This is a genomic window from Paraburkholderia mimosarum LMG 23256 = NBRC 106338 (genome assembly GCF_000739815.1).
Lineage (GTDB): Bacteria > Pseudomonadota > Gammaproteobacteria > Burkholderiales > Burkholderiaceae > Paraburkholderia > Paraburkholderia mimosarum.
Genome location: NZ_BBJJ01000001.1, coordinates 284,629 through 340,719 on the forward strand (window position 1 = coordinate 284,629; position 56,091 = coordinate 340,719).

A 56,091-nucleotide genomic window follows, 5' to 3' on the forward strand; every position below is an offset into this window, starting at 1 on the left:
ATCGCGGTCTTTCTGATGTTTTCCGAGCATCGTGCCCACTTCCTCGGTGTGATCCCTTATCTGCTGCTGCTCTCATGCCCATTGATGCATCTGTTCATGCACCACGGCCATGGCCATGGGCAACATTCGCACCGGGACAGTGCCGACCGGGAGAAATCAGGAGACGGCCATGATTCATTCCGCTAGCGGATACGGCCTGTGGGGACTGGTTGTTGTCAATTCCCTCGTCTTCATCATTTTTGCCTTCAGCTTTTTCAAGCCTTCGACGAAGCGGGACTGGCGCACGTTCGGCGGATTCTCCGCGTTCATCGTCGCCCTGTTTGCGGAGATGTACGGGTTCCCGCTCACCGTTTACCTGCTCTCGGGGTGGCTCCAATCCCGATTTCCGCAAACCGACCTGTTTTCGCATGATTCCGGGCACCTCTGGTGGATGATGACGGGCCGGCACGGCAATCCACATTTCGCTCTCCCGCATCTGCTAAGCCTCGCCTTCATCTTCGGTGGCTTTTACCTGCTGGCGAAGGCCTGGCACGTGCTATATGACGCGCAGCGCAGCGGAAAGCTGGCGACCTGCGGACCCTATGCCAGGATTCGACACCCGCAGTACGCCGCCTTTGTCGTCATCATGTTCGGGTTTCTGCTCCAGTGGCCGACGCTCGTGACGCTCGTGATGTTCCCGGTGCTGGTCTTCATGTACGTGAAGCTGGCCATGCAGGAGGAGCAGGAAGCCGAAGAGCAGTTCGGCGAGGCCTGGCGAGAGTACGCCGCGCGCACGCCGCGCTTTATTCCCAGATTATCGGGGGATGACGCGGTACACGTGCATTGAGTCATTCCGGGAACGTTCACGATGTCAGACCCGCATACCCATGCCCACGCCAGAGTCGAGCCCGTGGACGAACACGCCGTCGCCACGCAAGGCGTATCCGAAGCCCTTGATCCGGTATGCGGAATGAAGGTCACAACGGATTCGGCAAATCACCTCACCCACCGAGACCAGACATATTACTTCTGCAGCATCAAGTGCCTGGGGGCATTTCAGGCTGAACCGGATAGATACCTTGATCCGACGGAGAAAAAGAACAGTCGCGTCCGCGAGCCAGGTTCCGGTGTCATCTACACGTGCCCAATGCATCCGCAAATTCGTGCCTCGGCCCCGGGAGCATGCCCCATCTGCGGTATGGCCCTGGAGCCGGTTACCCCTGCGGCGACGGAAGAACGAAACGTCGAACTGGAATCGATGACGCGACGTTTCTGGGTGAGTCTCGCGCTGTCGATTCCGCTGCTTCTCATGACGATGGGCAAAATGGTTTTGCCCTTCGATATCGACGCGGGACTCGAACATCTTTTCGGCCCGTGGCCATTGCCCCACTGGATGCAGGCGTCATGGGCCCAGTGCGTTCAAGCGTTGCTTGCTACCCCCGTGGTGTTATGGGCCGGCTGGCCGTTTCTGCAACGCGGCTGGAAGTCGTTTGTCACGCGGCGGCTGAACATGTTCAGTCTCATCGGCCTGGGCGTCGCTGCTGCCTACGCGTTCAGCGTATTCGCACTTTTCTTCCCCGGCACGCTACCGCAAGCGTTCAGAAGCGGGAACGAACTGCCGCTGTATTTCGAGGCTGCTGCGGTAATCGTGACCCTCGTGCTGCTTGGGCAGGTGCTCGAACTTCGCGCACGTTCACGCACGTCGAGCGCCATCCGTGACCTGCTTCAGCTTGCGCCGCACACGGCCGTTCGCGTCCGGCCCGACGGCACGGAAGATATTGTGCGGCTCGAAGACGTCACCGTCGGCGACACCCTTCGCGTCAAGCCGGGTTCGAAGATACCCGTCGATGGCGTGGTGGTTGATGGGCGGTCGAGCGTCGACGAGTCAATGATTACCGGCGAACCGATTCCCGCCGAGAAGGTCGCGGGCAGCAAGGTGACCGGCGCAACCGTCAACCAGACCGGAACGTTCCTGATGCGCGCGGAGAAGGTTGGCTCCGACACGCTGCTCGCGAGGATCGTGCAGATGGTCGCGGAGGCTGGGCGCTCGCGTGCGCCTATCCAGAAACTCGCCGACCAGGTCTCAGGATGGTTCGTGCTCGCAGTCATTGGCCTTGCGGCCGCTTCTTTTGTCGTCTGGGCCGTGGCCGGTCCTGCGCCCGCGCTGGCAAACGCACTGGTCGTTGCCATCAGCGTGCTCATCATCGCCTGCCCGTGCGCGCTCGGCCTCGCTACACCTGTATCCATCATCGTCGGGGTTGGACGTGGCGCTGGCGAAGGCGTGCTCATCAAGGACGCGGAAGCCCTGGAGTTGATGGAGAAGGTCGACACCGTCGTGGTCGACAAGACCGGAACCCTCACGGAGGGCAAACCGCGCGTGCAGACGGTCGTTGCGCTCGATGGCCGTTCCGGATCCCAGGTGCTTGGCTACGCCGCGAGTCTCGAAGGTGCGAGCGAGCACCCTCTCGCGCAGGCCATCATCACGCACGCGAAGGAAGCGGGAACGGGCACGAATCGCGTAGAAGATTTCGACTCGGTTCCCGGCAAAGGCGTGACCGGGAAAATCGAAGGGCACGTGGTATCGCTGGGCAATATGCGCCTGATGGAGGAGATGAAAATCAACTGCTCGTCGATCGAAGAAAATACCGACGAGCTGCGCGATGCGGGGCAAACGGTCATGTATGTCGCGATAGACAGCGAACTGGCTGGCTACATCGGCGTGGCGGACCCCGTGAAAGGCACGACACCGGATGCCGTGCGCCTGCTGAAAGCGTCCGGCGTGCGCATTGTCATGCTTACCGGCGACAATCCCGTCACCGCGAACGCCGTGGCAAAGGCGCTCGCGCTCGATGGCGTCAGGGCCGGCGTGCTGCCTGAAGACAAGTACAAGCATGTGCAGGAGCTTCAGGCACAGGGACACGTCGTCGCCATGGCCGGAGACGGTGTGAACGACGCGCCTGCGCTCGCGCAGGCAAATGTTGGCATCGCGATGGGCACTGGAACGGACGTGGCCATGAACAGCGCCCGCGTCGTTCTCGTCAAGGGAGACCTGCGCGGCATCGCGCGCGCCCGTGCATTGAGCGTTGCCACGATGAAGAACATCCGCCAGAACCTGTTCTTCGCATTTGCCTACAACGCGGTGGGGATTCCAGTCGCGGCTGGTGTGCTCTATCCGTGGCTTGGTATTGTGCTCAGCCCGATTATCGCCAGTGCCGCAATGGCGTTGAGTTCGGTCTCTGTCATCGGCAACGCGCTACGGCTACGGACCGCGCGGACTTGACGAGGGGCCGTCGCGTCTGTCCCGGATGGAGCGTTGCTTGCCCAGGGAGGCAACGGTTTTGCATACCGTGACCACGAAGCGCGGGACCGTGCGTCGGCCTCTGTGCGCGTGGCTTCTCGCGGCCGTCGGCGCTGCGACCATCCTCATGGGCCTTTATTTCATGTTCGTACGGCCGCCCCTGCTAACGGAAGAGCGAAGACCGTCAGGGGCAGTGCCCGATTGGATTGCGAAGTCCGAGTGCCCATTGCGTCGCGGGGGCTACGGAATCCCCCGGCGATGATGACGGCCCCCGAGCCGGGCCGTTTCGCATCACTTGCCGCCGTGCTTCTCCTGCCACCGCTGCATGAAGCCGATTTCATCGTGCTGGGCGTTGATAATGTTTTTCGCAAGCTTTTTCAGCTCCGGGTCCTTACCGTATTTCAGCTCGACCTTAGCCATGTCGATTGCCCCCTGATGATGGGGAATCATGTGAGCCACAAAGTCCTGGTCGGCGTTCCCGGTGTAGGCTGGCGCGCTCATCTCCTTCATCATCTTCTCGTCTGCGTCCTTGAACCCTTGCGTCGACGCATTCGCTCCCGCGTCATTCTGTGCGGACATCTTCATCCCGGGCATTGAATCGCTTTCCTGAGCGTCTACGGGAAGCGCAATCATCCCCGTGACGACACCGGCGCACACAAATAACGATCGGGCGAAGTAAGGAATTCGCATACGAAAGCTCCAGTTCTGAAAGAATGAGGTTTGGCGGTCAATCCGCCGAAGGCGAATTGACCATTGGATGAAATCCGGCCGCTTCGATGGCTGCGGCCAGCCGCTGCGGCGGCATCACAGAATCGATTTTCACGATTTTGGCTGCAATATCGACATCGAGCCTGGCCGCAGGGTCTATACCGGTGACCGCGCGCGTGATCGCGCGGGCACAGCCTCCACAGGACATATCCTTCACTTCGAATTTCATCTTTCCTTCCATCAGTGCGAAAAACGCTTTAACAATGAAGCTTTCCACAATGGGAAGGTCAAGCGGTTTTTGCAGTGAGGCGGATAGCGCCGATCGCCCGGTATCGCCGGGAAAATGCCGGCGCATGTTTGCGTCGATCTGGCAACCGGCGTTTTCAATGGCGCGTATCAACTACGGCCGAAGCCATCGTTCACCAATCGTCATGGCGAGCGCTTTCCTGTAAACCGTGATCAGTGCGCGGGTCACGGTCATGCCGCCGAAACGCCACAACGCACTGCCGAGCATGCAGGCCAGCAAGGCGACAATCGCCGCCCCAACCATGTCAAACGGCCAGTGCACGCCAATGAATACGCGGGCCCACGCGACTGCGATATCGACGGACAGTACGAGCAATCCAGTTCGTCGCTTTCCGCCAGAGAGTAGCGTGAACGAGATCGCGGAAAGCAGGGTGGCGTGATCGCTCGGAAATGACGAGTCTGGCGCATGCGCGAGGAACGTGTGACCGACCCCGATTGCGAATGGGCGAGGGTGGTACCACGCGATTCCGATAACCTGGTTGATGCCCAGCGCAAGCAGGCCGACGAGGCATGCGCGCACGGCAAGCGCTCGCCGCTCGTCCCCGCCTGCCAGCCACAGGCTCACGAGAAGGACTGGAACCAGGAGAATCGCATAGTTCGCGATGAGCACGCCCGCGGCAATTAGCCATTCCGGCGTTGCAGGCGAAGCGTTGAGTGCCAGAAATACGGTTCGATTCAATGTTTCAATGGCTTGCATAAATGGGCTTCCATATGTGACTTCAGTTCTTGCAGTAAAACCATCCAATGTTTTCGCGCGCCGGCAGCCGTGAACGGATTTCGGCGAGGGTAGGGGCGCCTGAGCGGACGCCGTCACGAACGCGCGATGACGATCTTGCGGGCGTTTCGTAGATACCGGTACTCGTGCCACGTGAGAGCAAGAATCACGCCGTCTAACGCCGTAACGAGCAGCAGCCAGATCGAATGCGTGAACGAAAACCGGTAGAGCTGATAGATGATGAACAAACCAAAAACGGCCATTGATACAGGGTAATACCAGAGTCTCTCCCGCAGCAGGCCGATAATCAGCCACAGCTTGATCACGCCGTGGGCGAGCAGATACATGGCCGCGAACTTCTGGGTGCCGACGGAAAGATGTTGTACCGAATGGAGAAGAAAATTGGCGACGAGATCGTGGGGATCTTCGGCGAACTCCTCCCGTGTGACCCAGATCACGAGCGTCAGAAAGCGCTGCTGGGAAACGAAGTACGTGGCAATACCCGCAACGATTTCCGAAAGTGCGAAAGCGGCCTTGAACCACAGGCTCACTTCGAACGCCAGGCGGAGTTTCCTTTCGTCAATAAATCGCTTCAAGCCGGGCACGAAGTCTCTCCAATATTGCGCGTTGCATACACCAGCCCGAACCAGCTCACGCAGCCGCGGGTCCGGTTTCGATCGCCTCGTCGGACGCGAAACGCCCGTAACGCAATGCCAGCGTCGGCAGTACGACCAGGTTCAGCGCGGTCGACGTGATCAGACCGCCAAGAATGACGATCGCCATCGGCCCCTCGATTTCGTTGCCCGGTGCACCGCTCGTCACGGCGAGCGGCAGCAGGGCGAGCGCGGTCACCAGTGCCGTCATCAGGATTGGCACCAGGCGCTCCGACGCGCCACGCACCGCAGTGTCCATGTTCCAGGCCAGCCCGTCGACGTACACCAGATGCTCATAATGGCTGATCAGCATGATCGAATTGCGCAGCGATATGCCGAGCAGCGTCACGAAGCCCACCATGCTGCCAAGTGACAGGCTCGCGCCCGTTAGCACCACGCTCACGACGCCACCGACAAGCGCGAAGGGCAGGTTGATCATCACCAGCGCCACGGCGCGCCGGTTCTTCATCGCGAGAAACAGCAGCAGGGCGATGCCCACCAGCGCAATCCCTCCGTATGCGAGCAGGTCGCGCTGCGATTGCGCACGCGCTTCGCTCTCGCCGGTGAAAACGGCATAGGTACCCGCCGGCATCCTGATCTCGCGGTTCACCCGTGCCTGCGCTTCCTTTACGAAATCACTGACCGGCCGGCTGCCGAGGTTGACAGACACCGTTTGCACGCGCTGCCCACCGTCGTGGGTGATCTGGTAGCGACCTGCGACCTGGCGGATCGTCGCGAGCGTGGCGAGCGGCACGGCAAAGCCGTCGGCATTGCGTACCATGAGCCTGCCGACGTCACTGACCGATCTGCGCTGTGCCGGGTCGAGCACGACTGCGACGTCAAAGGTGCGACTGCCCTCGTAGATCTGCGAGACGGTCACACCAGCGTACGCCGCCTGGATCGCATCGAGAACTTCGACCGGGCGAAAGCCCCAGCGGCTCAGTGCGTCAGGATTGAGTCTCACGTCCAGTTCGGGAATCCCGGGCGGAGAATCCACCCGCACGCTGGCGGCGCCGTGGATCGTACCGATCAACTGGGCTATCTGCTGCGCCGTGCGATCGATGACGTCGAGATTGTTGCCGAAAACATTCACGACTACCGGCGCCGTGGTACCCGAAATCGTCTCGTCGATGCGCTCCTCGAGAAACGTGTTGATCGAAGTGGAGAGCCCCGGAAAGCGCGCCAGCGCCTGGTGAATCCGGTAGAGGGCCCAGCTCTGGCCCGACGCCCCCATCGGCTGGAGGTCGACCTCGAACTCGGAGAGCTGCACGCCTGTCGGGTCGACCGCACCATTGGCGCGTCCTGCGCGCTGCGCCACGACACGCACGCCCGGCACCTGCACTAGCGCCTTCGATACCTGCGTGCCGATGCGCATCGATTCGGCGAGCGAGGTGCCCGGTACAAGCCCCATATGAACGGTGTAATGACCTTCCCGAAGTTGCGGAATGAAGCTCCCGCTCATGAAGGGCAGCGCCGCGAGCGCCGCGCCGCACATTACCGCGACGATCACCATGACCACCTTCACATGCTGCTCGACCTTCGTCAGCAGCGCAACGTACCGTGTCTTGAGGCGCCCGATCAGGTGGGGCTCCCGCTCCGGCAAGGGCCCCTTCGCAAGCAGTGCGAGCGCCATTGCAGGCGTGAGTGTCAGGGCAACGCCCAGCGACGCGAGCACGGCGAGAATATAGGCGATGCCCAGCGGGGCAAAGAGCCGTCCGCCAATGCCTGTTAGCGTGAGCACGGGCAGGAAAATCAGCATCACGATGAAGGTAGCGAACACGACCGCGCTGCGCACTTCGAGCGAAGCACGCAGCACGACGCGAAACGCCGGAAGCGGCTGGGCCAGTGTGCGGTTTTCGCGCAGGCGCCGGTAGATGTTCTCGACGTCGATGATCGCATCGTCGACGACTTCCCCGAGGGCGATGGCGAGCCCGCCCAGGGTCATCGTGTTCAGGCTGACCCCGAACGACGTGAGCACGATGATCGCAATCAGCAGCGACATGGGAATCGCCACTGCGGAGATCACTGCGGTGCGCACGTTTAGCAGGAACAGGAACAGCACCGCGATGACGAGCAAGGCGCCGACGATGAGCGCCATGCGCAGGTGCCCGACCGACGCCTCGATGAAGTTGGCGGGCCGGAAGACGTTCGCGTTCACGTCCACGCCCTCGCGGGCGAGCGCCGGCCCAAGTCCCGCCAGTGTCCTTTCGATGGCGCGCGTCACGGCCATCGTGTTGGTCCCGTACTGGCTTTCCATCACGACCATCACACCGGGCTTGCCCATGATCGATGCGGCGCCGACGGCTGGTGCATGGCCCCAGGTCACACTGGCAACGTCAGCAAGGCGAACCGCCGCGCCGCTGCTGGAACGCAGTACGACACCGGCGAGCTTTTGCGGCGTTGCGATCTGGCCGTCGGCATTGACGGCGATGCGCTGATTGCTGTTCTCGATGAACCCGGCGCCGCGCACGCCTGTGGCCTGGCGTGCCGCGGCAATCACGTCCTGCATCGACAGACCTTGGCGCGCCAGCTTTGCGGGGTCGACCTGGATCTGCATCTGGCGCGAATCACCGCCGAACACGATCACATCGGCCACGCCCGGGGTGCTCAGCAACTGCGGCTTGACGGTCCACTGCGCGATGTCGTAGAGGTCCGCGAGCGAGCGCGTCTTCGACGTGAGGCCAATGGTGCGCACGACGCTTGTCGTCGTGGTGAGCGGCAGGAGCTGGGGAGCCGTAACACCCGCCGGGAGTGAGCCCGCGAGCCCGCTGATGCGCTCGGTGACGAGCTGCCGGACCTGCATCACGTTGGCATGGTCGTCGAAGACCAGCGTGACCGAGGCGAGACCCTGCATGGACCGCGAGCGGATCGACTGCAGCCCGGTCATGCCGCCGAGGGCGTTTTCGAGTGGCTGCGTGACGAGCGTCTCCACCTGCTCGCTCGTCATGCCCGGTGCCTGCGTCTGCACGATGCTCATCGGCGGCGCGAATTCGGGAAAGACGTCGAGCTTGGCGCGCGTGAGCGAAAAGAGCCCGTAACCCGCCAACACGAGGGCCAGCGAGAAGATGACGCCGCGAAAGCGCAGCGAAAAGCGGATGATCGCGTTAAGCATGGGACCTGGGGTCGCGTTGTTCAGGGCGAGGCATGCGCGGCTCAGTCGTCACACTCGGGCGGATCCTTGCAGGCGGTGGCGATGCCCCGTGGCTTGAGCTCTTCGGAGAGCAGCAGTTGCGCACCCTGCGTGACGATCTGGTCGCCGGGGTGGAAGCCGGACGTCACCGTGTAGCCGTGATCGCTTTCGCTGGAGGCAGACACGTAGCGCCGCGTGAAGCGCTCGTTCGCCGTGCGCACGTAAGCCCAGGTCTGACCGCCGTACCACACCACCGCCTGCTCCGGGATCAGCAGCCCGGATACCGCCTCGCTTGACGTCGGCACACGTGCACTCGTGCGCAGGTTGGCCGGCAATGTGGCCTCGGCGACGTAAAACCAGGGCGTTCCCTGCACGGCGGGATCGGCGAGGGGCGAAGCGGAAAGCCTGTGAGCCGGCACCGTGCCGCCGCCAGGTGTATCGATGGCGATGCGCATGGGGGGCGGCGTGGCGAAGCTGGAAGGCAACGTGACGCGCAACAGGACCGACTGACCCGCTTGCAGGCGCTGGAACAGCGTCGAGGCCGGTGCCGTTGCGGCCTGCGCGAGCGCATCGCCGAACTGCTGTCGCATCGTGCCGTCAAGGCCGTCCAGCGTGACCCGGGCAGACTGCAGTTTTGCTGCGTCGCCTTGCATCGCCGACTGCGCGGCCAGCAGACTCTTCTGCGAAATATTGCGGTCGTCGGCGAAGAGCGTGCGGCTGCCTTCGTACTGCGCACGTGAGCTGGCCGACTGCGCGGTGAACGTGTCGACGTCCGCGCGTGCGCTCGCGAGGCGGTTGCGCAGATCGAAGAGCGGCTGCAGATCGATGACCGTGGCGTCGGCGCTGATGCCGGACTGGCTCGTGACGGCCGCAAGCGGCGCGACTTCGATGTGGCCGGCGCGTTGTGCGTCGGGGCTCACTACCACGACCGTCTCGCCGTTGACCGTTTGCACGGCAGGTGGCGGAGCCGACTGCGCGGCCGTGGCAGTCGATGCGCCGGCGTCGTCGAACATCTGGTTGATGATGTACCAGCCTGCGCCCGCGCAGAGCGCGAGCGAAAGGACGCCAAAAAGGATCAGTCGGCGTTTCATCGTGTTGCCCCTTCACTGAGAGTATGGCTCACTGGCCCGCGGGTGAGGGGTGACTGGATCGCATCTTCGAGTGCGCCGGCAGCCTGCTGGACGGCGACTTCGGCGTCGAGATGGGCGGCTTCACTCGTCTGATAGTCGGCTTTCGCCTGTGTGTAGGTCAGCCGGTCTGCATTGCCGGTCGATAAGGCAGCCGCCTGGCTATCGAGTTGTCGCCGGGCGCTCGCCAGATGCGCGTCGGAGATCACCAGGGCTGCGGTGCTCGACTCGTAACGCGTTAGTGCGTGTGCAAGGTCCCCGAGGATTCTGTCCTGCAGCGCGCCGGTGCGGACCGCCGCTTCCTGGCGTTTGGCCTCGGCCTGCCTGATGCCCCCCTGGTTCTGGTCGAAGATCGGCAATGTGATGCCGGCCAGTCCGAATGCGATCTTGTTCGTGCCGGTGTCGTATGTGTAGCCGGGGCCCAGGTGGAGGTCCGGATACTGTTTCGCAACCTCGAGCTGAAGCGCCGATTCGGCTGCGGCGTATTCGGCAAGCGAGGCCCGCAGATCGGCGCGATGGAAGATTGCGGCGCGCTGCCCATCTGCCGCCGGCGGCGCAGGTGGGACCGTGCCGAAGGCGCTCAGGTCGAGCGTCACGCTGTCGAGGGCGGCAACCGGCACGCCGATGGCGGCGGCCAGTTGCGCACGCGCGTCCTCTTCGGCACTTCGCGCTGCCGCCAGATCGCTCTGGGCCTGAGTGTCGGCAAGCACGGCGGCATCGAAGTCGGGTTGCGAATACTGGCCGACTGCGAGACGGCGGCGGCTCATTACCGTGATCTGCCGCTGCGCCTCCGCCTTCGCGGACAGGAAGGCGATGCGCGTACGGGCGGCGTACAGGGCCAGCATGGCATCGCGGACCTGCGCGCTGACCGTCCACGCTGCGGTGATGATGTTCAGCCGGGCGGCTTCAGACTGGTGGCTCGCCTGATCGACGCGATACCCGCGCTTGTGCGCAGTTTCGATCGGGATGTCGAGCGACGGGCCCCAGGTGAAGGGCGCGCCCGGCCCCGGATTGGGCGTGTTGTACTGGAATGGCAACTGCAGAACCGGGTTGGGAATGGCGTTCGCGACATCGATGCCGGCCTTGGCCGTGCCCCATTGTGCACGGGCCAGGTCGAGGGCGGGGCTGTAGTAGTACGCCGCCAGGGTAAGCAGCTCGCGGTTCCAGGCTGCGGGTGGCCACGGCGAGACATCGCGGTCGGCTTCGCGCGCGATCCAGGCGTGCAGTTCCTCGCTCCCAAGCGAGCGCTGCTCGAATTGCCGGGCAAGCTGGTCGGGGGCGATGGGCTGGGGATGATAGGTCGCGCAACCCGCCAGCCCGGCCAAGGCAATGAAGACGAACAATAGCGCGCGGCGCATTCTGGCGTTCCGTCGGACGTTGTACTGCCCACGCGGGCAGCTTTCGGGCCGGATGCTACGCCACCGGTTGTGAAGTTTTCGTCAAGAACCCACCGGGTTGGTGTGGAGTTAGCCTGAGGCTCGGTTCTCAGCCGGCAGGCGAAGCGACACGCAGGTTCCTTTGCCGGGCTCGCTTCCAATCTCGATCGACCACCCGTAGCGCTCACACAGCTTCCTGACGATGGACAGGCCGATTCCGACCCCAGGGGTCAGGGCGTCGGCGGATCCTGCCTGATAGAACCGGTCAAAGACATGCGGGAGCGCATGCGCCGGAATCCCCGGTCCCGTGTCCTCGATGTACAGCCAGCCGTTGGCGTAGCGAAACCGAACGCGTCCGTGCCCGGTGTGGCGCACGGCGTTATCGATGAGGTTGGATAGCACGATCGCAAACGCCGGTCGGTTGACCACCACACGAAGTTCGCGGTCCACGTCAATGGCTTTCTCGAGTCCCTTCTCCTCCATCCGGTCGGCAAATGGCGTCAGCGCGGTTTCGATCATGTTCGCCACTGCTACCGGCTCGACCTCGCGCGCCGAATCCTCCCGTGCGAGCATGAGCAGCGCGTTGGTGAGTTCGCGCATGTTGTCTGCTGCACGCTCGATCTGCTGCAAACGTGCGCGCGACTTGCCGCGGATCGCCGTATCCTGCTCGAGCAGTTCGCAACTTGTCTTGATGGTCGTGAGCGGCGTGCGAAGCTCGTGGCTGACATTACCCGTGAACTCCTTCTCCCGCGCAATCATGTCGCCCATGCGCCGGTTGTAGTCGTTGAATGCCTCCACGAGCCCGACGAGTTCCGTCTCGCCGTACTTGCCCGGATGGATCGGCGCCGATCCTCCCAACCGCAGTGCCTTTACCTGCCGTGCAAGACCCGCGACCTGCCGCACCAGCAGGCCCGACAAGCCGAAAGAAAGCCAGATTGTGAGGAGTGCAAAGATGCCCGTACCACCCATCAGCGCGTTGATAACTTCCTTGAAATGCCTTTCGTAGACACTGAAGTTGTAGGCCCGGTACAGGCGCGCCGTGCCCATGGGTGCTATCGCGACGTGGATTTCCCGTTCGTCGATGACGATTTCGTGCGTGCCGAAAGGCAGGTGACTGACGGTTTCGGGCAGTACGATGGTCCCGCGGTCCGCGCCTGAAACATAGCCATTCAGACGTACGTCGAATGGTGGCAACAACGCCGGATCGGCTTTGTAGCTCTTGAGCACGCTCGCCATGTCATCGCGGATCAGCGCCGCGATCAGTCTCTCTTCCTGCGCCTCGGCCAGTGCCCGCACGCCCAGCGCCTGGGCGACCAGCAGCGCGATGGTCAGCGCCGAAAAGAACAGGGCGACCTTGAAGCGCAGGCTATTTCGCATCATCGCCGCCCGCCACCAGACGGTACCCGACGCCATGGAGCGTTTCGATCACGTCCGCTTCACCGGGCCCGCACAGCGCCCGGCGCAACGTATACACGTGCGTGCGCAGCGTGTCGCTGTCCGGCAGCTCCTCTCCCCAGACTTGGGACTCGAGCTCGGCGCGGGTGAAGGTGCGGCGGGGCGACTGCATCAGAATTCGCAGCAGGTGAAGGCATTTGGGAGGAAGCTTTACCAGACGTCCGGCGCGTTCGACGCTCATCGTTGACAGGTCGAGGCGCACATCCGCAAATCGAAGCTCCATGGTGGCGACCTGGCCACGATAGCGCTTGATCATGGCGCCAAGCCGTGCGCCCACTTCCTTCAGGGAGAACGGTTTGACGAGATAGTCGTCGGCGCCGTGCACGAAACCTGCGAGCTTGTCGTCGAGCGCGTCCCGCGCGGTCAGCATCAGCACGGGCGTGTCCCGGCCAGCCTCTTCCCGCAGCCTGCGGCAGAGCGTGAGCCCGTCCATGCCCGGCAGTGAAAGGTCGAGAAGGATAGCGTCCCACGCCTCGGCGAGCGCCATCCGGAGCGCCGCGTTGCCATTGGACGCTACATCGACGCCATATCCGCTCGCCTCAAGATAGTCGCAAAGGTTCGCAGCGATCGAGGAATCGTCTTCGACAATGAGTACCTTCATGGAAATTCCGTTCATCACCCTCGGGAGGCGGGAGCGTTGATGCTACCGCAGATGTCATGCGCCGCGGTTTCGAAAGTCCAGTGATTCGCGATTCTGCCTCGCCGGCGAATGCGCGCGAAAGCTTGTGCCCAGATTGGTAACGTTGCTGCTATAGCTTCAGTGCGTCCCGGACGCCTGATCCAGCTTGCATGCGGGTGGCGTTATCATCACGCAGGCAGGATGATACTGTCGCGACCGACGTGTGGCGCCGGCAACCCCCCACCGATTACCGGGGGTTCCCGATAATGGCGCGAGCATGCTTTTCAATAAGTTGTTGCGAGGGGTTTCCCGTATGGAGCACCAGGCTGGAGGCGGCAACGAAAGGGGATGGCGATTTGTCTTTCGTCGTATTGGCCTCGCGCGGTTGGCGGCAGCCGTTCTTCTGGTCCTTGGAGGCGTCTGGCTGTTTCTCGGTATTCTCGAAGACGTTCTCAGCGGTGACCCCCTGGTCACCGTCGACCGGATGCTTCATCAGTGGCTGCAGGGACTGCGCATTCCCGTGTTTGATTACGTAATGGTGGGAGCTTCGCAACTCGGCGATGCAGCGGTCGTGGTTCCGGTCTCCCTGGTCGTGCTGATTACGCTCGTGCTACGGCGGGAATGGCGGACGGCCGGTTACTGGGTTGCTGCCATCGCGGCGGCTGAAATATCCGTCAAGTTACTCAAGTTCGCGGTCCAGCGCGCACGGCCGGCATCGGTCTACGAAGGCATCGAAAGCTTCTCCTTCCCCAGTAGCCACGCGACACTGGGCATTGTGGTCTATGGGTTCCTTACGTATCTCGTTTGTCGAGGTCGCCAGAGGGTGGCGCAATTCAGGATCGCAGTGGTGAGCGGCTCGGTCATAGCGCTGATAGCCTTTTCCCGCCTGTACCTCGGTGTTCACTGGTTTTCCGACATTGTGGCGGGCCTCAGTCTCGGCACGGCATGGATTGCGTTTCTATCCGTCGCCCATCATCTCAGGGACAGCGACACGCGAGGTTCAGCGGTGCTGGGGATCGTTGCGCTCGTCACGTTTCTCACGGCTGCCGCGATTCACATCTTCCTGAACCACGCCGCAGATCTCGTGCGCTACGCGATGTAGCGAAACACTGCTTGCCTGGTCAAACCGGCTCACGACGCAGATCAGTTGAAGGTGAAAGGGCAGGCGCACGCGTTTTCATGTCGGGCAACTCGTTCAGCGGTGCTGGAAAGACCCGAATAGCGCAAGGCGACTGTCGCGTTGCCGCTCAACCGCCGGCGAGCGCGCGGATCTTCCTGACGACCCGGCGAAGCTGCTGCGCCGCGAGCGGCAGTTCGGCGAGCCGGCCGCGCAACGTTAGTATGACGAAATGCGACTCATACCTGCTCTTTTGGTTGGTCCAGCGCGCCTTGTAGGCCGAAAAGAACGGACGAAAGTCGAAATCCCGGCCGCTCGCGTGCGCCCAGCGCACCATGCTGTCGACGATCAGATTGCCGACCGAACATGCAGCGTAGGATTCGTCGTAGGTCGTGATGAAGTACTCGATGCTGCGCGGTCCGACCAGGTTGACCGAAGCGGCAACCGGGGTGCCGTCCAGTTTCACGAAATAGACGAGCGGCGTTGAAACGAGTTCGATCCGTCCCGCGAGGTCGATGAAGAAGTCACGCACTTCGTCGTCCATGAGAAACGATGCATCGAAGCCGCGCGCGCGAGCCCAGCGGCGCTTGTTCGCAAAGAGCCAGGTCAGCACCTCGCGGGCGTCATCGGCGTCCTGACACCAGCCATACTGAACTACGCCCTGCTCCGCGAGACGTCTTGCGCAGCGGCGCAGCGTCCCACGCAGCGATTCCGGCCGCGTGGCGAGAAAGGCGTCGTAGGTGGTGAAGGTGCAGAGGCCGATCGAGTAGCCGTCCACGCGCCGCCAGCGCTCCGGTATCGCGCGCAGCACCCACGACTGCGGCACATTGGCGAGCGCGGCCGCAAGCGGGCTGTTTTGTTCGACAAAAACGATTTCCAGCACGTCGGCGCCGACGCCGCACAACCCTTCGAGGGCGGCCGCGTAGAGGCGTACATCGGCTGGATCGGCGAGGAGCGGGCCGGCGTACTCCTGGTCGTTCCCGCAGCCGAGCGCGCGTGCAACACGGTACGCGCCCCGGCGCACGATGATCACCGGCCAGAGCGCGACGAGCACCGTGCCGTCGCTCACGAGCACAACGCTGACTGTCTCGCCAAGCGCGAAGGCGCGGGCCGCGGCAACTTCGCAGTAAGGGAAATCGAGGCCCGGCGGACACGTAGCGGCCAGTGCCTCCCACGCTGGGCGCAGGCGTGCGAAGTCCGCCGCGGACCTGCACACCGTGATGACATGGCGAAACGGGCTTCCCGCCTGAGCAGGCGCGGTTTGCGGGATGCTGGCGGCTTCGATCGACGTGTCTTGCATGGCATCCTCCGACAATTCAATGCGGCCGGGGCGTCCAACTCATGCTGCAGGTGCATCATCGATAGCTCACGGTTCACTGCAAAAAAGAAGTGGAACGCGTGCACCTCTCGTGAGGCTATGGTCTCTAAAGCACGATGTGTGCGAAACGACCCTTCTTGATTTTGGCGGCGAACGGCTAGTGGCTTGTTTTTCGGTCAGCGGCTACCGAAAATACTGGGCGCTTTGGTCTTTAGAGCAAGGTTCTTGCCCAGCTTATGGAGGACTCTCCACGAGGCACGAACATCCGCCGCGCCAAAAAATGGCGTCCTCAGAACCGGAGCGACGCCCGATCGGCGGATCGAAGATGCTGACGATCACTGCGGAGTTGAAGCTCCCTGTGCCGTTGCCGGATGGAGGAAACCGTCTGAACGCGTTCACTTTCGTGGACGGCGGCAATGCGTGGGGCGCTCAAGGCGCGAGCATTGCATCGAACGGCATGCGCTTCAGCTACGGGCTGGGCCTCGCATGGAACTCGCCTGTCGGCGCGCTCAAGGTCAGCGCCGGGTTTCCGATTGGCCGCAAGCAATTCGACCGCTATCAGCCGTTCCAGATGCAGTTCGAAGCGGTGTTTTGACGCGGGCCAAGGAGCCCGAATATCGTGGCAGGCGTGCGTCCTGTCTCCCCGCGTCCTGCAATTCAAATCACGGATTTCCCGCGCCGCCTGAGACGCCGTAGATCTGTCCGGTCACATAACTCGCCTGAGCGGACGCGAGATCCACATACACATGGGCGATTTCCGCAGGCTGGCCGGGGCGCCCATCGGCACCTGCTGGCCGAACTTCTCCACATTCTGCGTGGTTTGCCCGCCGCTCACCTGAAGCGCGGGCCAGAACGGCCCAGGCGCGCAGGTATGGTCCATGCGCCTCGCTCGATGCCGCGCAATCTCACGCTCAAGCTCGGCAATTGCAACCACCGGACGATCGTGCCGAAGCTCGTGGAGATCGTGCGGGAGGGCGCCTTCGATCCGCTCGGCGTGCTCACGCACCGCGAGCCGCTCATGAACGTGCTGGACGCCTATCGCGCGTTCGACGCGCGCGAGCCCGGCTGGATCAAGGTCAAGCTCGAACCGTGACGAGAAGCGAGGCCGGCGCGCGGCGGGCCTTGTCTCCCGGCCTGTGGCAAACCATCGGCCATTCGATAATCGATAAGGACTTCGTATCATGATGGAGGAGGCGCTCTGGTTTCTGCTCGTGGGCGTGCTTCTGATGTTCATCGCGCTCGCGCGCGGCCCCATCAAGCGTCTGCCGCTCACCGGGGCGATGATCTATCTCGCGGTGGGGGTGCTCGTCGGGCCCGCGTCTTTCGGGCTCGTTCACACCGATCTCGCGCGCGTTCCGCGCGTGCTGTCGATCATCGCGGAGGCGGGACTCGTGGTCTCGCTGTTCTCGGTCGGCATGCATCTGCGCGTGCGGTTGCGCGACCGGCTCTGGCGGCTGCCGCTGCGGCTTGGCGTCGTCGCGATGATCGTGAGCGCCGCGCTGATGGCCGCGTTCGCATGGGCGATGGGCGAGCCGGCCGGCGTCGCGCTATTTCTTGCTGCCACGCTCGCGCCCACCGACCCCGTGCTCGCGAACGAACTGCGCGTGCGTGAAGCCGGCGACGACGAGCCGCTGCGTTTCGCGCTCTCGGGCGAGGGCGGCTTCAACGACGGCGCGGCCATGCCTATCGCGCTCGTTGGCCTCGCGCTGTGCGGCACGCGTGTCGATGGCATGCAGCACGCGGGCAGTGCGGCCCTTTCGGTGCTGTGGGGCGTCGCGGGCGCGCTGCTCGTTGGCGCCGTGCTCGCCACGCTCTGCGCGCGGCTCACGTTTTACCTGCGCACGCGCCACGGCGAGGCCGTGGGCCTCGACGGCTTCATCGCCATCGGCCTGATGGCCGTCACCTATGGCGTCGCGCTGCTCGTGCATGCCTACGCGTTCGTTGCCGTGTTCGCGGCCGGCGTGGCGCTGCGCCACGAGGAATTACGCGCGACGGGCGAGCAGCGACCGGCCGAGGCGCTGGAAGACGTTCAGCATGGCGAGCGCGCCGAGGTGGCGAAAGACCCCGAACGCGCCCACGCCTGGCTTGCCGAAAATATGACGGGCTTCACGCTGGAAATCGAGCACCTCGCGGAGTTTTCGCTGATGCTATTGATCGGCTGCCTCGTATCCGCCCATTGGCGCGAGATGCTGCAATGGCGGCCGCTGCTCTACGCGCTCGTGCTGGTGTTCGTGGCGCGGCCCGTGGCCGTGTTGATCGCGATGGCGGGCTCCAGCGCCGATGCCCAGCAACGCGGTTTGATGGGGTGGATGGGCATACGCGGTGTGGGTGCGTTCTATTACGCGGTGTGGGGAATCGACCAGGCCGGCGACTTGCTGCGCCCCGTGCTGCCGGTGGCGCTCGATGCGATCGTGATTTCGGTGCTGCTGCACGGATCGACGGCTAGCTATGCGCTGGGCCGCTATTTCCGCAAGCGCGAAGCGATCGCGGCGCAGGCCGGCGGCTGAACGCCGGCGCGCCGTTGCAACCATGACGCGCAATGAACGGCATGCGGCTTGCTGAGCCTCTCGCGCCAGCTTTGCACGAGATCCGGCGATGCACAGACCCGCTGCCATCCCCGACGACGACTTCAACGCGCCCCGCCGCGCGCCCCGCTTCTTCGTGGTGTCGCCGCATCTTGACGACGCGGTGCTCGGCTGTTCGACGCTGCTTTCGCTGCGCTCGGGCGCCGTGGTCTGCACGGTGTTCGCGGGCGAGCCCGCACGGCCCGCGCGCACGCCGTGGGACGAGGCGGGCGGTTTCGCCGATTCGCACGAGGCGATGGCCGCGCGCCGCGAAGAGGACGAGCGCGCGGTGGCCTTGTGGGCGGCGCACGCGGTGCGGCTCGATTTTCTCGACGCGCAGTATGGCGCGACGCCGACCGTATCCGCAGTGGCCGACGCGATCGCCGCGCAGTTCGAACGCTTTGCGTTGCGCACGCTCGTGTGTCCGCTCGGGCTCTGGCATTCCGATCACGAACTGGTGGGCGCGGCGTGCCGCTCGCTGTTGATCACGGGGCGCCTGCGTGCCTGCATCGCCTATGAAGATCCCATCTACCGCGCGATTCCGGGCGCGCTTTCCGCCGGACTCGCGCGACTGGAAAGCCAGCGGTTGCGCGCGAGTCCGTTGCCCTTGCAGCCGTTAGCGCCGCGCCGGGCGGCGGCGCTCAAGCTTCGGGCCGTGCGCGCGTATGGGAGCCAGTTGCGCGCGTTCGGATCGTTTCCGCTCGACGTGGCGCGCACGGAGCGCTACTGGCGGCTGGAGCGCGCCTGAGGTACGTCCACGCGGCGCGTCGGCCTCTTTGCTTCAGCGCGAATGTTTGCGCGGCGCGGCGTCTTCTTCGTCTGCGTCTTCCGGGTCGATGCATTCGGCGACATCGATGCCCGGTTCCATACCGCCGTTCATTCTCCCTTTCACACCCGTACGCCCCTTGCGCGCCAGCACGCGCTCCCGCTTGCGAACCGCATCGCGCATGCGCAGCACGCGCGGGGCAACGGGGCGCCGGCGCTGCATGGCCCAGCGTATGCCCTCCCACAGCGCGCGCAGATCCTCGGCGGCGTGCCGCTCGCGCAGCGCGCTGCCGATGGCCGACCCCGTCGCGGCCAGCGCCTCGCTGCGCGGCAGCCGCATCCACGCCACGAGCGCGGCGTTGCGCGCCACAAAGCGCCGGCGCAGTTCGCTGTCGCGAGCGAGCGAGGGGCGGTGATGAACTTCGAGTTCGGGCGCATACGCGATGCGATAGCCGGCCTGCAGCAGGTCGAGCGAGAGCAGCGCCTCTTCGCCGCCGATGAAAAGCCGCGGCTCGTAGCCTCCCAGCGCGCGAAAGACTTCGGTGCGGAATACGCAGGCGCCGGCCATGAAGCCGATCAGCGGAACCAGCCCATCGTGGCCCGCGAGGCCCCGGGCGTCGCGCAGCGGGCTCGCGGCCATCAGCGCGCAGGCGGGATCGAGCGTGCGCTCGGGCCCCACGACGACGCGCGCCGACAGCACCCCCACATGGGGATGGCGGTCGAGCAGCTCGGCCGCGCGTGCGAGCGAGCCCGCCTGCCAGTCGGTGTCGTCGTCGCTGAACGCGACGTAGCCTGTCATGACCTGTTCGACGCCTTCGTTGCGGCCGGCCGCGCCTAGGTTCCGGTCGCAGTGCACGACGCGAAGGCCCGGGTAGGTGTGGGCGAGCAATTGCGCCGTGCCGTCGGTCGAGCCGTTGTCCACCACGACGATCGTCGGCCGCTCAGGGAGCCGCAACAGCGACGCCACGGTGCGCATCACTTCCTCGCGTCGGTTGCGTGTGAGCACGACCACGCTGATGCGAGCATTCAGGAAACTCTGCAAACCCCGCCTCCATGCGCGCGAAAAGACCGCGCAGAGCCAGGGGTTTGCGCAAGGCGCGTGCCGTCCCTGCTCGACGCCGCCCGGCGTGATTTTGCTGGCGTGCCTTAGATCGCTTGCGCATCGCGCCGCAACGGTTCCTCGGCAAATCCGAAGCGCGTCATCAGGCGGCGTGCGTCGAATGGCGCTTCGGTCTTCTGGTCGTTGTCGAAATAGCAGTACACGTCGCGCGGCTTGCGCTCGCGGGCGCGCGGTTGCGGCGCGATGAGGCGGGCGTCGGCGGAAGGCTTGCCTTCGCTCCATGCCTTGAGCCGCGCGTGCCACTGATCCAGCGCGGCATCGCTGTACGCGCCTGCATATTTTGCCGCCGAACCGTGCAGCCGCACGTACGCGAAATCGGCCGTTGCGTCTTCCGCATAGGGCCACGGCTCGGTCGAATCCGAGACCACGAGCGCCACGCGATAGCGCCGCAGCAGATCGACGAAGACGGGCGCGACAAAGCTCGCGTGGCGAATCTCGATGGCGTGGCGCATCGGCCGGTTGCGGTCGATTTCGATCCACGGTTCGATCACGCGCGCGTCGTGACGTGCCGCAAGACGCCGCGCCGCTTCGGTGTCGTGCGGCAGCAGCGCGAGAAAGCGTTCGAGGCGATCGGCATGGAAGCGATAGTTCGGCGGGAATTGCCAGAGGATCGGTCCGAGCTTTGCGTTCAGCGCCAGCAGGCCTTGAGCGAAGAAGTTCGCGCATGCAACGTTGGCCGATTCGTCGCGAAAGCGCAGCATGTGCGTGAGATAGCGCGCGCCTTTCACGCTGAATACGAACGCGTCGGGCGTTTCGTCGTGCCAGTGGCGAAACGCGGCGGGCGACTGCAGGCCGTAATGCGTGCCGTTGATTTCGATGGTCTGCACCGCGCGCGACGCGAATTCGAGTTCCCGCTTTTGCGCGAGCCCCGGCGGATAGAAGGTGCCGCGCCAGCCGTCGTAACGCCAGCCCGAAATGCCTATGCGTACCTCGCTCATGGCCGTGCTCCCTGTTGTCGCTGCGTGAGACCGTGCACGCCTCGTGCCGTGGCGCCAGCGCATCGTCCCGCGAGGCGTCCGTCGAGGAATGTTCGGGAACGTCGGTTGCGCCACCTCAAGCCGAGACTCTCAACGACACCAGCGAAGATTTTCGCGGGCGCGACATCATCGCGCTCGTCACCGACCGCGTAAAGGGCAATACGCTTTTCCTGCCACCAGGGCAAGCCCGGCGTGAATGAAATGACGGGCGAGCATCACGATCCCGACGTGAAGCGCCGCGCACGAAGAACTCGATGCGCTGATCCAGACGCTGCACGAGAACGGCGTGCTGCGGCTCGCGAACGATCTCGCGGGCGCGAAGACGCAGATCGCGAAGGTTCTCGTAGACGATCTGAGCAAGGAAGACACGCTCAACGCGGTCCAGTATCTCTGCGTGCTGCTGATGGCGCTTTCGCGCATTCCGCCCGCGCAGTTTTACAAGTTCGCCTTTGCAACGAGCGATGGCGCGGGCCGCGCGAGCACATGGAAGCTCGGCGTGAGCGGTGCCTACAGGATGCTGCACGACGAACATCTGTGGCATGCGCTGATGCCGCTGATCGAAGGCAGGAAGGCAGTCGCGACGGCACTGGAGCAGGACATGGACAAGCCGATCCCCGGCGTTCAGCGGGAAGGCGACCCGCGGGTAGCGCGGGTATGGCCATTGCGAAAAGTCGGTCTCCTACTCACGGAGGCAATCATGAGCCAGAGAAAGACCATCGACGACCTTTTCGTTCACATGCTCTCGGACATCTACAGCGCCGAAAAGCAGCTCACGCGTGCGCTCGCGAAGCTCTCGCGCACGGCGAGCGATCCGCAGCTCGCCGATGCATTCAAGACCCACCTCGAAGAAACGCAGGGGCAGATCGAGCGCATCGACAAGGTGGTGGAATCGACCGGCATTCGCCTGAAGCGGGTGAAGTGCGTGGCAATGGAAGGTCTCATCGAAGAGGGCGCGGAACTGATCGACGAGATCGAGAAGGGGCCCGTGCTCGATGCGGGGCTCGTGGCGGCCGCGCAGAAGGTGGAGCACTACGAGATCGCCGCGTATGGAAGCCTTTGCGCGCTCGGCAAGCAGTTGGGGCATGAGGAGGCGGTGAACCTGCTCAAGGAGACGCTCGAGGAAGAAAAGGCCACCGACATGAAGCTCACGCAGTTCGCCGAAGCCGCGGGCAACCGGAAGGCTACGGAAAAGCAGTGAGCACGGCGGCGCGGCGGGACAGAGGAGCATGAACACGCCGACGAGTCCGTGCGCCGCGCAGGCCGGGGCGGCGCGCCTGCTGCGCCCGGGTGAGACCTGCGATTCGCTGTGCCACGCGCGGCGCTTGCGGCTGCTGGTCGATGCTGAGGAGTACTTCGGTACGCTGCGCCAGGCCATCGTGCGGGCGCGGCGCAGCGTCATCATCGTCGGCTGGGACATCGACAGCCGCATCGAGCTGGTACCGGGCGGCGCGGACGACGGCTTCCCGGCCGCGCTCGGCGACTTCCTCGCGGCCGTCGCGGCGGCGCGGCCCGCGCTGCGCGTGCGCATTCTCGCGTGGGATTTCGCCATGCTCTACGCGCTCGAGCGCGAATGGCTGCCCGCCTACAAGCTAGGCTGGCGCTCGGGTCGGCGGCTCGCGTTCCGGCTCGACGGGCAGCATCCGCCAGGCGCTTCGCATCATCAGAAGATCGTCGTGGTGGACGACTGCCTCGCATTCGTGGGCGGCATGGATCTCGCGCGCTCGCGCTGGGACACCTGCGCGCACGCGAGCGCCGACCCACGCCGCCGCAACGGGCCGCGCCAGCCTTATGGCCCGATCCACGACGTGCAGGCGATGGTCGACGGCGAGGCCGCGCGTGCCGTGGCGAAGCTCGCGAACGATCGCTGGCGACGCGCGAAAGTCACGGCGCGCGAAGCGCATGACGAAAGCGAACCGGTGCCGCCGCTCCCCGAAGTTCTCGCGACCACGGACGAAAGCGGCGATCCCTGGCCGCCCGGCGTGCGCGCCGATATCGAGGACGTGCGCCTCGGCATCGCGCTCACGGCCGCGCCGCATGGCCCGCGCACGGGCTGCCAGCAGATTCATGCGCTCTATCGCGCGGCGATCGAAGCGGCCCGCGACACGATCTACATCGAGAACCAGTACTTCACGGCGAGCGGCGTCGGTGACACGCTCGCGCGGCGCCTTTCGATGCCCGATCCCCCCGCCGTCGCCGCCGTGATTCCGCGCGAGCAGACGGGCTGGCTTCAGGCTGCCGCCATGGGCACGTTGCGCGCGCGCCTCTACAAGCGCCTGCGCGCGGCGGACCGCGAGCAACGGCTGCGCCTCTACTGGCCGTGGACGGAAGGTCTCGGCGACGCCTTCATCAACGTCCACAGCAAACTCATGATCGTCGACGACGCGCTGCTTTTGATCGGCAGTGCGAATCTGAACAACCGCTCGATGGTGCTCGACACCGAATGCAATATCGCGCTCGAGGCGCTCGGGGATGCGCGCGTGCGGGCCGCCATCGCGCGCATGCGCAATCGCCTGCTCGCCGAGCATCTGGGCGCGCGTTGCGAAGACGTCGAGCGCGCGTTCGAGCGCTTCGCCGGGGACGTCCATCGCGTGATCGAGCGCCTGGGCGGTGGCGCGCGCACGCTGCGCAGATTCGAGCCCCAGGTCTCGCCCGAACTCGACCGCTGGGTGCCCGAGAGCGCCGTGGTCGATCCCGAGCGGCCCGCCGTGCCCGACGAAGTCGTGCGCGAATTCGCGCCGGGCCGCGGTGGCCGCTCGATCACGCGGCGGTTGCTGCTGCTGGGCCTTTGCGCATTGCTCGCGGTCGCGATGACGCTCGCCTGGCATTACACGCCGCTCTCGCGCTTCGTGAGCCTCGCGAGCATTGCACGGGCCGCCCATGCGCTCGCGGCCACGCGCTTCGGTCCGCTGCTCGTGGTGGGCGCATACGCGCTCGCGGCGATCTCGTCGGTGCCGATCACCTTGCTCATCGTCTGCGCGGGGCTGCTGTTCGGCGCCATCGACGGAAGCCTCTACGCGCTGTCCGGCTCGTTGCTCGCGGCGCTCGCGACCTACGCCATCGGCCGCTGGGCCGGGCGCGACGCGGTGCGGCGCCGTGCGGGCTCGCGCCTGAACCGCCTCTCGAAGCGCCTGGGCCGCCAGGGGCTCGCCGCCGTGGTGGTGCTGCGCGTGCTGCCGCTCGCGCCGTTCGTGCTCGTCAATCTGGCGGCCGGCGCCTCGCATATCGCGCTGCGCGACTATGTGCTCGGCACTCTGATCGGCATGGGGCCCGGCATCGTGCTGGCCACCACCTTCGCCCAGCAGCTCGCCGATGCCGTGCGTCATCCCGATCCCCTCACCCTCGCGGCGCTCGCGGGCATCGGCGCGGCGCTCGTGGGGCTATCGGCGGCGTTGCAGCGTTTTCTGGGCCCGCGCCAATGAAGCTCGCCGCCGGTTCGCGCGACGCGATTCTCCAACGCCTTCGACTATGCGCCGGGCGCGGCTCGCGGCGGGGAACGAAAAATGCGCTGGCGGACTCGACCAGGTGACGCCGAGGCTGCGCGTTTATGACAACCCCGTTTGTGATGACCCGGCCGGCAGGCCCTCGCCATTCGCGGCGGCGCAAGGCCAGCGGCGCACCCGGCGTGGCGTTGGTTGCGCTCGCCTCGTTCGCGCCGCTTGCCGCGCTCGCCGAGCCTCAGCAGGACGCGCTGCGGCCGGCAGGCGTGCAGGCCGCGCATATCCTGGCGCTGTGGAACCTCACGCTCGTGGTGTGCGGCATCGTGTTCACGGCTGTCGTGCTCGCGGCGCTCGTCGCGCTCGTGCGCCGCGGGCGCCGTGGCCTGCATGGCGCCGCGCCGCCCGATCTCACGCCGCTTGCGAACCCCGAACCTCGCACGCGGCGCGTCGTCGTCTCGCTCAGCCTCGTTTCGGTCGTGGTGCTGGTCGGCCTCATCGTGGCCGATGTCGCGACCGACCGCGCGCTGTCCGACCTGCCCGTCGACCGCCCGCTGCGTATCGAGCTGACGGGCGAGCAGTGGTGGTGGCAGGCCGTCTATGCGGGCGAGGGCGGCCGGCCCGCGTTCGTCACCGCGAACGAACTGCACGTGCCGGTGGGCCGTCCCGTGGTCGTGTCGCTCAAGGCCGGCGACGTGATCCACAGCTTCTGGGTGCCGAACCTGCACGGCAAGAAAGACATGCTGCCGGGCCTCGATTCGACGATCGAATTCCGCGCCGACCAGGCAGGGGCCTACAGAGGCCAATGCGCGCAGTTCTGCGGCGCCGAACACGCGCTGATGGCGATGCTGGTGGTGGCCGATGCGCCCGCGCACTACGCGGCGTGGGCCGATCATCAAGCCGCCCCGGCGCGTTCGAACGCATTGGCCGATGCCGTCGCGCAGCGCGGCCGCGACGTGTTCGAAAGCGCGACGTGCGCGGGCTGCCATACGGTGCGCGGCACGAGCGCGCACGGCGCGCTGGGTCCGGACCTCACGCACCTGATGAGCCGCCAGACCCTCGCGGCCGGCGTGCTCGCCAATACGCCCGGCAATCTCGCGGACTGGATTCGCAACCCGCAAGCCGTGAAGCCCGGCACGCTGATGCCGACGGTCGCGCTATCCGACACCGATCTTCACGCGCTCGTTCAATGGCTGGGCACACTGCAATGAGCACGACACGCGAACCCCTCGTCGACGCGAGCGCCCTCACCACGATCAAGGACGGCCCCGAAGCCACGGACGAAGTCCGCGCCGCGCTGGCCGGGACCTGGCGCGATCCACCCGGCGTGATCGGCTGGCTTTCGGCGATCAACCACAAGACGATCGCCACGCGCTTCATCGCCACCACGTTCCTGTTCTTCCTGCTGGCGGGCGTGTTCGCGCTCATGATCCGCACGCAGCTCGCACGCCCCGACAGCCGCCTGATCGGCCCCGAACTCTACGACCAGCTCTTCACCATGCACGGCACGGCGATGATGTTCCTGTTCGCCGTGCCCGTCATGCAGGCCGTGGCGGGCTGGACGATCCCGCTCATGATCGGCGCGCGCAGCGTCGCGTTTCCGCGCATGAACGCCTATGCGTACTGGGTGTTCCTGTTCGGCGGGCTCACGTTGTTCGTGGCGTTCGCACTGGGCTCCGGGCCGCGCTCTGGATGGTTCAGCTACGTGCCGCTTTCGGGGCCGAACTACGCGCCGGGCAAGGGCTCGGACATCTGGGCGCAGATGATCACCTTCACCGAGCTTGCCGCGCTGCTCGAAGCCGTGATCCTCATCACGACGATCCTCAAGATGCGCGCGCCGGGCATGTCGCTGAACCGCCTGCCGCTCTTCGCGTGGGCCACGCTCGTCACGCAGTTCATGGTGATCTTCGCGATGCCCGCCATCATGCTCGCGAGCACGGCGCTCATTCTCGACCGCGAAGTGGGCACGCAGTTCTACAACCCCGCGCAAGGCGGCGATGTGCTGCTCTGGCAGCACTTGTTCTGGTTCTTCGGGCACCCCGAGGTCTACCTGATTTTCATCCCCGCGCTGGGCTTCATGTCGGCGATCATCGAGACGTTCTCGCGCCGTCCCATCTTCGGCTACACGGCGATGGTGCTCTCGCTGATCGCGACGGCCTTTCTCGCGTTCGGGCTCTGGGTCCATCACATGTTCGCGACCACGGTGCCCGAACTCGGCAAGAGCTTCTTCACGACGGCGAGCGTGCTGATCGCGGTGCCTTCGGGCGTGCAGATCTACTGTTGGCTCGCGACGCTGCTCACGGGCCGGCTGCATCTGCGCGTGCCGCTTTACTTCGTGCTCGCGTTCTTCTTCGTGCTCGTGCTCGGCGGCATGACGGGCATCATGCTCGGATCGGTGCCGCTCGATCTGCAGATCCACGACACGTACTTCGTGGTCGCGCACCTGCATTACGTGCTGATAGGCGGCGCGGTGTTTCCGCTCTTCGGCGTCATCTACTACTGGTTCCCGAAAATGACGGGACGCCTGCTCGACGAGCGGCTCGGGCTCTGGCACTTCTGGCTCTTCTTCGTCGGCTTCAACGTCACGTTCTTTCCCATGCATCTGCTGGGCCTGCACGGCATGCCGCGGCGCGTGTGGACCTATCCGCAGGCGATGGGCTGGGGCCCGATGAATCTCTGCGCCACCATCGGCGCCTACATGCTGGGCGCAGGCGTGCTCGTGTTTCTCTACAACGTGTTGCGCAGCCTCCTGCGCGGCAAGGCGGCGCCGCCCGACCCCTGGGGCGGGGCGACGCTCGAATGGCGCACGGCCAGCCCGCCGCCGCCGCACAACTTCGACGCGCTGCCCGTCGTGCAGAGCCGCACGCCCGGCTGGGAGCCGGCGTGCGAACCGGCCGGCGTGGCCGGTCTCGCGGCCGGCGCGCGCGAGGTGCTGACCACGAGCGCGCTCGACGCGGTACCCGAGACGCGACCGTTGTTTCCGCAACCATCGATCTGGCCGTTCATTTCGGCGATTGCGACGACGGTGTTCTTCATCGGCTCGATTTACACGCCCACCGCGGTCTGGTGGGGGACCGTGCCCGTCGCTGTCGCGCTGATCGCCTGGTTCTGGCCAGGTCGGCGCGAGAACCGCATCGCCACGGCGCTAGAACGGTGGCCGGGGCGCGGGCCAAACGCGGCGCGCGTCGCCGGCGAGCCCGCCGCGCTCGACGTGCGCGAACTGCCGAGCTTCGACTTCAGCCACCGCAGCCTCATGTGGTGGGCCACGGCGGGGCTCATGCTGATCGAAGGGACGGTGTTCGCCGTCGCCATCGGCATGTCCTTCTATCTGCGCAACGTGAACGCGGCGTGGCCGCTGAACGCGCCGCCGCCGGGGCTCGTCTGGGGCACGCTGAACACGGTCGTGCTGCTCGCGAGCCTCGTGCCGAACGAGATCTCCCGGCGCGCCGCCCTGCGCGGCGACCGCGAGGGCGCGCGGCTGTGGCTTGCCGTGTGCTTCGTGTTCGGCATTGCGTTTCTCGTGCTGCGCGGCTTCGAGTTCACGACGCTCAATGTGATGTGGTACGCGAATGCCTATGGCTCGATCGTCTGGCTTCTGCTGGGTCTGCATACCACGCACCTCGTCACGGACGCCGTGGACACGGCGGTGCTCGTCGCGCTGCTGTACAGGGGGCCGTTCGAGGGCAAGCGGCTCGTCGATACGAGCGAGAACGCAATCTACTGGTACTTCGTGGTACTGAGCTGGCTGCCGATCTATGCGGTGGTCTACCTCGCGCCACGGGTTCATCTGTGAGGGCAGGGATGCGAACGTGGCTCGGACTGCTGGCGGCGCCGTTTCTCGTGCTCGGCGTGCAGGGCGCCGATTACGCGCTGATCCAGCTTGCGTGCGCGACGGGCAGCGACCTGCCGCTGCACCTGGTGAGCGCGGCCGCGCTGCTGTTCTCGCTCGCGGCGGCGTGCCTCGCGTGGCGGCGCTGGCGCGAGACGGCCCACGCCGGCGATGCGAGCTATGCGACGGGCGGGGCGCGCCCGGCGTTCTTCGCTTCGATGGCGGCCATCGTCGCCGCGTTCTGCGCGCTCGTTCAACTGATGATGTGGTTCCCGCAATGGTGGCTGCCCGCATGTCGATGACAGGTCGTTCGCTTCGCTTCGCGGTTTCGTGGCCTGCGTGCGCCGGCCTCGGCCTCGCGCTGCCTGCGCACGCGCATGGGCTTGCCGTGCCGCCCGACGGGGCGATTTCGTTCGGCTGGGATTTCGCGCCGTGGGTGGCCGTGCTGTTGGGCGTCAGTTTGCTCGCTTACGTGGCAGGCCTCGCGCGCGTAGCCGTTCGCGGCGGCGGCACCGCGCGCAGCGTGCGCCTGCGCCAGGCCGCGGCGTTTCTCGCTGGCTGGCTCTTTCTTTTAGTGGCGTTGTGCTCGCCGCTCGATACGTTGAGCGGCGCGCTCTTCTCCGCGCACATGGTCCAGCACGAAACGCTGATGCTGATCGCGGCACCGCTGTGCGTGCTGGGCCGCCCGCTCGGCATCTGGATGTGGGCGCTGCCCCATCGCGCGCGGCTAGCGCTTGGCGTGGCGATCCGGTCCGCCGCGTTCTGCGCGATCTGGCGCGCGGCGAGCGCGCCGCTCACCGCATGGCTGCTCCAGGCCGTGGCGCTCTGGGCCTGGCACGCGCCGAAGCTCTTCGAAGCCGCGCTGCGCAATTCCGCCGTGCATTCGCTGCAGCATGCGAGCTTTTTCGTGACTTCGCTGCTGTTCTGGTGGAGCGTGTTCGGCGAGGGCGCGCACCGGCACACGGGCGGGCCCGCCATGCTCTCGCTCTTCACGACGATGGTTCACACGAGCGCCCTGGGCGCGCTGATCGCGCTCTCGCCGGGGCTCTGGTATCCGTCGTACATCGAAACGTGCAGCGCGCTCGGCGTCGATCCGCTGCACGATCAGCAACTGGGCGGCCTCATCATGTGGGTGCCGGGCGCGGCCGCGTATCTCATAGGAGGACTGACGATTGCGGGGCGCTGGCTCGCCGCGCAACGCGCGACGACGTTCCTCGCGCAGACCGGCTTCGTCCGGCAGGACGGTGCGCCATGAAGCGGGCCATAAAGCGGGCCATAAAACGGTCCATGAAGCGGCCTATGAAGCGGCCTATGAAGCGCACCATGAAGCGCACCATGAAGCGGCGCGCAAAAGCGGCGGCGGTGTGCGCGATGGTGATCGCGGCGGCCGCGCTGTTCGCGCGACGCGACGCGCTTCACGCGCAAGGGGCGAACGCATCGGCGCTGCCCGCGGACCCCGCGACGCTCGCGCGCGGCGCGTACCTCGCGAAGGCCGGCGACTGCGCGGGGTGCCACACGGCAGTGCAGGGCGGCGCGCCGTTCGCGGGCGGCCAGGGGCTGGGCTCGCCGTTCGGCACCATCATGTCGACGAATATCACGCCCGATCCGCAATACGGCATCGGCCGCTACACGTTCGACGAATTCGCGCGGGCGCTGCGCGAAGGGGTGGCGCGCGGTGGCAAGCACCTGTACCCGGCGATGCCCTATGCGTCGTTCGCGAAGGTCAGCGACGACGACCTGCGCGCGCTCTACGCGTACCTCATGCACGGCGTCGCGCCCGTCGCGCGGCCCGCGCCGCCTTCCGACGTCGCGTTCCCGTTCAACCAGCGTTGGGCGCTGCGCTTCTGGCAATGGACGTTCGTTCCGCGCGGCATCTACGCAGACAAACCGGGACACGACGCGCAATGGAACCGCGGCGCCTACCTCGTGCAAGGACTCGGCCACTGTGGCTCCTGTCATACGCCGCGCGGCGCGGCGTATCAGGAACGTGGCTACGACGAAGGCTCGCGCGAATATCTGGTGGGCGGCGTCAACGACCACTGGTTCGCGGCCAACCTCACCGGCGACGCGGGATCGGGTCTCGGCCGCCTGAGCGAAGCGCAGATCGCGTCGTTCCTCAAGACGGGGCACGGTGCGGGCGCGGTCGCATACGGCACGATGGTCGCGCAGGTGGAGGACAGCACGCAGTACCTGAGCGACGCCGACCTCGCCGCCATCGCTCACTACCTGAAGGGCCTGCCCGCGCAGCAGCCTTCGGGCACGTGGACGCCCGGCCGCGACGAACCGCACTCGCCCTCGAACGGCAACCGCATCGCGTCGTCGCTCACGCCCGGCAAGGACGTCTATGGCTCGTTCTGCGCGCGCTGCCATCGCGAAGACGGCAGCGGCGTGCCGCATGCCTTCCCAGCGCTCGCCGGCAATCCTTCGGTGCTGACCGAGGACACGACTTCGCTGATCCGCCTGCTCGTGGAGGGCGGCAACAGCCCGTCCACGCTCACGGGCCCGCCGCGCCAGGCGATGCCGGGCTTCGTGGGCACGCTCGCCGACGTGCAGATCGCCAACGTGCTCACCTATATCCGCAGCGCGTGGGGCAACGACGCGCAGCCGATCACGACGAACGACGTGAGCACGCTGCGCCAGGCGTTGCACAAGTAAAACGCGAAGCCGGAGGAATGCACCGTGCGCGAAAAAGCACGAACGCTTGCGGCGCACCACGCGATGGCCTGGCGCTCCGGCGGCGCGTGGCGGGCGGCGCGCGGCTAGCGACAGCGGCACTGCACTTGCGCTGCGTGAGGAGGACTGGCTTGGGAGGGCACGGACAATGGATGAGTCATCGGTCGTCGCCATGGTGCGGCGGGAAGACCCCGGCACGCCCGACGCGGCCGTGCTGCTCGACGAATTGAGCGCGATGATCGCGCTGTACTGCGGCGACGGCGCGCAAAGGCACTTTCAGCCCGAGGACGTGCGCCTCGCGCGCAGCGCGTTCGTGGTGGCGAGGACGATGGATGGGCTGGCGATCGGCTGCGGCGCGCTGCGGCGCTTCTCGTTCGAGGTGGCCGAATTCAAGCGCATTTACCGGCGGCCCGAGTGGGCCGGGGCCGGCGCGGCGGTGCTGCGTCATCTGGAGCGGCTGGCCGTGGCGATGGGGTATCGGCGCGTGATCCTGCAGACGCGGGAAGCGAATCGCCGCGCCATAGCGTTTTATCTGCGGCATGGCTACGAGCCTATCGCGCCTTATGGGGAATATACGGCCATGCGCGATGCGCGGTGTTTCGGAAAAGTTCTGGCGCCGGGAGGAACGGCGCCAACACCATCGATGTGACCGCGCCGCCCGAGCGAATAGCGAAACGTCTCGACGTGCAAGCGCGAAATCAACGGCGGCGCAGCAACGCGTGCGCGCGGCGCAGGGCTTCGACGATATGGGCGCGGGCTTCGTCGCGCACCGCCGGATCGGGCGCGCGCAGCACGTAGGAGGGATGCCACGTGGCGATCACGGTGCGCGCGCCGGCCTTCGCGGTCTGGTCCATCCAGGCGTTCAGGCGCGCATGTGGATCGCCCAGCACGGCGCGCAGCGCCGTCGCCCCGAGCGCCACGATCACCTTCGGCTGCACGTTCGCGATCTCGCGTTCGAGCCAGTAGGCGCAGGCTTCGACTTCGCGCTGGGCCGGCGTGCGATGCAGGCGGCGCTTGCCGCGCAGTTCCCATTTGAAGTGCTTGACCGCGTTGGTCACATAGACGGTTTCGCGGACGATGCCGGCCTCGGCAAGGGCACTGTCGAGCAGGCGTCCGGCCGGGCCGACGAAGGGCAGGCCCGCGCGGTCTTCGCTGTCGCCGGGTTGTTCGCCGACGAGCATCAGCGTGGCGGGCGCGTCGCCCGCGCCGGGCACGGCCTGCGTGGCGTCGCGCCAGAGCGCGCAGCGGCGGCATGCGTCGAGCGATTCGGGTTGCTGTTGCGGATCGACGTCGGCACCTGCGGACGCGGGGCGCGGCGATCGCTTCGGCCTGGTCGGCATGCGGTTGTCTCCGTCGCGGTTGCGTGCGTCGCGTTCTCACGCGCTCGTGGCGCGATTGCCCCTGCATTCGCGCGATTGCATCGCGTGCAAGCGAATCGAGACACACATCGTCTGAGCAGCAACTGCCGTGCCGCTCTCCCGCTCAGGCGCCGCACACGTCGGGAACGTTCAATGCGGAACATCGAATGTCCCGCCGATTCCGTGAGCCAATCCCATGCGTATTGCCCAGGTTGCCCCGCTCTACGAACGCGTGCCGCCCGCGCGCTACGGCGCCACTGAGCGGATCGTCCACTACCTGACCGAGGCGCTCGTCGCGCGCGGCCACGAGGTGACGCTGTTCGCGAGCGCCGATTCCCTCACCGCGGCCTCGCTCGTGCCGTGCTGCCCGCGCCCGCTGTGGCACGACCGCGAGGTCACGGACACGCTCGTCCATCACGTCGCGCAGCTCGAACGCGTGGCCGCGCGCGCCCACGAATTCGACGTCGTTCACTTCCATACGGAGCCGCTGCACCTGCCGCTCGTGCGCCACCTGAACGTGGCGACGGTCACGACGCTGCATGGCGTGATCCGCCGCCGCGACCTGGGCGCGCTGCTGGACGTCTCGCGCGACGCGCCGCTCGTTTCGATCTCGCATGCGCAGCGCGGCTGTGCACCGCATGCGAACTGGCTCGCGACGATCGCGCACGGTTTGCCGCTCGACGCCTTCGCGCCGGGCGCCGGTCACGACGGCTACCTGCTATGGATGGGCCGCATGATGCCGGGCAAAGGCCCCGATACGGCGATCGACATCGCGCGCCGCGCCGGCAAGCCGCTGAAGATGGCGGCCGCCGTGCATCCGGGCGAGCGGGCCTGGTTCGACGAACGCATGCGGCCGTTGCTCGCGCGTCATGCCGGCTGTGTCGACTATCTGGGCGAAGTGGGGGGAGAGCCGCGCGCCGCGCTGCTGCGCCGCGCCGAGGCACTCCTCGTGCCCATCGCCTGGGACGAGCCGTTCGGCCTCGTCATGATCGAGGCGCTGGCGAGCGGAACGCCCGTGATCGCTTACCGGCGCGGCGCGGTGCCCGAGGTGATCGAAGACGGCGTGAGCGGGTTCATCGTCGAAGGCGTGGGGGCCGCGGTCGAGGCGGTCGCGCGACTCCCATCGCTTTCGCGCGCGCGCTGCCGCGCCGCGTTCGAAGGGCGCTTCACGGCGGCGCGCATGTGCGAGGAGTATCTGCGCGCGTACGGGGCGCTGCTGGAACGTCGCGCATCGGGTCAAGAAGCTTGCCGCGAAGTACGCGATGAAGCGGGCCACGAAGCAGGCCACGAGGCAGGTCGTGCAGCAAGCCACGAAGCAGGCCACGAAGCAGGCGACAAACCGGTTCGCACGACGCCTGCGCCAGCCTGAATGCCCGACGCCTCGCACAAGGAGAAGCCATCATGCCGAAAACATCCGCCGAACAAGCCGCCAGTCTCGTGCGCAAGGGGCAAACCGAAGAGGGCGTACCGCGCGACGTGTTTCGCGCGCGCTTCATGGCGCGCTTCTACGACCCCGCGTTTCGCGGCGAAGACGCGGCGCTCGCGCGCCTCGAGGCCATCGCGTGGGACGCTTACAGCGAAGGGCGCAAGGCGCCCGTCACGTCGAGAGCCGGCGAAGGCTACGCCGATCCCGACTACGCGCTCTCCACCGAATGGCGTGCGGCGCGTGAACGCATCGACGCGGCGCAGCACCGCCAGCGTTCGGCCGGCACGCCGTCGCGCATCCTCGTCGTCAATGCGTCCTCGCGCAACGACTACACCTGCCCAGGAGAGATGTCGAAGAGCTTCCGGCTCGCGAAGATCTGCGAACGCGAGATCGAGCAGGCCGGCGTCGAAGCCGATCTGCTCGACCTTTCGCGGCTAACCGCCGAGCCCGATCTGCACATCCACCCGTGCAAGGGCTGCGTTTCGACGGCGATGCCGCTTTGTCACTGGCCTTGCAGCTGCTATCCCAATCATTCGCTCAACCAGATCAACGACTGGATGGCGGAGATCTACGAGCGCTTCGCGGCCTGCCACGGCGCGATCTTCGTCACGCCCGTCTACTGGTATCAGGTGAGCAGCCCGCTCAAGCTGATGATGGACCGGCTCGTCTGCGCGGACGGCGGCAATCCGGACCCGACGTCCACGCACGGCAAGCATCCGGACGAAGCGAAGGCGCTCGAACTGTCGGGCTGGCACTTTCCGAAGCATCTGGCGGGGCGCGCGTATGGCGCGATCGTGCACGGCGACGTGGCCGGTATCGAGGACACGCGCCGCGCGCTCGCCGACTGGCTCGACTGGATGGGCTGGATCGATGCGGGCGCGTCGGCGCGCCTCGACCGCATGGTGGGCTACTACGAGCCCTATGCGACCTCGCACCAAACGCTCGATGCCGACGAGCGCTTCCAGCAGGAAGTGGTGAACGTGGCGCGCGCCGTGGTCAAGGCGGTGACGGCGCTGCGCGCGGGCGAGCTCCATCGCGCCGACGAAGGCATCGAGCCGCCACGCGCGAAGTGACGCGAACCGTCGTTCGTGCGCGGCGGCTTGCTCCGTCTCCTTTGGGATCGAAGCGAGGACGACTTCGAGCCAGCTGGAAAGGTTCATGAAGCCTCCGTGACATGCTGCGGGGCCTCTTGAAATTTCCGTTCCATGCGCTATTTTATTCATCGCTCAGGCAGTCGCGATAAGCGCTGCGTGTTTCGATTTGTTTGTCGGCGGGGCTTCCCACGGCAGGCGGACTGGAGCGCGTGGTTCCATTCGTCTTCCGTGCCGGCCCAGGTTTCAAGGAGCCAGTCATGAGCGATCCCTTCTTCAGCACTGATCTGCTGGGCGAATTCGACCGCCTGCAACGGCAGATGGCCAGTCTCTTTCCGGGCTTTCCCGCAAGCCTGCGCGCGATGCGCAGCGAGACATTCCCGCCTCTCAACATCGGCAGCACCGACGACAGCGTCGAGATCGTCGCGTTCGCGCCGGGACTCGACCCGTCAGCGATCGACGTCTCGATCGACAAAGGGCTGCTCACGATCAGTGGCGAGCGCAAGCCGCCCGAGAACCGGTCGGGAGACGATACGCGCGTGTACGCGAGCGAGCGCTTCATGGGCGCGTTCCGGCGCGTCGTCGAACTGCCGCAGCACGCCGACCCCGACAAGGTCAACGCGCGTTATGTGAACGGATGCCTGACGATCAGCGTCGGACGTTCCGAGGCGTCGAAGCCGCGCGCGATCACCGTGCAGTGAGCCCGGCGTGAACCATGCGATCACGGAGGACATCATGAACGACAGCACTGAACTGACCCGTGCGGCGCACAACGAGGTCGCCGCGCGCGAGACCGGCGAATCCGCGCAGCAGGTCACCCGCATTACCCCGCCGGTGGACGTGTTCGAGGACAGCCGCGGCATCACGCTGTATGCGGACCTGCCGGGCGTGCCGCGCGAGAAGCTCGACGTGCGCGTGCAGGACGGCAATCTGACCATCGAGGCAGAGGCGGTGATCCCCATGCCATCCGGGCTGCGCCTGCAGCATGGCGAAGTGCGCCACCCGCACTTTCGGCGAGCCTTCACGCTCAGCCCCGACTTCGACGTTTCGCGCATCGATGCGCAACTGCGCGATGGCGTGCTGAGGCTCACCATTCCTCGCCGCGAAGAAGCGAAGCCGCGACGTATCGAGGTGAGGGTTGACTAGGCCGGAAGGGTCGTGCGGCGCGGGCCGCCGGGTTCGCGCCGCTGCACGCCGCCAGGCGCCGCTCGTATCGTTTTTCTGCACCGTGCCCCAGTTCACGGTTTCATTCTTGACGGGAGACGGCAATGCTCAGTCCACATGAATTCGCAACGCTGATGCTGGTTCGTCAGGCCCCGGACCAGCTCGACATGAACCGCGCCGAACTCGACGCGCTGCTGGAGCGGCAACTGGTGATGCTCGAACATAGCGCCGCGGGCCGGCGCCGCGCGCATCTGACCGAAAGGGGGCGGACCGTGCTCGACGTGCTGCATCCGGAAAGCGTCGAGCGCCGAACTCGCGCGCCTGGGGCATATGCACGCGCCGACGACAACGATGTGCCGTCCCGGGCCGCCACGACGGATATCGTGGTGCCGCAAGGCGGGGGCTGATCAAGGGCGCGTTTCGCCGGACGGCGGGCGTTTGCAGCATTCGCGTGCAGGCATTTCTGCGGCCATCCGACCCCGCCGCGCCGTTGGCACTCCGCAAGGCGCGGCTATCCAGGCAAGCGCCTTGCTGCCACCCGTGTGGCAAGGGAAAAGACGGACCCGGCGATGCCTTCGTTTCCCCGGTGTGGCGGGGCTGTCCGTAAAGCTGAACTTACGAACAGCGGCCTTGTGTGTACTTTGGGGCCTTCCGTGGAATATGCTCGTATGAGCCACATCGAAGCATTTATCCGCCAGAACCGTCACTGCATGGGAGACACGATGGTGGTCCAAAGGCTCACAATCCGCGCCGCATCCGGCAAGCTCAAGGTCATCCCGGTATGGCGATGCCTCGCACAAAGCGGCGCCAAGGTCGTTCGGTGGAACGCGTGTGCCGATCGCGGCACGGGCGTGGACTCGATGACCATCGACATTCTCGAAATCGATCCTGGCCGCGTGGGGGAGATGAGTACCACGCTGGCACCGCTCGAAATGAGCGTGACGACTTTGAATTTGACGGTGATATCGAGTCCCGCATCCGCCCATGATGCGGAAGACTCGAGCGAGGCAGCGGATTCGCTCTGAACCCGACTTTCGGGTTCAACGCCAGCGATGCCCGGAACCGATCGCCGCTCGCGGCTCGTTCCGCGCACGGCGAGCGCTCGCGATTTCATGCCTTTCAGGCGAACGACAATCAGGACAATCAGGACGGAAGGAATCCGCCGATACAGAAAATTCAGGAGACGCAGGTGCTGAGCCCTCACGAATTTGCGACGCTCATGCTGGTCAAGGCGTCGCCAGATCAGATCGACATGGACCGCGGCGAACTCGACACGCTGCTCGAACAACAACTCGTAGCACTCGAGAGCCTCCCTACCGGCATGCGCCGGCCGCGCGTGACGGATCAAGGCGAATTCCTGCTTCAGGCGATCACGCGAAAACGTTGACGGGTGTCGGTTCCGCCGCTTTGGGAACGATCTGTGCGGGACTTCGGAACGGCCGCAAGCGGGGGCGTTCCGATGATCACGACAGATGCAGGCATGGCAGACGGCGGGCACCGGCCCGATACGCTCGGGCGGCGCGCGAAGACGCTCATTCAGTACGCGAACCATCCTTTGCGCCTGCTATGGCGGTACGTCCGCGCCCATCCGTACGGGCATGCGCTGGTCGTCTCGTCCATCGCCGCGGCCGTGGGCTGTGCGCTCGGGGCGCAGTTTGCGATCCGCGATCTCATCGATGCATTGCCCGCAGGCCGCGAGCATCCCTCGCGCGTCGTGGGCGCCTTTCTCGTCATCGTTGCGCTGCTGTTCGCCGATAACCTCCTCTGGCGTCTGGCGGGGCTGGCCGGTGTGCGAACCTTCGTTGCGGTAACGGGCGACGTGCGGCGCGAGTTGTTCGGCTATCTCACCGGCCATTCGCCCGCCTACTTTTCGAACGCGCAGCCGGGCACGCTGGCAAGCCGGATTTCCGCCACGGCCAACGCCATTTTCACGATCGAGAATACGTCGGCGTGGAGCGCCATTCCAACCTTGCTGACGGTGCTGGGATCCGTCGTGCTCATCGGCTGGGTGAACGTCGGGATGGCCTTCGCGCTCGTCGTGATTTCCGCTCTCATGACGGTGTTCCTGTTCTGGCTCGCGAGAAGGGGCAGTGAGCGGCATTTGGATTTTGCTTCATGGGCGGCTTCCGTCGATGGCGAACTGGTCGATCTGCTCGGCAACATGCCGACCATCAAAGCCTTCGATGCAACGGCGCGCGAATGCCTGCGTTTCGGCAACTTTCTCAACAACGAAATCCGCTCGCGCCAATCGTCGTTGCGTCACCTCGAAAAACTCAGGATCGTGCACGCCGTTCTCACGGTGCTGCTGTCGGGCTCGCTGCTCGGCTGGGTCGTCTGGCTCTGGACCGTGGAGCGGGCCACCACGGGCGATGTCGTGCTCGTGAGTTCGCTCGGATTCGCCATTTTGCATGGCACGCGCGACCTCGCCGTCGCGCTGGTGGATATGACCCAGCATGTGGCGCGGCTTGCCGACGCCGCGCAATTCCTGCTCGTTCCGCGTGAGATGGAGCAACGGGTGGGCGTGCCGAACCTGGAAGTTCGCGACGCGAATATCGATTTCGAGAATATTTCGTTTTCCTATCCAGGCCGGCGTCGTGTGCTGGACCACTTCAGCCTTCATATCGACGCGGGACAACGTGTGGGTCTCGTCGGACCGTCCGGCGCGGGAAAGAGCACGGTGCTCGCGCTGCTGCTTCGCTGGTTCGATCCGCCACTGGGAGCGGGCGCGGTATGCATTTCCGGACAGCGCCTCACGGACGTCAACCTGAAGAGCCTGCATGATGCGGTGAGTTTCGTGCCGCAGGACATTTCGCTCTTCAACCGCTCGCTGCTGGACAACCTGCGCTACGGCCGCCCCGAAGCGACGGAAGAGGAAGTGCTTCAGGCCTGCGAGCACGCGGGTTGCCTCGATTTGATCCGCTCGTTGCCGGAGGGTTTGCACACGGCCGTGGGCGAACGCGGCGCGCGCCTCTCGGGCGGGCAGCGGCAGCGCATCGCGATCGCGCGCGCCTTCCTGAAAGACGCGCCTATCCTGTTGCTCGACGAAGCGACCTCGGCACTCGACAGCGCCTCGGAGGCCGTGATCCAGGCCGCGCTGGACAAGCTCATGAAAGGGCGTACGGTCGTTGCCATCGCACACCGCCTTTCGACGCTGCAAAACTTCGATCGCATCGTCGTCATTCAGGACGGCCGGCTCGTGGACGATGGGCCACCCGGGGAACTGGCGTGCCGGCCTGGCATTTATCGCGATGTCCTGCTTCGTCGCGAATACCCGAAGGCGATGGGTTGACTCGCGAGATGCTGCGTCGTTGCGGTGCCCGCATGATCGAGGCGATGCACGAACCTCTCGTGCCCGGCATGGGCCTTGCGGGATGCGAGTGCTGCCGCCTGAGATGGCGACCGCCGTGCCCGACGTTCAGCACAGTGGTTGGCAACTCGATCCCGGCGGCGTCGACATCATCAAGCAAGCGGGTTTTCGAATCGATAGCACGGAGGAAAATATGAAGACGACGAAGAGTCACCTTATCGCCGCACTGGCGTGTCTCGCACTTTCCGGCGGCGCCTTTGCGCAAGCGGGCGGCGGCACCGCTGGCGGAAGCGGGGGCGGCAGCGGTAGCAGCGGCGGCGGCACGGGCATGAGCGCGCCGCAATCAGGCGGTCCGACGGCTACGGAGTCCAACGCCCAGGGCGCCGACACGCTCGGCAATTCCGGCCCGTCGACCACCAACAAAAAGATGCGGCACCACAAGGCGGCACATGCCAACGCTGCCTCGACGGAGTGAGCGCTCTTGAACGCGCCCGGCGCCTTGCGCTGGGCGCGTTGCAATGAGTCGCACACGGGATAATCGGGGCGGCACGCCGGCGATCAGGGAGCGATCCAGCCGGAGACCCATGTGTCGCCAGCGCGTACGAAACGCGCTCGTTCGGGACGATCCCCGTCCGAGAGATCGAGCCACTCGAGGCGGGCGGGTTTGACCTCGACGACGCAAAAGTGTTTCAGTCCTTCCTCGGGGCCCGGAATGCCCGGCTGCGTGCCGAACGCATCGCAGGGCTGGCTCATCGGCGAGCCCGGCGCGAGCAGCGTGCGATACGCCACCAGACTTCGATCGTCGCTGGAATGCCAGGCGTCGACTCTCGCCGGCCCATCGCGGATGATGCGAGCCTCGCCGTGCACGCGAATTTGCAGGTTGCGGTCCGTATCGACAGCCACTAGCGCGATGCGCGGCTCCCGGCTCAGTGCGGCGACTTTCGGCGAACGCAAATCCGTGTGGAACGTCAGCAGGTTTTGCGCTTCGCACACGCTTCGCAGCAACACGGTGCGCACGTCAGGCGCGCCGTCGAGGCCGATCGTCGCGGCCTGCATCGCCTTGAAGGGTTGCGGACCCTCGCGGGTTGCGGCGGCGAGACATTGCCATAGCCGCGTATAGATCCGTTCGAGACACATGGGCTGATGTCCTCTGGCCGGTCATGGAGTGCCTGCGGAAAGACCCCCCGTCGTGAATCCCCTGGTCAGAAACCCGCCGCCGGCGCTGGAACCCGCTCCGCATGCATGTTCGCTGCATCGGCGCGATTGGCGACCAGACGCCGGAAGTACGCAATGGTCGCGTCGAGGCCCGCGTCGAGCGAGGTGTGCGGCGTCCAGCCGAGCAGCGTGCGCGCGCGTTCGATCGAAGGGCAGCGACGGCATGGATCGTCCACGGGCAGCGGGGCAAAGGCGATCGTCGACTTCGAACCCGCCAGTGCGATGACGCGTCGTGCCGTGTCGAGCATCGATATTTCCTCGGGATTGCCCATGTTCACGGGGCCCGTGGGCGGCGTCGCGCACGCCATCATGCGCATGAGTCCGTCGATCAAGTCGTCGACGTAGCAGAAGCAGCGTGTTTGCGAGCCGTCGCCGTAGACGGTCAGCGGTTCGCCCGCGAGCGCCTGCATGACGAAGTTCGAAATCACGCGGCCGTCGCGCGGATGCATGCGCGGCCCGAACGTGTTGAAGATCCGCACGATGCGCACGTCGAGCCCATGCTGGCGCAGGTAGTCCATGCACAGCGTTTCGGCGCAGCGCTTGCCTTCGTCGTAGCACGAGCGCGGACCGATGGGATTCACATGCCCCCAGTAGTCTTCCGTTTGCGGATGGCTGCGCGCGTCGCCGTACACCTCGCTCGTGGATGCCTGCAGGAGCTTCGCGCGCACGCGCTTGGCGAGCCCGAGCATGTTGATCGCGCCGTGCACGCTCGTCTTCGTCGTCTGCACGGGATCATGCTGATAGTGAACCGGCGAAGCGGGGCACGCGAGGTTGTAGATCTCGTCCACTTCGACATAGAGCGGAAACGTCACATCATGGCGCATCAGCTCGAAATTGGCGTTATCGAGCAGATGCGCCACGTTGCGCTTCGAACCCGTGTAGAAGTTGTCGACGCACAGCACGTCGTGGCCTTGCATCACGAGCCGCTCGCACAGGTGCGAGCCGAGAAAGCCCGCGCCACCCGTCACGAGAATACGTTTGCGGATCAGTTCTTTCACGTTTGCCGTCCTTTGGAAAGTTGGCGAGACCGCCGCTCATGCCGCGACTTCGCGCAAGGCGAGATCCCAGTCGTGCGCGAAGCGGCCTATGTTGTAGCGTTCCAGCGCGGTGCGCCGCGCGCCTTCGCCGAGCCGCCGCGCGAGCGCCGGGTCGTCGATGAGCGCGCGCATGCGCTCGACGAGCCGCTCGACGCGCGTATCGACGAAGCCGTTCTCGCCGTCGCGTATCACGGTTGCGAGCTCCGTCGTCGCGAGCCCGACGATGGGCATGCCGACCGTCATCGCTTCGACGATGGCAAGACCGAGGCTCGTCCAGCGAATCGGATTGAAGAAGAACCGGTAGCGCGAGACGAACCGGGCCAGCTCGACGTTGGAAATCTCGCCGATGCCGCCAAGGCTTTGCGCATCCATGCCGACGAGGTCGAGCGGGACGTCGCGCCGCACGCGTTCGAACACATCGGCGCCCAGCCGTCTGCCACGCTCGCGCAAATGATTGACGACGACGATGCCGCGCCGCAGCTGGCCCGAATAGCGCGCGTTTCCGGGTACGAGTACGCCGTGCTCGATCACCCGTGTGGGTGTGCGGCCGTTATCCCACATCAGCGCGTTGAAGGGCGTGACGTGCACGAGCAAGGCGCCGCGATCGTTGACCCAATGGCGCTGCTCGAAAGGCGCTTCCTGCGGCGGGTCATGTTCGATGTACACGCGTGGCAGCCGGCGTTGACCATCGCTGAGGAGTTCGAAGCGGTCACGCTCCCAATGACTGCGATGCTGATACACGACCACGTCGAAATCGCTCGATGCAACGTCTTCGGTCAGCACCTCGTGGACGTTCGCCCCCCAGGGCAGCACGCCTGCGCGTCCGGCGTAGCCCACCGGCCGTCCGGGCCTCGTCACGACGTGGAATTCGTGGGGCGCCTGTGTGAGGTAGTAGAGGTAATTGCCATGAACGTGCCAGGTGAGCACGCGCAAGGGCCGCGAATTTCGCATCAGCATGCCCGGCTCCTCCTTGTCGTTGCGGCCTCGGCGTGCGCGCCGCGCGCGAAGGCCGGCGCGCTCATGTCGAGGAGATGCGCTTGCGCAAGCGCTGCGACCTGTTCGGCCGTCACGTTCAGCGCGCATGAATGGTCGTATGGGCAGGTGTGGAACGAGCAGGGGCGGCAAGCGGGCCAGTCGGCGATCACGCGGTGCCGCGCGTGATCGAGCGGCGCCCAGCGCCGCGTGTCGCTTCCCGAGGCGATCACCACGCTGTGCGTGCGCATGGCCGCGGCCACGTGCGAGATGCCCGTGTCGTTGCACACCACGAGCCGTGCCATTTCGACCAGCGCCGCGAGTGCGCCGAGCGTGGTCTCGCCCGCGAGATGGTGGGCCGTCTGCGTCATGGCGCCGAGCACGCTCGCCGTGAGTTCGCGTTCGCGCGTGGTGCCCGTGACGGCGATCTGCCAGCCCTCGAACGCCAGCGTGTCGGCGACGGCGGCGAAGCGCGCGGCGGGCCAGCGCCGCGAGGGCAACTGCGCGCCCGGATGCACGAGCACGAGGCGCGCCGGATCGAGCCCGAAATGGCCCACGATGTCGGCGCACGCGGCGCGGTCCGCTTCGTGCAGCGGAAACCAGAGCGCGTCTTCACGCAGTGCCTGGCCCCGCGCGCCGAGCGCATGCATGAGCGCGAGGTAGCGCTGCGATTCGGGCAGCGCATCGGGCCACGGCAGGTAGCAGCCTGGCGGCGGCTTTTCGCCAGGCTGCGTGAAGCCCGCGAGCGCGCCCGCGCCGAACGCATCGACGAGCGTGTTCGCCACGCCGCCGCTGCCGTGGAGCTGGATCGCGAGGTCGAAGCAGCGCGTGCGCATGGCGTCGAGAAAGGCGGGCAGATCGCGCTCGTCCTCGGCTTGTTCGGGAAAGCCGCGCGCGCCGGGAAAGACGATCATTTCGTCGATCAGCATCGGATAGCGCGACACGAAGTCGTGCGCCCACGGCAGGCCCACGAGGGCGATGTGCGCATCGGGGCAGGCGGCGCGCAGGGCGCGCAGCGCGGGGACGCTGCAGAGCATGTCGCCGAGCTGCAGCGCGCGGAAGACGACGATGCGCCGTGGCGCGAGCGCGTCGGGAAAGGAGAGCATGGGCGCATCCATCAGAGGAACCACACGCGGTAACGAACGGCTCCCTGGAGCCGCCAGAAGATCGATAGAAACGGAATCCACAGCGACGTCCAGATCATTTCGCCCACATGGCGTGCATCGTGGCGCGTATCGCGCAAGCGGCGTGCGCAGAACACAGCCGTGAGCGCGAACCATGCGGTGAGCGCGGCCAGCGCAATCTTCGGCTGCCCGCATGCCAGCGCGACAGCGAATGCGAGCACACTGATAAGCACACCATAGTAAAGTAGCGGCGGCCCCGAGCCGATGCGTTCGCGATAAAGCGCGGGATGCTTGCGAAACAGCAGCGCCTCGAAGCGGCTCTTGCGTTGCTGTGCGAGACTCACGCCCCAGCGGGCGGGGCGCACGGGGTGCATGACCACGGCGTCGTCGGCGCGCACGATTCGAGCGCCCGCTTGCAGCATGGCGAAATGCAGGTCCGAATCCTCGCGCCAGGCCGCCGTGAATCGTTCGTCGAAGCCGCGCACCCGCACCAGCGTCGCGCGTTGCACGAACGCGTTGGCGGTGGCGAATTCGGCGTGCGCGAGGCCGCTCGCGTCGCGCTCGTAATCGCTTGGCGGATCGCCCAGCGGCATGACGATGCGGCCCGCCGCGGCCTCGGCATGCGCGAGCGCCGCGAGTCCGGCTCGCAGCCAGCCTCGATCCGGCACGGTGTCGTCGTCGGTGAAGGCGATGAGTGGCGCGCGCGCGGCGCGCCAGCCCGCGTTGCGCGCCGCCGCCGGCCCCTGGGTCTCGCGTACCGGGAGGTAACGCACGGCCAGGCCGCGCGGCGCATGCTGCGCCGCTGCGCGCTCGACCACGGCGCGGGTGGCATCGCTCGGGCCGTCGTCGCAGACGATGATCTCGTAGTCGTCGGGCGCGAGGTCTTGTGCGCACAGCGCGGCGAGACACGATTCGAGCAGCGCAGGACGGCGGTACGTGGGTACGACCACGGCAATGCGCACATGCTCCAGCAGCGCGCCCGGGTAGCCGTCGAACACCGGCGCTTCGGCGCCGATGGGCCGCGCCTCGCGCAGCTCGACGTCGGCGGGCCTCATGCGCGCGCCTCGCGCTTGCGGACCAGGAACGGGCCGATGACGAGTGCATCGAGCGGCGAGGTCCAGAACGATTCGAGCGCGTCGCGCGGGGAGTTCACCATCGGCTCGCCGCGCGTATTGAACGACGTGTTGACGAGCACGGGCACGCCGGTGCGCCGCTCGAACGCTGCGACCAGGTCGTAGTAGAGCGGATGCTGATCGCGGTTGACGGTCTGGATGCGCGCGGTGCCGTCGACGTGGCGCACGGCCGGAATGCGATCGGCCTTCTCGGGCCGCACGTCGAAGATGAACAGCATGAACGGCGCGCGCTTCCCGCCCACGAACCATTCGGCGGCCCGTTCTTCGAGCACGACCGGCGCGACGGGGCGAAAGTCCTCACGGTCCTTGATCTCGTTGAGCTTCGCCTGCATGCCGGGGTCGATCGGCGAGGCGAGGATCGAACGGGCGCCCAGGGCGCGCGGACCGAACTCGGTGCGCCCCTGAAACCAACCGATCACCTGGCCTTCGGCGAGCAGTTGCGCGGCTTCCTCGGCGATGTTGTCGAGGCGCCGGTAGGGCGTCTTCGACCAGCGCAGGAATTGCTCGATGGTCTGATCGTCGAAGGCGGGGCCGAGGTAGGCGTGGTCCATTTGCCAGTGCCGCGCGACGGGCTCGCCCGCTGTCTGCGCGGCGTCGCCGCGCAGGCGGTAGTCGGTCCAGAGCGCCGCACCGAGCGCGGTGCCCGCGTCGCCCGCCGCGGGCTGAACCCAGATGTCATCGAATGGGCCGTTGTCGCGCACGTACGAATTCATCACGCAGTTGAGCGCGACGCCGCCCGCCATGCACAGTTTCGAAAGGCCCGTGCGGGCGTGGAGCCAGCGCACCATCTCCAGCACGGTTTCTTCGAGCACGCGCTGCAGCGAAGCGGCGATATCGAAGTGGCGCTGCTCCAGCGGGCCGCCGCGCTCGCGCGGCACGCCGAAGCGGTCGACGAGATGCGGGTCGGCCACCGTGTAATGACCGTTGCCGTTGTACTGCACGATCTCGCGGAACTGATCGAGATAGCGCGGCTCGCCGAACGAGGCGAGTGCCATGACCTTGTACTCGTCGGAGGAATGCAGGAAACCCAGCCAGCCCGTCACGGATTCGTAGAGGAGTCCGAGCGAATGCGGCAGCTCCACCTGGGTGATGCGTTTGTACCGTCCGCCGCGGAATTCGCCCAGGCTCGTCGTCACGCCTTCGCCGCGTCCGTCCATGGTCAGCACGGCGCATTCGTCGAAGGGGCTCGCGAGGAAGGCGCTCGCTTCGTGCGCGAGATGGTGCTCGACGTTGTGCCACGCAAAGCCGTGTTCCCGGTCCACCCCCGCAAAGCGTTTGCGCAGATGATGCGGTGCGCCGTCCAGCAATTGCGCGCGGGCGTTCACGATATAGGTGAGGAAGAGCGGATCCCAGGGCGAGGCGTTCGTCTCCATGCGCGCACGCGACGGATCGAGCGGCAACGCAATCGTCGCGCCCGGTTTCGCCGGCATGTCGGGAAACAGCGCAGGATCGTACGAGTAGGCGACGTGATCGACTTCGGCGAGCGTGATGTTGGCCTCCTTGAGGCAGGCATCGATGGCGTCGAAGGGCAGTTGCCATGTCGAGAACGGCACGGGTCGCTTGGCGTGCTTGACGTGTGTGAAGCGCTCGTCTTCGGCGGCGGCGATCACCACGCCGTCGTGGACCAGTGCGGCGGCGCTGTCGTGGTAGACGGCGTTGATTCCGAGGGTATACATGAACGGTCTCCCGTTGCGGACGGCCATGCTGGCATGGGGCTGCTGCCAGATGAACTCAGGGTGGCAAGGATCGGACGGCCGCAGGAGCGAGCCCGCCAGCCTCCTCGAGCAGTTCGCGCGCGGCTTGCGCGACATCGCCGGGCGGCACGCCGCGCAGGCACGCGTGATGGCCTTCGGGGCACTCGCTGCGATAGCACCAGCGGCATGCGACATCGCGATACAGCAGGCGGTGCGGCGTCATCCACGGCGTGTGCTGCGGATTCGTCAGCGCATAGAGATCGACGACCGGCTTGCCGAGCGCCGAGGCCAGATGCGCAGGGCCGCTGTTGTTCGCGATGAGGAGCGACGCCCTGTCGAGCAAGGCGATCAGTTCGCCGAGCGTGAGCGAGCCCGCGAGATCGACGAGGCGCGCACGCGCGACCGGGCGAGAAAAGTGCATGACGTCGCGCGTCAACTCGCTTTCGGCGAGGTTCCCGGTGAGCAGGATCGGACAACGCGCCGTGGGCGCGAGCTGATCGAGCGCTTCGGCGAAAAGCGCTGGCGGATAGCGTCGCGACGGAGCGCTGGCGCCCGTGTGCACGACGATCCAGGGTTCGGCAGGATCCACACCGTGCATGCGCAGCTTGTCGGCGAGCGTGGCGCATGCGGCGCGATCCACGGTGAGGCGCAGCCGCGCGTCGGCGGGATCTTTGAGATTGGCGCCCACGCTGCGCACGAGCGCGAGTTGGCGCTCGACTTCGTGACGCAGGTCGGCGTGCGGTTCCTGCTCGGGAAGCCATGTCGTTAGTAATGCGTAAGGATTCTCCCGGCAATGCGCGAGGCGTCGCTCGATGCCGGCGAGAAAGCATAGGGTCGCCGCCGGCAGTGGATTCTGGCTGTAGACGGTGAAGATCGCCGCGGCGTCGAACGCGCCCGCGCGCAGGCGCGCAAGGAGCGCGGCTTCATCGTCGTTCGAAGCCGCTCGCGCGCCGCCGGTCCACGGCGCGTGGTATTCGATCACCTCGTCGACGTCGGGCAGGTAGCGCGCCAACGCCGCACCCGCTGGGGAGGTGAGCAGCGTGATATGCCGGTCAGGCGCGCTTTCCCGCAATGCGTGCAGCGCGGGCGTGGTCATCAGCACGTCGCCTAGCTGGTCGAGGCGCACGCAGAGAATGCGCTTGACCCCGGCGTCCCACGCCGCGCCCGGCGGCCGCACGCGTGGCGAGCGCGCGTGCGCGTCGCGCGGCGCGATGGCGAAGGCGGTTCCGTTCATCGCGGCGCCTCCTGTACGGCATGTGGGGTGACCGCGTGTGCGTTTCCTTCGTAGTGAAATCGCTCGACGATCACCTGCGCCGCCTCATGCAGATTCGCCACGATCGCATAGGGCAGGCGCGCGGGCGCGCTCTGCCACTCGGTCTCGTTCCCGCAATCGACGAGGATCGCGCGGCAGCCGGCGCGATTGCCGGCCTCCACGTCGTCGAGAATGTCGCCGACCATCCAGCTCCGCGCGAGGTCGATGCCATGTTCGCGGCTTGCGCGCAACAGCATGCCCGGCTGCGGCTTGCGGCAATCGCAATCGCACGCCCAGGGCGCCACATGGCCGAGCGGATCGTGCGGGCACCAGTACGCGGCGTGCAGCGTGGCGCCGCAGTCGGCGAACATGCGATGCAACCGCTCTTCCACACCGGCGAGGGCCGTGTGCGCGAAGCGCCCGAGCGCGACGCCTCGCTGGTTGCTCACCACGACGAGACGCAGCGGCGTACGTGCCAGCAGCGCCAGCGCGTCGGCGACGCCCGGCGCGAAACGCATGCGGCCGGGAGCGACGTTGTACGGCACGTTTTCGAGCAGCGTGCCGTCCTTGTCGAGAAAGACGGCGGGACGCGTGGCGCTCGGCCCGTTGGGTGCAGCTTTCTGCATACCGATGGTTCCTCAGCCGATGGCGCGGCGCACGCGTCCCTGGGCGGCTTCGCCCGTACCCTCGCGAGTGCCGAGGGTCGCGCCCGCGAGTTGCGCATAGACGTCTTCGAGTTCGAGGCCGATCTGCCGCCACGTGAAGTGCGCCTCTACGCGCGCGCGTCCTGCTTCGCCCATCGTGCGGGCTAGCTCGGGGTCCGCATGGACGGCCAGCAGCCGCTCGGCGAGCGCGTGCGGGTCGCGCGGCGGCACGAGCCAGCCGGTTTCGCCGTGGCGCACCGTGTGGCGGATGCCGCCCACATCGGCGCCTATCACGGGCGTGGCGCACGCCATCGCTTCGACCGGCGTGATGCCGAACGGCTCGTACCATGGCGTGGTCACGAACACGTCGGCGGCGCTATAGAAGTCGCGCAATTGCGCTCGCTCGCGCCGTCCCACGAAGGTGACGTGCGGCTCGATCCCGCACTGGCGCGCAATGCCACGCAGGCGGGCGATCTCGGGCGTGGCGATCTCGTTGGGCGTATCGGCATCGCCGCCCACCACGTAGAGCGTGGCCTTCACACCATGGCGTGCGTGAAGCTCGGCCACGCCGCGCACGACGTTGTCGATGCCCTTGCGCTCGACGAGGCGCCCCAGTTGCAGGACGCAAAACGCGTCGGCGGGCCATCCGACCCGGCGCCGCGCCTGCAGACGATCCACGGGCGAGAACTCGCCCGGATCGAAGCCGCAAGCGATCACGGCAATGCGCGAGGGATCGGCGCGATAGTGCTCGAGGAGATCGGCCTCGTCGGCCGGGCATTCGGCGATGAGGCAGTCCGCGCGCCGCACCAGTTCCTCCTCGATGGCGAAACGCTCGTCGGGGAAACCGTCGTTGGCGCCCTGATGGAGCCGCCGCACGCGTCCGAGCGCATGGAACGTCATGACGAGCGGCACGCGCAACGCGTCCTTCACGGCGAGCGCGGCGAGCCCGGACATGAAGAAGTTCGCGTGGATCACGTCGTAACGCTGCGGCTCGCTGCGGCAGAAATCCACGAGAAACCGGGCGAATTGCGGCATGTGAGCAAGCAGCCGCTCCTTGGGCAATTGCATGGGCGGCCCGGCGGGAACATGAATCACGCGCACGCCGTCCATATGCGAGATGGGAGGCAGCAGTGCGCGGTCACGCCGCGTGAACACATCGACCTGATGACCGGCACGGTGCAGTTGACGGGCCACGTGCGCGACGTAGATGTTTTGTCCGCCGGTATCGACGCCGCCCGCGACGGCGAGCGGCGATGCGTGTTCACTGACGAGTGCGATTTTCATGGTATGTCCTCGCGAGAAGTGGGCGGCGGGCGCGGGGTATCGGAAAGCGTCTTGATGAACGCGGCGGAATGTTGCACCGGGTGCAACGGCGCAAGCGCAAGCGCTGTGCCACTGGTTCGGAGTGCGCAGCAGACCGCATGCAAGGCCACGCGAGTCGCATGAACGGTGCGTGTGCGGTCGATGCGTATCGGCGCGACAATCCGCAATGCGTGCGCGGCTGGACGGCGCACTTTTACACCGAGGGTGAAGACGTTTCGAAAAGGATGCGAAAGCGCGTTGCCTGGTGTATCCGCGCGGGCGCGCCAATTGCGCATGTATGCGCTTCACGAACGCTCCACAGGAGGCTGGCGGACGATGAACGGAGCCACGCCGAGCCGGCGCGCCGTGCGCACGGGCATCTTGCGCACGCTGGGCGAGGCGTTGTGGCAGCACCGCAGCGCCACCGCAGCCGCCACTTCGCTGATGATCCTCGCGCGCCTTGGCGCCGTTTCGGTGCCGATCGCGCTCAAACATCTGATCGACGATCTCGGCCACGCCCACGCGCTCGCGACGCTGCCGGCGCTGCTCGCGCTCGCCTATGCGCTGCTGCGCTTTCTTTCCGACGCGCTCGGCGAGGCTCGCGACGTGGCGTTCAGCATCGTCGTGCAGCGCGCGGTGGCGTCGTTGCGCGAGCGCGCGTTCGCTCAGCTGCACCGCCTGGGCGCGCGCTTTCATGCGCAGCGCGAAACGGGGGCGATCGTGCGCGACGTTCAAAAGGGCGCGGATGGTCTGGGCTTTCTGCTCGGCACCGCGCTCTTTTCGGTCCTGCCCACGGTGTTCGAAATCGGCGTAGTCGTCGCCATCGTGGCGTCGCGCTACGACAATGCCTTCGTGCTCGCAATCGCCGGCACCTTTGTGTGCTATGCCGCGTGGACGGCAATCTACACGCGCTGGCGGCTCGCGTTTCAGCGCGCCGTCAACAGGCTCGAAGCGCAGGCCGATGGACGGCTCGTCGACAGCCTGCTCAATCAGGACACCGTCAAATACTTTTCGACGGAACAGCACGAAGTGACGCGCCTGCGCGGCGTGCTCGACGAATGGGTGCTGGCGCGCACGGCGAACCAGCGCGCGCTGACCGCGCTGCACGTGGGCCAAAGCGGTGTGGTCGCGGCGGGGATCGCGGCCGTGATGGTGATCGCCGTGCACAACGTGCTGACCGGCGCGATGACGGTCGGCGATCTCGTGCTGATCAACGCGTACATCATTCAGGTGTGCGCGCCGCTCAACACGCTCGGCTTCGTGTTCCGCGAGGCGAACGACGCGCTCGTCGATGTCGAGCGGCTGTTCGGCATTCTCTCGGTGCGCGGCACGCCCGGCGAGGACGAGGACATGCCCACTGCGCACACGCTCATGGTGCACGAAGGTGAAGTGGCGTTCCGCCACGTCGATTTCGGCTATGACGCGGGGCGGCCCGTGCTCCACGATGTTTCGTTCACGGCGGCGCCCGGGCGCACGGTTGCGGTGGTGGGCGGCAGCGGGTCGGGCAAATCCACGCTGATCCGGCTGTTGTTCCGCTTCTATCAGCCCCTGCGCGGCAGCATCGCCATTGACGGCCAGGACATCCGGCACGCCACGCAAACGAGCCTGCGTGAAGCCATCGGCATCGTGCCGCAGGACACCGTGCTATTCAACGAAACCATCGCGTACAACATTGCCTACGGGCAGCCGCGCGCCACGCGCGCCGACGTCGTGCGCGCCGCGCGCGCGGCCCAGCTCGACGAACTGATCGAGCGCCTGCCAGACCACTACGAAACGCGGGTGGGCGAGCGCGGCGTGCGGCTTTCGGGCGGCGAGCGGCAACGCATTGCGATTGCGCGCGCCATCCTCAAGAATCCGCGCATCATGGTGTTCGACGAGGCGACTTCGGCACTCGATACACGCTCGGAGCGTGCGATCCAGAACGAGCTTCAGCGGCTCGCGCGCGGGCGCACGACGATCGTCATCGCGCACCGCCTTTCGACGATCGTCGAAGCCGATCTGATACTCGTGATGGAGCATGGGCGCATCGTCGAACAAGGGCGACATGACGCGTTGCTTGCGCGCGAGGGTGTCTACGCGAAGATGTGGGCGATGCAATGGCAGCAGGACGACCTCGAACATGCGGAGCGGCGGCTGGCGACGACGACGGTCAACGTAGCGAGTCTGCTCGCGCGAGTGGCCGCGCGGGTGCGCGAGGCGTCAGGGGAGGCCGCCGCCCGCGTGGCCGCGCAACCGGACGAAGGATTGTGGGCGACGGTGGCCGACAGCGATGCGTTGTTGCAGGCGCTCACCCTACTGGTGGCGAACGAAGTGGAGCACGCAGTCGACAATGGTGCGCAAGACGCGGAGTTCGCCATGCAGGCGAGCCCGGCGCGAGACAAGCGCAGCGTGCAGCTCGGCGCGCGCCGCGACGGCAATACCGTGCTGCTCGACGTGACGGGTGACGGCCCACGGCCCGCGCCGCTCGACGACAACGCGCTCGAGCGCATCGAAACATTGCTGCGCGAAGCGGGCGGGAGTCTCACGCTCGATCCGCAGAGCCAACGCGTGCGCTACGCCGTGGCGCTGCCGATGCACGCGGTGCTGCCCGAGCGCACGCACTCGCGCGGCGGAGAACTCGCGGGCCTGCGCGTGGTGGTGCTCGACGACGAGGTGGAATCGCGCGATGCGCTCGAGGCCGCGCTTGCGCTTCATGGCGCGACGGTGCAGCAGGAAGCCAGCGGCGCGGCGTGGCTCGCAGCGCTTCGCGAGACGCCGCGCAGCGCATGGCCCGACGTGGTGCTGTGCGATCTGCAGCTCGACGGCGAAGCGGGCGAGCAGATCGTGACGGCGCTACGCGCCATGGAGGCAGAGCAGGCGGCGCAGCGGGGCGTTATGGCTCGGCCGCTTCCGGTCATTGCCATGACCGGTCAGGTCGATCGCCTCGCGCCGGGCGGTGACGAAAGCGCGATGTTTGCCGCGCGTCTGGACAAGCCCGTTGCGGTCCACGCGCTGCTGGGCACGATCGCCGAAGCGGCGAAGCAAAACGAGGAGGGCAATCGCTGACTTCGCCTGGTGCCTCAGCGCACGCGCCGCTGGGAAATGTCTTCCAGCGTGTTGGCGATGCGCTCGCGCTGCGCGCCGTCACAGCGCGTGGCGATGTCGCCGAGCGAAAGCGTGCCCACGAGGCCGCGTTCGTGGTTCACCACGGGCAGCCGGCGCACCTGGGCCTCCGCCATGCGGCGCTGGACGACATTCACGTCCTCGTCCTCGTAACACCACTCCACGCCCGAACTCGCCACATGCGTGACGGTTTCCTCGCCCGTGCAGCCCTCGGCGAGCCCGCGCATGGCGAGGTCGCGGTCCGTGACCATGCCTACGATGCGCTCGCCGTTGCAGATCGGCAATGCGCCGATGTCGTGGTCGCGCATGATCTCGGCGGCGTGCCGGATCGTCGTCTCGGGCGCGATATGCAGGACGTCGCGTGACATCACTTCGCGAACCTGTGCCATGGTCTTCTCCTTGCGGGGTGGTGGCGCTGCTTGAGTGAGCGCGCGCGGCCGAAGCGTTGCGGCGGCACGTGCGGCGGGGGATCGCCTTCGGGCAGCGTGGGCGGCTGGTCGTCGGGCTCGGCCGGCGGCAACGGCTGACGTTGCGGGTCGTCCTGCGGCCAGGGCGGCGGCAAATGGAAAGAGATCGCGAATGCGTACTGCATCGGCATGAAGGACTCCTTTGCAATGAATTCAGATGAGCGGCGTCCCGCCCGTGACCGCGATCGTCGCGCCCGATATGTAGCTGCCTTCCTGGGAGGCGAGCAGCACATAGGCCCCCGCCAGCTCGGCCGGTTGCCCGGGGCGCCCCATGGGCGTCGCCTTGCCGAATTCGCGCACCTGCTCGGGCGGCATGGTCGATGGGATGAGCGGCGTCCAGATCGGCCCTGGCGCGACGCAGTTCACGCGTACGCCGCGCTGCGCCACCAACTGCGCGAGGCCGCCCGTGAAGTTCTGGATCGCGCCCTTCGTAGCCGCGTAGGGGAGCAGCGTGGGCTTGGGCTTGTCCGCGTTGATCGACGCCGTATTGACGATCGCGGAGCCCGGCTGCATGACCGCGATCGCCTCGCGCGAAATGCGGAACATGGCGCCGATGTTCGTATCGAAGGTGCGGTCCCATTCCTCGTCGCTGATCGACTCGATCGATTCATGCGTCATCTGGTACGCGGCGTTGTTCACGAGCACGTCGAGCTTGCCCAGCTCGCCGACGGTCTTGCTCACGAGCTCGCGGCACCACGCACGATCGCGGATGTCGCCGGGCAGCAGCAGCGCGCGCCGGCCGGCTTCTTCCACCCAGCGGGCCGTTTCCTTCGCATCGTCGTGCTCGTCGTAGTACGCGATGGCGACGTCCGCGCCCTCGCGCGCAAAGGCGATGCAAACGGCGCGGCCTATGCCGCTGTCACCGCCCGTCACGAGGGCGACCTTGCCGGCGAGCCGGCCGCTGCCGCGATAGCTCGCTTCGCCGTGATCGGGTTGCGGGTCCATCGGGCCGGTGCGGCCCGGCGTGGTGTCTTGCTGCTGTCCGGGCATGGGCGGGACGGGGCGATGTTCGTTCATGGCGCTTACCTCGCTGTGAATGTCGAATACCTTCGAGCGCAATGGGCGTGCCGACCTGGCCGCCCGCCGTGGACAAGCGGGCGCGATGGGCCGCGCGCTTTCAGAGCGGGAGATCGAGGTGCGCGAGCGTCAGATCGCCGGTCTGCTTGACCCCGGCGGCTTCGAGCTTCGAATCCAGTTCCGCCTTGCGTGCGGCGATGCGCTGTCCGAGGCGCCCGAGGTCGAGGTTGCTCTTTCGCAGTCGCGGGAACAGATCGGCCTCTTCTTCCTGCACGTGGTGCCTGACCAGCTCCGTCATGACACGAAACGTGGCGTCGAAACCCGCGTGCAAGGGCGTCAACGTGGTAAAGCGCTGGATCAGCGATTTGACGAGGTAGTGCTCCACGCGCGCCTCATCCACGTCGAGTGTCAGCGCGGGGAGGGCTTCGCTCGCGGCGGGATAGAGCAGTTCCTCTTCGAGCATCGTGTGGACGGCCAGTTGCTCGCAAGCGCGCTTGACGAGCGCGAAGCGCGCGTCGGCCGTGGCCTTGTCCGCCGGCTCGAAGGCCGCGAACAGTCTCTCGACCGCCCGGTGATCGGCGATCAGTATGTCGAGAGCATTTTGTGCCTGCGAAGCGTGGGATGGCTGAGTCATGGTGTTCCCCGCGAAAGTGATGCAGCAGTCAGCGCATCGATCGTTCCCGGGGGGCCACCAAGCCGGGCTTCAGTATTCGGGCGCCGTGCTCACGGAACAGGAAAGCATGTCGCAATGCACGCCGAAGGGCGCACCGAATTCACGCAGCAATGATTCGAAGTGCGAAGGGTCGAGCGGGGAAGGCGGACCGAGCCGCGGCCGCAAATTCGCGAGCGCGCGACCGTATCGTTCGAACGTCGCGAAATCGCGCGGAAAGCGCGAGGTATCGACCCCGGCAAAGCGCCCGGCGTGGCGGGCACGCGCGAGCAGCGCGCGCCAGCGCGCAATGGGCGCGATTCCGACGCTTTCCGTGCCGTGCGAGAACAAGGTCATGTCGATTTCCTCGAATGGGGCCTCGGCGTCCAGGAAGCGTTGCAGTGCGTTTGCGGAAGGCTCGACGCCGAACAGCAGCCAGAACGGGATCGCATGGAGTTCCAGTGTAGAGAGCGGGTCCATCAGCATGAAGGAGTCCACGACGAGCCGGCGGCGCTCGATCGCGCTTTCCTCATACCAGCGCCGGTAAACCATGGCCGTGACGAAGCTCAGCGCTTCCGGCTCTTCGAAGCGGATTTCGACGATGCGCCATCGCATCGGGCCGGCCAACGCGGCGAGGTCTTCCATCAAGGCCGTGTCGAATCCCCATTCGGCCTCGGGCGCGCGGGTATCCGGAGCGGGCGGATCCCAGCGCGTTCTTGCGCTGCCATAGTGAGCAAGAAATGCGCGTACGCGCTCGCCGCCGTTGAAATACTCGTCTTCGGTCGCACCGCCCGTGGCCCCGAACTGAAAGACGGAGCGCTCGCTCGTGCGCGTGACCGCCCAGTCGCGCGTGCAATGCACCACGTAGAGCGTCGACCCGTGCTCCAGACTGCTCAGCAGGAACTCGCGAAACGCGAGCGGCAAGCGCCGATGCTTGAGGCGGAAATAGCGCATGCCTTGCAGCATCAGCCGGT

Annotated in this window: 52 protein-coding genes and 2 pseudogenes (2 of these 54 cut by a window edge); 26 read left to right on the top strand and 28 right to left on the bottom strand. The window is 66.3% G+C overall.

The genetic code is table 11. The features are described 5' to 3' along the window. The 3 genes in view from BMI01S_RS38720 to BMI01S_RS01235 are tightly spaced (at most 21 nt apart) and all read left to right on the top strand, a layout consistent with a single transcriptional unit that may run on beyond the window. Positions 1-186 carry the 3' portion of a DUF2933 domain-containing protein gene (locus BMI01S_RS38720; RefSeq protein ID WP_028229853.1) on the top strand. It extends 75 nt beyond the left edge of the window, so the window shows 186 of its 261 coding nt (coding positions 76-261); its start codon lies beyond the left edge, outside the window; it ends in the stop codon at positions 184-186. Then, positions 170-826, top strand: a complete 657-nt coding sequence (locus tag BMI01S_RS01230; RefSeq protein WP_028229854.1) for a methyltransferase family protein — start codon at positions 170-172, stop codon at positions 824-826. Before BMI01S_RS38720 ends, BMI01S_RS01230 begins: the two co-directional genes overlap by 17 nt. A 21-nt stretch (positions 827-847) precedes the next feature. Next, positions 848-3,259 carry a heavy metal translocating P-type ATPase gene (locus BMI01S_RS01235; RefSeq protein WP_407668905.1) on the top strand — a complete coding sequence of 804 codons (2,412 nt, stop codon included), beginning with the start codon at positions 848-850 and terminating at the stop codon, positions 3,257-3,259. A gap of 309 nt (positions 3,260-3,568) precedes the next feature. On the opposite strand, the gene copM is transcribed toward BMI01S_RS01235, so the two are convergent. The 9 genes from copM to BMI01S_RS01280 form a co-directional block, all read right to left on the bottom strand. After that, positions 3,569-3,910: a CopM family metallochaperone gene (gene copM / locus BMI01S_RS01240; protein ID WP_407668920.1), complete on the bottom strand. Its 342-nt coding sequence runs from the start codon at positions 3,908-3,910 to the stop codon at positions 3,569-3,571. A 94-nt stretch (positions 3,911-4,004) separates the two neighbouring features. Then, positions 4,005-4,214 carry a heavy-metal-associated domain-containing protein gene (locus BMI01S_RS01245; protein ID WP_028229857.1) on the bottom strand — a complete coding sequence of 70 codons (210 nt, stop codon included), beginning with the start codon at positions 4,212-4,214 and terminating at the stop codon, positions 4,005-4,007. 171 nt (positions 4,215-4,385) lie between these two features. After that, positions 4,386-4,988 carry a phosphatase PAP2 family protein gene (locus tag BMI01S_RS01250; RefSeq protein WP_028229858.1) on the bottom strand — a complete coding sequence of 201 codons (603 nt, stop codon included), beginning with the start codon at positions 4,986-4,988 and terminating at the stop codon, positions 4,386-4,388. Positions 4,989-5,101: 113 nt separating this feature from the next. After that, positions 5,102-5,611 carry a DUF2127 domain-containing protein gene (locus BMI01S_RS01255; protein ID WP_028229859.1) on the bottom strand — a complete coding sequence of 170 codons (510 nt, stop codon included), beginning with the start codon at positions 5,609-5,611 and terminating at the stop codon, positions 5,102-5,104. A gap of 46 nt (positions 5,612-5,657) precedes the next feature. After that, positions 5,658-8,771: an efflux RND transporter permease subunit gene (locus BMI01S_RS01260; RefSeq protein ID WP_028229860.1), complete on the bottom strand. Its 3,114-nt coding sequence runs from the start codon at positions 8,769-8,771 to the stop codon at positions 5,658-5,660. A 41-nt stretch (positions 8,772-8,812) separates the two neighbouring features. Then, positions 8,813-9,880, bottom strand: a complete 1,068-nt coding sequence (locus BMI01S_RS01265; protein ID WP_028229861.1) for an efflux RND transporter periplasmic adaptor subunit — start codon at positions 9,878-9,880, stop codon at positions 8,813-8,815. Next, positions 9,877-11,274, bottom strand: coding sequence for a TolC family protein (locus BMI01S_RS01270; RefSeq protein ID WP_028229862.1), 1,398 nt, complete (start codon positions 11,272-11,274; stop codon positions 9,877-9,879). Before BMI01S_RS01270 ends, BMI01S_RS01265 begins: the two co-directional genes overlap by 4 nt. Before the next feature lie 108 nt (positions 11,275-11,382). Beyond that, entirely contained in the window at positions 11,383-12,669 is a 1,287-nt protein-coding gene (locus tag BMI01S_RS01275) for a sensor histidine kinase (RefSeq protein WP_028229863.1), read from the bottom strand. Then, positions 12,659-13,348, bottom strand: coding sequence for a response regulator transcription factor (locus BMI01S_RS01280; RefSeq protein ID WP_028229864.1), 690 nt, complete (start codon positions 13,346-13,348; stop codon positions 12,659-12,661). Before BMI01S_RS01280 ends, BMI01S_RS01275 begins: the two co-directional genes overlap by 11 nt. Positions 13,349-13,643: 295 nt before the next feature. Between BMI01S_RS01280 and BMI01S_RS01285 the strand changes: the two genes are divergently transcribed. Next, positions 13,644-14,468: a phosphatase PAP2 family protein gene (locus BMI01S_RS01285; RefSeq protein ID WP_244145266.1), complete on the top strand. Its 825-nt coding sequence runs from the start codon at positions 13,644-13,646 to the stop codon at positions 14,466-14,468. A gap of 145 nt (positions 14,469-14,613) precedes the next feature. On the opposite strand, the gene BMI01S_RS01290 is transcribed toward BMI01S_RS01285, so the two are convergent. Next, the gene (locus BMI01S_RS01290) at positions 14,614-15,783 is read right to left on the bottom strand and encodes a GNAT family N-acetyltransferase (RefSeq protein WP_051381259.1); all 1,170 of its coding nucleotides are present in this window, start codon (positions 15,781-15,783) and stop codon (positions 14,614-14,616) included. Positions 15,784-16,081: 298 nt separating this feature from the next. On the opposite strand from BMI01S_RS01290, the gene BMI01S_RS42845 reads away from it, so the two are divergent. After that, on the top strand, positions 16,082-16,396 hold the full coding sequence (locus BMI01S_RS42845) for a BamA/TamA family outer membrane protein (protein WP_028229866.1): 315 nt from the start codon (positions 16,082-16,084) through the stop codon (positions 16,394-16,396). Between the two features lie 67 nt (positions 16,397-16,463). Here the strand turns inward: BMI01S_RS42845 and BMI01S_RS38735 are convergent. Continuing rightward, a pseudogene (locus tag BMI01S_RS38735) lies at positions 16,464-16,669 on the bottom strand (SDR family oxidoreductase); the annotation flags it as partial. Positions 16,670-16,690: 21 nt separating this feature from the next. Between BMI01S_RS38735 and BMI01S_RS01300 the strand changes: the two are divergent. The 3 genes and pseudogenes from BMI01S_RS01300 to BMI01S_RS01310 all read left to right on the top strand — a co-directional run. Next, a pseudogene (locus BMI01S_RS01300) lies at positions 16,691-16,894 on the top strand (glutathione-dependent formaldehyde dehydrogenase); the annotation flags it as partial. Positions 16,895-16,982: 88 nt separating this feature from the next. Continuing rightward, the gene (locus BMI01S_RS01305; protein ID WP_036044069.1) at positions 16,983-18,308 is read left to right on the top strand and encodes a cation:proton antiporter; all 1,326 of its coding nucleotides are present in this window, start codon (positions 16,983-16,985) and stop codon (positions 18,306-18,308) included. An 88-nt stretch (positions 18,309-18,396) separates the two neighbouring features. After that, positions 18,397-19,113: a PIG-L deacetylase family protein gene (locus BMI01S_RS01310; protein ID WP_042287993.1), complete on the top strand. Its 717-nt coding sequence runs from the start codon at positions 18,397-18,399 to the stop codon at positions 19,111-19,113. 33 nt (positions 19,114-19,146) lie between these two features. Here BMI01S_RS01310 and BMI01S_RS01315 read toward each other — a convergent pair whose 3' ends face one another. Beyond that, complete coding sequence (locus BMI01S_RS01315) at positions 19,147-20,172, bottom strand: glycosyltransferase family 2 protein (RefSeq protein ID WP_063619573.1); 1,026 nt, start codon at positions 20,170-20,172, stop codon at positions 19,147-19,149. 104 nt (positions 20,173-20,276) lie between these two features. Continuing rightward, the gene (locus BMI01S_RS01320; protein ID WP_042287995.1) at positions 20,277-21,188 is read right to left on the bottom strand and encodes a DUF72 domain-containing protein; all 912 of its coding nucleotides are present in this window, start codon (positions 21,186-21,188) and stop codon (positions 20,277-20,279) included. Between the two features lie 736 nt (positions 21,189-21,924). Here BMI01S_RS01320 and BMI01S_RS01325 point away from each other — a divergent pair. The 8 genes from BMI01S_RS01325 (at position 21,925) to BMI01S_RS01360 (ending at position 31,812) form a co-directional block, all read left to right on the top strand. Next, the gene (locus tag BMI01S_RS01325) at positions 21,925-22,425 is read left to right on the top strand and encodes a YciE/YciF ferroxidase family protein (RefSeq protein ID WP_028210608.1); all 501 of its coding nucleotides are present in this window, start codon (positions 21,925-21,927) and stop codon (positions 22,423-22,425) included. Positions 22,426-22,453: 28 nt separating this feature from the next. Beyond that, positions 22,454-24,646 carry a VTT domain-containing protein gene (locus BMI01S_RS01330; RefSeq protein WP_028229870.1) on the top strand — a complete coding sequence of 731 codons (2,193 nt, stop codon included), beginning with the start codon at positions 22,454-22,456 and terminating at the stop codon, positions 24,644-24,646. A 125-nt stretch (positions 24,647-24,771) separates the two neighbouring features. Continuing rightward, on the top strand, positions 24,772-25,872 hold the full coding sequence (locus tag BMI01S_RS01335) for a cytochrome c oxidase subunit II (RefSeq protein ID WP_244145264.1): 1,101 nt from the start codon (positions 24,772-24,774) through the stop codon (positions 25,870-25,872). Further along, on the top strand, positions 25,869-28,454 hold the full coding sequence (gene ctaD / locus BMI01S_RS01340; RefSeq protein ID WP_028229872.1) for a cytochrome c oxidase subunit I: 2,586 nt from the start codon (positions 25,869-25,871) through the stop codon (positions 28,452-28,454). Before BMI01S_RS01335 ends, ctaD begins: the two co-directional genes overlap by 4 nt. Before the next feature lie 8 nt (positions 28,455-28,462). Then, entirely contained in the window at positions 28,463-28,792 is a 330-nt protein-coding gene (locus tag BMI01S_RS01345) for a hypothetical protein (RefSeq protein ID WP_028210612.1), read from the top strand. Next, positions 28,783-29,745 carry a cytochrome c oxidase assembly protein gene (locus BMI01S_RS01350; protein ID WP_244145263.1) on the top strand — a complete coding sequence of 321 codons (963 nt, stop codon included), beginning with the start codon at positions 28,783-28,785 and terminating at the stop codon, positions 29,743-29,745. The genes BMI01S_RS01345 and BMI01S_RS01350 overlap by 10 nt, the downstream gene beginning before the upstream one ends. Positions 29,746-29,813: 68 nt before the next feature. Then, complete coding sequence (locus BMI01S_RS01355; RefSeq protein WP_042288100.1) at positions 29,814-31,145, top strand: c-type cytochrome; 1,332 nt, start codon at positions 29,814-29,816, stop codon at positions 31,143-31,145. Between the two features lie 166 nt (positions 31,146-31,311). Continuing rightward, positions 31,312-31,812 carry a GNAT family N-acetyltransferase gene (locus BMI01S_RS01360; RefSeq protein WP_028229874.1) on the top strand — a complete coding sequence of 167 codons (501 nt, stop codon included), beginning with the start codon at positions 31,312-31,314 and terminating at the stop codon, positions 31,810-31,812. Positions 31,813-31,861: 49 nt separating this feature from the next. On the opposite strand, the gene BMI01S_RS01365 is transcribed toward BMI01S_RS01360, so the two are convergent. After that, complete coding sequence (locus tag BMI01S_RS01365; RefSeq protein ID WP_028229875.1) at positions 31,862-32,503, bottom strand: UdgX family uracil-DNA binding protein; 642 nt, start codon at positions 32,501-32,503, stop codon at positions 31,862-31,864. A gap of 214 nt (positions 32,504-32,717) precedes the next feature. Here BMI01S_RS01365 and BMI01S_RS01370 point away from each other — a divergent pair, with 214 nt between their 5' ends. From BMI01S_RS01370 to BMI01S_RS01410, 9 genes are all read left to right on the top strand, one after another. Then, positions 32,718-33,890: a glycosyltransferase family 4 protein gene (locus tag BMI01S_RS01370; protein ID WP_063619574.1), complete on the top strand. Its 1,173-nt coding sequence runs from the start codon at positions 32,718-32,720 to the stop codon at positions 33,888-33,890. A gap of 32 nt (positions 33,891-33,922) precedes the next feature. After that, positions 33,923-35,020 carry a flavodoxin family protein gene (locus BMI01S_RS01375; protein ID WP_244145262.1) on the top strand — a complete coding sequence of 366 codons (1,098 nt, stop codon included), beginning with the start codon at positions 33,923-33,925 and terminating at the stop codon, positions 35,018-35,020. Positions 35,021-35,298: 278 nt separating this feature from the next. Further along, positions 35,299-35,739 carry an Hsp20/alpha crystallin family protein gene (locus BMI01S_RS01380; protein ID WP_028229877.1) on the top strand — a complete coding sequence of 147 codons (441 nt, stop codon included), beginning with the start codon at positions 35,299-35,301 and terminating at the stop codon, positions 35,737-35,739. A gap of 34 nt (positions 35,740-35,773) precedes the next feature. Beyond that, positions 35,774-36,184: an Hsp20/alpha crystallin family protein gene (locus tag BMI01S_RS01385; RefSeq protein ID WP_028210618.1), complete on the top strand. Its 411-nt coding sequence runs from the start codon at positions 35,774-35,776 to the stop codon at positions 36,182-36,184. 122 nt (positions 36,185-36,306) lie between these two features. Further along, complete coding sequence (locus BMI01S_RS41815; RefSeq protein ID WP_081715882.1) at positions 36,307-36,609, top strand: hypothetical protein; 303 nt, start codon at positions 36,307-36,309, stop codon at positions 36,607-36,609. A gap of 261 nt (positions 36,610-36,870) precedes the next feature. Further along, positions 36,871-37,227, top strand: coding sequence for a hypothetical protein (locus BMI01S_RS01395; protein WP_028210619.1), 357 nt, complete (start codon positions 36,871-36,873; stop codon positions 37,225-37,227). Between the two features lie 164 nt (positions 37,228-37,391). After that, a complete protein-coding gene (locus BMI01S_RS01400) occupies positions 37,392-37,589 on the top strand; it encodes a hypothetical protein (protein ID WP_028210620.1) in 198 nt (65 codons plus the stop codon). 72 nt (positions 37,590-37,661) lie between these two features. Beyond that, positions 37,662-39,491 carry an ABC transporter ATP-binding protein gene (locus BMI01S_RS01405; protein WP_036044070.1) on the top strand — a complete coding sequence of 610 codons (1,830 nt, stop codon included), beginning with the start codon at positions 37,662-37,664 and terminating at the stop codon, positions 39,489-39,491. A gap of 211 nt (positions 39,492-39,702) precedes the next feature. After that, positions 39,703-39,984, top strand: coding sequence for a hypothetical protein (locus BMI01S_RS01410; protein WP_036018293.1), 282 nt, complete (start codon positions 39,703-39,705; stop codon positions 39,982-39,984). A gap of 83 nt (positions 39,985-40,067) precedes the next feature. On the opposite strand, the gene BMI01S_RS01415 is transcribed toward BMI01S_RS01410, so the two are convergent. From BMI01S_RS01415 to BMI01S_RS01455, 9 genes are all read right to left on the bottom strand, one after another. Further along, the gene (locus BMI01S_RS01415; RefSeq protein WP_028229879.1) at positions 40,068-40,646 is read right to left on the bottom strand and encodes a pyridoxamine 5'-phosphate oxidase family protein; all 579 of its coding nucleotides are present in this window, start codon (positions 40,644-40,646) and stop codon (positions 40,068-40,070) included. Positions 40,647-40,711: 65 nt separating this feature from the next. Continuing rightward, positions 40,712-41,722 (bottom strand): UDP-glucuronic acid decarboxylase family protein, encoded by a 1,011-nt coding sequence (locus BMI01S_RS01420; RefSeq protein WP_028229880.1) that lies wholly within the window; start codon positions 41,720-41,722, stop codon positions 40,712-40,714. 36 nt (positions 41,723-41,758) lie between these two features. Then, positions 41,759-42,715 (bottom strand): glycosyltransferase family 4 protein, encoded by a 957-nt coding sequence (locus BMI01S_RS01425; protein WP_028229881.1) that lies wholly within the window; start codon positions 42,713-42,715, stop codon positions 41,759-41,761. Continuing rightward, complete coding sequence (locus tag BMI01S_RS01430; RefSeq protein WP_407668908.1) at positions 42,712-43,839, bottom strand: glycosyltransferase family 9 protein; 1,128 nt, start codon at positions 43,837-43,839, stop codon at positions 42,712-42,714. The genes BMI01S_RS01425 and BMI01S_RS01430 overlap by 4 nt, the downstream gene beginning before the upstream one ends. A gap of 11 nt (positions 43,840-43,850) precedes the next feature. Then, the gene (locus tag BMI01S_RS01435) at positions 43,851-44,912 is read right to left on the bottom strand and encodes a glycosyltransferase family 2 protein (protein ID WP_081723287.1); all 1,062 of its coding nucleotides are present in this window, start codon (positions 44,910-44,912) and stop codon (positions 43,851-43,853) included. After that, complete coding sequence (locus BMI01S_RS01440; protein ID WP_028229883.1) at positions 44,909-46,666, bottom strand: carbamoyltransferase family protein; 1,758 nt, start codon at positions 46,664-46,666, stop codon at positions 44,909-44,911. Before BMI01S_RS01440 ends, BMI01S_RS01435 begins: the two co-directional genes overlap by 4 nt. Positions 46,667-46,721: 55 nt before the next feature. Beyond that, entirely contained in the window at positions 46,722-47,918 is a 1,197-nt protein-coding gene (waaF, locus tag BMI01S_RS01445) for a lipopolysaccharide heptosyltransferase II (RefSeq protein ID WP_051381264.1), read from the bottom strand. After that, complete coding sequence (locus BMI01S_RS01450; protein ID WP_042288006.1) at positions 47,915-48,562, bottom strand: D-glycero-alpha-D-manno-heptose-1,7-bisphosphate 7-phosphatase; 648 nt, start codon at positions 48,560-48,562, stop codon at positions 47,915-47,917. The genes waaF and BMI01S_RS01450 overlap by 4 nt, the downstream gene beginning before the upstream one ends. A gap of 12 nt (positions 48,563-48,574) precedes the next feature. Then, positions 48,575-49,864, bottom strand: a complete 1,290-nt coding sequence (locus BMI01S_RS01455) for a glycosyltransferase family 4 protein (RefSeq protein ID WP_028229884.1) — start codon at positions 49,862-49,864, stop codon at positions 48,575-48,577. 354 nt (positions 49,865-50,218) lie between these two features. Here BMI01S_RS01455 and BMI01S_RS01460 point away from each other — a divergent pair, with 354 nt between their 5' ends. Continuing rightward, entirely contained in the window at positions 50,219-52,927 is a 2,709-nt protein-coding gene (locus BMI01S_RS01460; protein WP_042288009.1) for an ATP-binding cassette domain-containing protein, read from the top strand. A gap of 14 nt (positions 52,928-52,941) precedes the next feature. On the opposite strand, the gene BMI01S_RS01465 is transcribed toward BMI01S_RS01460, so the two are convergent. The 5 genes from BMI01S_RS01465 to BMI01S_RS01485 form a co-directional block, all read right to left on the bottom strand. After that, complete coding sequence (locus BMI01S_RS01465; protein ID WP_028210630.1) at positions 52,942-53,373, bottom strand: CBS domain-containing protein; 432 nt, start codon at positions 53,371-53,373, stop codon at positions 52,942-52,944. Next, positions 53,352-53,582 (bottom strand): hypothetical protein, encoded by a 231-nt coding sequence (locus BMI01S_RS01470; RefSeq protein ID WP_036018219.1) that lies wholly within the window; start codon positions 53,580-53,582, stop codon positions 53,352-53,354. The genes BMI01S_RS01465 and BMI01S_RS01470 overlap by 22 nt, the downstream gene beginning before the upstream one ends. A gap of 22 nt (positions 53,583-53,604) precedes the next feature. Then, entirely contained in the window at positions 53,605-54,468 is an 864-nt protein-coding gene (locus BMI01S_RS01475) for an SDR family oxidoreductase (RefSeq protein WP_028210631.1), read from the bottom strand. 100 nt (positions 54,469-54,568) lie between these two features. Further along, positions 54,569-55,102: a hemerythrin domain-containing protein gene (locus tag BMI01S_RS01480; RefSeq protein WP_028210632.1), complete on the bottom strand. Its 534-nt coding sequence runs from the start codon at positions 55,100-55,102 to the stop codon at positions 54,569-54,571. A 69-nt stretch (positions 55,103-55,171) separates the two neighbouring features. Continuing rightward, on the bottom strand, positions 55,172-56,091 hold the 3' portion of the coding sequence (locus BMI01S_RS01485; RefSeq protein ID WP_028210633.1) for a hypothetical protein. It continues 499 nt past the right edge of the window; only the last 920 of its 1,419 coding nucleotides appear in the window; its start codon lies off the right edge, out of view; the stop codon is at positions 55,172-55,174.

Excerpts from the sequence above, each read along its gene's own strand:
- BMI01S_RS01230 (WP_028229854.1), top strand. The coding sequence starts at position 170 with ATGATTCATTCCGCTAGCGGATACGGCCTGTGGGGACTGGTTGTTGTC.
- BMI01S_RS01235 (WP_407668905.1), top strand. The coding sequence starts at position 848 with ATGTCAGACCCGCATACCCATGCCCACGCCAGAGTCGAGCCCGTGGAC.
- copM (WP_407668920.1), bottom strand. The coding sequence starts at position 3,910 with ATGATTGCGCTTCCCGTAGACGCTCAGGAAAGCGATTCAATGCCCGGG.
- BMI01S_RS01245 (WP_028229857.1), bottom strand. The coding sequence starts at position 4,214 with ATGAAATTCGAAGTGAAGGATATGTCCTGTGGAGGCTGTGCCCGCGCG.
- BMI01S_RS01250 (WP_028229858.1), bottom strand. The coding sequence starts at position 4,988 with ATGCAAGCCATTGAAACATTGAATCGAACCGTATTTCTGGCACTCAAC.
- BMI01S_RS01260 (WP_028229860.1), bottom strand. The coding sequence starts at position 8,771 with ATGCTTAACGCGATCATCCGCTTTTCGCTGCGCTTTCGCGGCGTCATC.
- BMI01S_RS01265 (WP_028229861.1), bottom strand. The coding sequence starts at position 9,880 with ATGAAACGCCGACTGATCCTTTTTGGCGTCCTTTCGCTCGCGCTCTGC.
- BMI01S_RS01270 (WP_028229862.1), bottom strand. The coding sequence starts at position 11,274 with ATGCGCCGCGCGCTATTGTTCGTCTTCATTGCCTTGGCCGGGCTGGCG.
- BMI01S_RS01275 (WP_028229863.1), bottom strand. The coding sequence starts at position 12,669 with ATGCGAAATAGCCTGCGCTTCAAGGTCGCCCTGTTCTTTTCGGCGCTG.
- BMI01S_RS01280 (WP_028229864.1), bottom strand. The coding sequence starts at position 13,348 with ATGAAGGTACTCATTGTCGAAGACGATTCCTCGATCGCTGCGAACCTT.
- BMI01S_RS01285 (WP_244145266.1), top strand. The coding sequence starts at position 13,644 with ATGCTTTTCAATAAGTTGTTGCGAGGGGTTTCCCGTATGGAGCACCAG.
- BMI01S_RS01290 (WP_051381259.1), bottom strand. The coding sequence starts at position 15,783 with ATGCAAGACACGTCGATCGAAGCCGCCAGCATCCCGCAAACCGCGCCT.
- BMI01S_RS42845 (WP_028229866.1), top strand. The coding sequence starts at position 16,082 with ATGGCGTCCTCAGAACCGGAGCGACGCCCGATCGGCGGATCGAAGATG.
- BMI01S_RS01305 (WP_036044069.1), top strand. The coding sequence starts at position 16,983 with ATGATGGAGGAGGCGCTCTGGTTTCTGCTCGTGGGCGTGCTTCTGATG.
- BMI01S_RS01310 (WP_042287993.1), top strand. The coding sequence starts at position 18,397 with ATGCACAGACCCGCTGCCATCCCCGACGACGACTTCAACGCGCCCCGC.
- BMI01S_RS01320 (WP_042287995.1), bottom strand. The coding sequence starts at position 21,188 with ATGAGCGAGGTACGCATAGGCATTTCGGGCTGGCGTTACGACGGCTGG.
- BMI01S_RS01325 (WP_028210608.1), top strand. The coding sequence starts at position 21,925 with ATGAGCCAGAGAAAGACCATCGACGACCTTTTCGTTCACATGCTCTCG.
- BMI01S_RS01330 (WP_028229870.1), top strand. The coding sequence starts at position 22,454 with ATGAACACGCCGACGAGTCCGTGCGCCGCGCAGGCCGGGGCGGCGCGC.
- BMI01S_RS01335 (WP_244145264.1), top strand. The coding sequence starts at position 24,772 with ATGACAACCCCGTTTGTGATGACCCGGCCGGCAGGCCCTCGCCATTCG.
- ctaD (WP_028229872.1), top strand. The coding sequence starts at position 25,869 with ATGAGCACGACACGCGAACCCCTCGTCGACGCGAGCGCCCTCACCACG.
- BMI01S_RS01345 (WP_028210612.1), top strand. The coding sequence starts at position 28,463 with ATGCGAACGTGGCTCGGACTGCTGGCGGCGCCGTTTCTCGTGCTCGGC.
- BMI01S_RS01350 (WP_244145263.1), top strand. The coding sequence starts at position 28,783 with ATGTCGATGACAGGTCGTTCGCTTCGCTTCGCGGTTTCGTGGCCTGCG.
- BMI01S_RS01355 (WP_042288100.1), top strand. The coding sequence starts at position 29,814 with ATGAAGCGCACCATGAAGCGGCGCGCAAAAGCGGCGGCGGTGTGCGCG.
- BMI01S_RS01360 (WP_028229874.1), top strand. The coding sequence starts at position 31,312 with ATGGATGAGTCATCGGTCGTCGCCATGGTGCGGCGGGAAGACCCCGGC.
- BMI01S_RS01365 (WP_028229875.1), bottom strand. The coding sequence starts at position 32,503 with ATGCCGACCAGGCCGAAGCGATCGCCGCGCCCCGCGTCCGCAGGTGCC.
- BMI01S_RS01370 (WP_063619574.1), top strand. The coding sequence starts at position 32,718 with ATGCGTATTGCCCAGGTTGCCCCGCTCTACGAACGCGTGCCGCCCGCG.
- BMI01S_RS01375 (WP_244145262.1), top strand. The coding sequence starts at position 33,923 with ATGCCGAAAACATCCGCCGAACAAGCCGCCAGTCTCGTGCGCAAGGGG.
- BMI01S_RS01380 (WP_028229877.1), top strand. The coding sequence starts at position 35,299 with ATGAGCGATCCCTTCTTCAGCACTGATCTGCTGGGCGAATTCGACCGC.
- BMI01S_RS01385 (WP_028210618.1), top strand. The coding sequence starts at position 35,774 with ATGAACGACAGCACTGAACTGACCCGTGCGGCGCACAACGAGGTCGCC.
- BMI01S_RS41815 (WP_081715882.1), top strand. The coding sequence starts at position 36,307 with ATGCTCAGTCCACATGAATTCGCAACGCTGATGCTGGTTCGTCAGGCC.
- BMI01S_RS01395 (WP_028210619.1), top strand. The coding sequence starts at position 36,871 with ATGAGCCACATCGAAGCATTTATCCGCCAGAACCGTCACTGCATGGGA.
- BMI01S_RS01405 (WP_036044070.1), top strand. The coding sequence starts at position 37,662 with ATGATCACGACAGATGCAGGCATGGCAGACGGCGGGCACCGGCCCGAT.
- BMI01S_RS01410 (WP_036018293.1), top strand. The coding sequence starts at position 39,703 with ATGAAGACGACGAAGAGTCACCTTATCGCCGCACTGGCGTGTCTCGCA.
- BMI01S_RS01415 (WP_028229879.1), bottom strand. The coding sequence starts at position 40,646 with ATGTGTCTCGAACGGATCTATACGCGGCTATGGCAATGTCTCGCCGCC.
- BMI01S_RS01430 (WP_407668908.1), bottom strand. The coding sequence starts at position 43,839 with ATGCTCTCCTTTCCCGACGCGCTCGCGCCACGGCGCATCGTCGTCTTC.
- BMI01S_RS01435 (WP_081723287.1), bottom strand. The coding sequence starts at position 44,912 with ATGAGGCCCGCCGACGTCGAGCTGCGCGAGGCGCGGCCCATCGGCGCC.
- BMI01S_RS01440 (WP_028229883.1), bottom strand. The coding sequence starts at position 46,666 with ATGTATACCCTCGGAATCAACGCCGTCTACCACGACAGCGCCGCCGCA.
- waaF (WP_051381264.1), bottom strand. The coding sequence starts at position 47,918 with ATGAACGGAACCGCCTTCGCCATCGCGCCGCGCGACGCGCACGCGCGC.
- BMI01S_RS01450 (WP_042288006.1), bottom strand. The coding sequence starts at position 48,562 with ATGCAGAAAGCTGCACCCAACGGGCCGAGCGCCACGCGTCCCGCCGTC.
- BMI01S_RS01455 (WP_028229884.1), bottom strand. The coding sequence starts at position 49,864 with ATGAAAATCGCACTCGTCAGTGAACACGCATCGCCGCTCGCCGTCGCG.
- BMI01S_RS01460 (WP_042288009.1), top strand. The coding sequence starts at position 50,219 with ATGAACGGAGCCACGCCGAGCCGGCGCGCCGTGCGCACGGGCATCTTG.
- BMI01S_RS01465 (WP_028210630.1), bottom strand. The coding sequence starts at position 53,373 with ATGGCACAGGTTCGCGAAGTGATGTCACGCGACGTCCTGCATATCGCG.
- BMI01S_RS01470 (WP_036018219.1), bottom strand. The coding sequence starts at position 53,582 with ATGCCGATGCAGTACGCATTCGCGATCTCTTTCCATTTGCCGCCGCCC.
- BMI01S_RS01475 (WP_028210631.1), bottom strand. The coding sequence starts at position 54,468 with ATGAACGAACATCGCCCCGTCCCGCCCATGCCCGGACAGCAGCAAGAC.
- BMI01S_RS01480 (WP_028210632.1), bottom strand. The coding sequence starts at position 55,102 with ATGACTCAGCCATCCCACGCTTCGCAGGCACAAAATGCTCTCGACATA.